Origin of the sequence: Nocardiopsis lambiniae (assembly GCF_031845465.1) — a bacterium.
Taxonomy (GTDB): Bacteria; Actinomycetota; Actinomycetes; order Streptosporangiales; family Streptosporangiaceae; genus Nocardiopsis; species Nocardiopsis lambiniae.
The window spans coordinates 1-56,612 of record NZ_JAVREP010000002.1 but is presented as its reverse complement, the minus strand read 5'-3'; the positions used below and the strand labels follow the sequence as shown (position 1 = coordinate 56,612).

Below are 56,612 nucleotides of genomic sequence, written 5' to 3'. Positions count from 1 at the left end.
GAGCTGGAGAAGGCCAAGGAGCAGCGCGCGGCGATCATCGCCGAGGCGCGCGAGGAGGCCCAGGTCGAGGCCCGCCGCATCATCGAGGCGGCCCACGCCCAGATCGAGGCCGACCGCCAGCAGGCGTTCGTCCAGCTCAAGGGTGAGATCGGCACGCTCTCCACCGAGCTCGCCAGCCGGATCGTCGGCGAGAGCCTCAGCGACAGCGCCGCTCAGAACCGCGTCATCGACCGGTTCCTGGACGAGCTGGAGCAGAGCGAGGGCAAGCAGCAAGCCGAGGTGCGCTGATGCGTGGTATCAGCCGCACGTCGCTGACAGAGGTGACCCGGCGCCTGGACGAGAACGTCCTGGCGTCGGCCGGCACCGCCCAGAGCGGTGTCGCGTTGGGCGGCGAGCTGTTCCAGGTCGTCGGCCTGCTCACCGAGGAGCACTCGCTGCGCCGCTGGCTGGCCGACCAGGCGAACCCGTCCGAGGCCAAGACCGGCCTCATCGGGAGCCTGCTGGAGTCCAAGGTGTCGCCGTCGGCGGTCCTCGTGGCCTCCGACGTCGTCTCGGCCAAGTGGTCGAGCGCCCGCGACCTCGTGGACGCCCTGGAGCGGATGGCGGTCTACACGACCATCGCCTCCCTCCGGAGCGCCGCGGCCCTGGACGGGCTGGAGGACGAACTGTTCCGCTTCGAGCGGATCGTCGCCGCCCAGCCGCGACTGCGCGACGCCCTGACCCGTGACGGGGTCTCCCCCGAGCACAAGCTCTCCCTCCTGGAGGACCTGCTCTCGGGCAAGGTGGACTCCGCGACGCTGACCCTCGTCGGCCAAGCGGTCACCCGACCCCGGGGACGTACCCTGGAACAGGCGCTGGACAACTACGGTCGGATCGTCGCCGAGCGCGCCATGCGCTACGTCGCGGTCGTCCGCAGCGCCGTCGCCCTGAGCGAGGACCGGCAGTCCCGGCTGGGGGCCGCGTTGTCGCGGGCCTACGGCCGCGACATCCACCTGAACATCGAGGTCGTTCCCGAGATCGTGGGTGGCCTGTCCATCCAGGTGGGGGACGAGGTCATCGACGGGACCATCGCCGGGCGTATCGCCGAGGCCCAGCGCCGTCTGGCCGGCTGAAGAAACGCAAGGCAAGCACGCACGGCGCCGGTCAGGCGCCACTTGAGAGCAAGGACAACGTAGAGATGGCGGAGCTGACGATCCGGCCGGATGAGATCCGGGACGCGCTGCAGCGCTTCGTCCAGTCGTACGAGCCTGAGGCCACCCGCGCGGAAGAGGTCGGTACCGTCACCTACTCCGGTGATGGCATCGCCCGCGTCAGTGGCCTTCCCTCGGCGATGGCGAACGAGCTGCTGAAGTTCGAGGACGGAACCCTGGGCCTGGCCCAGAACCTCGAAATCGGCGAGATCGGTGCCGTTGTGCTGGGCGACTTCACCGGGATCGAAGAGGGGCAGAAGGTGCGTCGCACCGGCCGCCTCCTCTCGGTGCCGGTGGGTGACGACTTCCTCGGCCGTGTGGTGGACCCCCTGGGCTCCCCCATCGACGGCAAGGGCGAGATCGCGTCCACCGAGCGCCGTGAGCTGGAGTTGCAGGCCGCGACCGTGATGGAGCGCAAGCCCGTTCACGAGCCGCTTCAGACCGGTATCAAGTCGATCGACTCGATGACCCCGATCGGCCGTGGCCAGCGCCAGCTGGTCATCGGCGACCGGCAGACCGGCAAGACCGCGGTCTGCGTCGACGCGATCATCAACCAGAAGGCGAACTGGGAGTCGGGCGACCCCGACAAGCAGGTGCGCTGCATCTACGTCGCGATCGGCCAGAAGGGCTCCACCATCGCCAGTGTGCGAGGTGCCCTCGAAGAGGCCGGCGCGATGGAGTACACCACCATCGTCGCGGCCCCCGCGTCCGACGCGGCGGGCTTCAAGTACCTCGCCCCCTACACCGGTTCGGCCCTGGGCCAGCACTGGATGTACGAGGGCAAGCACGTCCTCATCGTCTTCGACGACCTGACCAAGCAGGCCGAGGCCTATCGCGCGGTCTCCCTTCTGCTGCGCCGCCCGCCGGGCCGTGAGGCCTACCCGGGTGACGTCTTCTACCTCCACTCCCGGCTCCTGGAGCGCTGCGCCAAGCTCTCCGACGAGCTGGGCAAGGGCTCGCTGACGGCGCTGCCGATCATCGAGACCAAGGCGGGCGACGTCTCGGCGTACATCCCCACCAACGTCATCTCCATCACCGACGGCCAGGTCTTCCTGGACTCCGAGCTGTTCAACCAGGGCCAGCGCCCGGCCATCGACGTCGGTATCTCGGTCTCCCGTGTCGGTGGCGCGGCCCAGACCAAGGCGATGAAGAAGGTCTCCGGTACCCTCCGTCTGGGCCTGGCCCAGTACCGCGAGCTTGAGGCCTTCTCCGCCTTCAGCTCCGACCTGGACGCGGTCTCCAAGCAGCAGCTGGCGCGCGGCGCCCGCCTGATGGAGCTGCTCAAGCAGGGCCAGTACTCCCCGTTCGCGATGGAGAAGCAGGTCGTCTCCATCTGGATGGGCACCACCGGCCGCATCGACGACGTGCCCGTCGAGGACGTGCGCCGCTTCGAGGAGGACTTCCTGGACTTCCTCGACCGCGAGCACGCGAGCGTCCTCGACGACATCCGTGAGAGCGGGAAGTTCGAGAGCCAGACCGAGCAGGCCCTGGAGGGCGCGCTCGACAAGTTCAAGCAGGGCTTCCAGACCTCCGCGGGCACGCTCCTGGGCACCGAGGCCGAGGCCGAGGCGCTCGAAGAGGAGAACGTCGGCCAAGAGACCATCAAGGTCGCCAAGGGCGGGAAGTAACCCATGGGTGCACAGCTTCGCGTCTATCGCCGGAGGATCCGCGCGACGAAGTCGACGGCGAAGATCACCCGTGCGATGGAGCTCATCGCCACGACGCGCATCACCAAGGCGCAGCGTGCGGCTGAGGCTGCCGGACCCTACGCGCGGGAGATCACCAGGGCGGTCTCGGCCCTGGCGAGCCGGGTGTCCGACCACCCGCTGCTGACCGAGGCCGAGAACCCCACCCGTGCCGCCGTCCTGGTCATCACCAGTGACAAGGGCCTGGCCGGCGCCTTCTCGTCCAACGTCCTCAAGGAGGCCGACTCCCTCGCCCAGCTCCTCAAGGAGCAGGGCAAGGAGGTCGTCACCTACATGGTGGGCCGTAAGGGCATGGCCGCCTACAAGTTCCGCGACCGCAAGGTCGAGGACCAGTGGGAGGGCATCACCGAGCGTCCGACCTACGCGCACGCCCAGGAGATCGGCACCGCGCTCATGGAGAGGTTCGCCCAGGACACCTCCGAGGGCGGCGTTGACGAGATCCACGTGGTTTCGACCGAGTTCGTGTCGATGCTGACCCAGCGCGCGTCCGCCACGCGGGCGCTGCCGCTGGAGGTGGAAGAGGTCGACGAGGCGGAGCTCGAAGCCGCGCACGGCGGGCAGGCACTGCCGCTGTACGAGTTCGAGCCCTCCGCCGAGGAGGCGTTGGACCGGCTGCTCCCGCAGTACGTGACCAACCGCATCTACTTCGCCCTCTTGGAGTCCGCGGCATCCCAGCAGGCGTCCCGTCGCGCGGCCATGAAGGCCGCCACCGACAACGCCGAGGAACTCGCCAAGAACCTGACCCGTCTGGCCAACCAGGCGCGGCAGGCCGAGATCACCAACGAGATCAGTGAGATTGTCGGCGGTGCCGACGCGCTCTCTGCTGCAAGCGCGGGAAGTGAGTAAGAAAAGTGACTGCGACTGTTGAAGAGACGACCGGTGCCGGCACCGCCACCGGTCGTATCGCCCGGGTCACCGGCCCGGTCGTCGACGTGGAATTCCCCGTCGGCTCCATCCCTGGTATCTACAACGCCCTCCACACCGACGTGACCGTCGGTGGCGAGACGAAGGTCATCACCCTGGAGGTCGCCCAGCACCTGGGTGACAACCTGGTGCGGGCCATCTCCCTCGCCCCGCAGGACGGTCTGGTCCGTGGCGCCGAGGTGCGCGACACCGGCGAGCCCATCAGTGTGCCGGTCGGCGACATCGTCAAGGGTCACGTGTTCAACACCCTGGGCGAGTCCATGGACGTGCCGATCGCGGAGCTCAACGTCACCGAGCGTTGGCCGATCCACCGTAAGCCGCCGGCGTTCGACCAGCTTGAGTCCAAGACCGAGATGATGGTCACGGGTATCAAGGTCATCGACCTTCTCACCCCGTACGTGCGCGGTGGAAAGATCGGCCTGTTCGGTGGTGCCGGTGTCGGCAAGACCGTGCTGATCCAGGAGATGATCACCCGTATCGCCCGCAACTTCGGTGGTGTGTCCGTGTTCGCCGGTGTCGGCGAGCGCACCCGTGAGGGTACGGACCTCTTCCTGGAGATGGACGAGATGGAGGTCCTCCAGGACACCGCTCTCGTCTTCGGCCAGATGGACGAGCCCCCGGGCACCCGTCTGCGCGTGGCGCTGTCGGCTCTGACCATGGCGGAGTACTTCCGCGACGTTCAGAACCAGGACGTGCTCCTGTTCATCGACAACATCTTCCGTTTCACCCAGGCGGGTTCCGAGGTCTCCACGCTGCTGGGCCGTATGCCCTCCGCCGTGGGTTACCAGCCCAACCTGGCCGACGAGATGGGTCAGCTCCAGGAGCGGATCACCTCGACCCGGGGTCACTCGATCACCTCCATGCAGGCGATCTACGTCCCCGCGGACGACTACACCGACCCGGCTCCGGCGACCACGTTCGCCCACCTGGACGCGACGACCGAGCTCTCCCGCCCGATCTCGCAGAAGGGCATCTACCCCGCGGTGGACCCGCTGGCGTCGACCTCCCGCATCCTCGACCCGCAGTACGTGGGTCAGGAGCACTACCAGGTCGCGCAGCGGGTCAAGGAGATCCTCCAGCGCAACAAGGACCTCCAGGACCAGATCGCCATCCTCGGTATGGACGAGCTGTCCGAAGAGGACAAGATCATCGTCAACCGCGCGCGTCGCATCGAGCGCTTCCTGTCGCAGAACATGTTCGTGGCGGAGAAGTTCACCGGTACGCCGGGTGTGTTCGTTCCCCTGGAGGAGACCATCGCCTCCTTCAAGGGTCTGTGCGACGGTGAGTACGACCACCTGCCCGAGCAGGCGTTCCTCGACGTCGGCAACATCGACATGGTCGTCGAGAAGGCCAAGAAGCTCCAGGGCTGAAACCGCGCGAAGCGTCCGTCGAGGTGATGGCGGGCGACGGGCGGGATAGTTCGCAGTTCTCGGTCGGGGCCGGCCGCCGTCATGGTGGTCGGCCCCGCCGAATCCAATCGCTGGCCGAGGAGTTCAGGCAGTGTCGAAGAAGCTTTTCGTCGAGATCGTCTCGCCCGAGCACGAGGTTTGGGCCGGCGAGGGCGACATGGTCATCGCGAAGACCGTCGAGGGTGAGATCGGTATCCAGCCGGGGCACATCCCCGTGCTGTCGCTGCTCGCCGAGGACGCGGTCGTCCGCGTGCTGGGCGCGCGGGAGAACGGAGAGGTCCGGGCCGCCGCGCACGGCGGGTTCATCTCGGTGTCGGGCGAGGGTCGCATCTCCATCCTCGCCGAGACCGCGGAACTCGCCGAGGACATCGACGTCGACCGTGCCCGCACGGCGCTGAAGAAGGCGACCGACGCGGACGACGGCGCCGCCCTGGTGCGCGCTCGCAGCCGCCTGCGCGCCGCCGGTGAGGACGTCGCCTAGGACGCGTTCGGCGGATGCCGCCCGTCGCTCGGCAGTGTGAGCGCCGCGGGAGACGCCCTGGTTCTACCGACCGAAAGACGGGGGTGCTATGGAACAACCTCTGGAGTTCCTACGGTGGGCGTTCCTCGCCCTCGTCCTGTGCGCGGTGGCGGTGGTGTGCGCCGGCGTGCTGCGCCGCCGTCTCCTGCTGCGGCGCGGTGGCGCGGTGGAGTGTCATCTCCGTTCCCCGGGCGTGAGGGGGCGCCGGGGCTCCTGGCGGATCGGCCTGTGCCGGTACGGCTCGGAGAACCTGGGCTGGTTCCCCGCCTTCTCGATCAGACCGCGGCCGACAGCAGAGCTGTCGCGCCGCGGTCTCGTCATTGTGGGGCGCCGACCGCCGGAACCGGCGGAGCACCTGCCCTCGGACGTCACCGTCGTGCAGGTGGGCTGGGCCGCCGAGGACGGACGTGAACCGAAGACGGCCGAGATGGAGATCGCCATGAACGACGCGACCCTGACCGGTTTCCTGTCCTGGATGGAGTCGTTGCCGCCCGGCACCCGCTGGGAGGCCTGAACGGTGTCCCCGCCCTCCTCCGCTCCTCCCGGCCGGCGCCCGGTGCGCCGCCGCCACGGCGGGGGAGCGGCATGGCAGGATGCGTGTCCATGGTCGCATCGCGGTTGCGGGGCCTGACGGCCCTCGCCCTTCTCAGCCCGTTCATCGTCGCCTGCCAGCCGCCCGGTGGTCATGTCGCCGCTGTCGCCACCGGACACTTCACCGCCGGGCACCGCTTCCCGGTCGTCATGATCAGCTGGTGCGGTGAGGAACCTCCCCGCCAGATCGACCTGCTCGGCGAGGAACAGCGAAGACACCTGGTGGCCACCCGCGCGTTCGAGGGCGACTCCATCGAGGTCGACCTGTCCGCCCCGGGGGAGGACTGGCGCATCGTCGACGACGACGGCCGCGCGGTCTACCGGATGGGCCCGGACTCCCCCCAGGAGGAGTACCTGCTGGGGGTGGGCACCGTGGAGGCCGAGCCCGGTGAGGAGACCGAGCACGACATCGCCGTGCTGCGGTTCACCACCGAGGCCCTGGCCTCCGAACAGGGTGTGTACGCGAGCGTCTCCCGCGAGGGCGAGGCCGAGTACACCGATCCGGGTGCGTTCCCCCCGGCCTGCTGATCCCGGCCGTCCTCAAGGGGTCAGCGCTCCCCGCCGGGCCTCCACAGGATCTCGTCGCCCTCCTCCGCCACGTACCGACCCAGGATGAACAACAGGTCGGAGAGACGGTTGAGGTACCGCGCGGTCAGCGGGTTGACGGTGTCGCCGTGCTCGGCGATGGCCGCCCACACACTGCGTTCGGCCCGGCGCACCACGACCCGGGCGGTGTGCATCAGGGCGACGGTGGGGGATCCGCCGGGGAGGATGAAGCTCCGCAGGGTGGGCAGGTCGGCGTTGTAGGTGTCACAGGCCTCCTCCAGTCGGGTGACGTACTCCGGAAGGACGCGCAGCGGCGGGTACCCGGGGTCGGGCACGATGGGTGTGGACAGGTCGGCCCCGAGGTCGAACAGTTCGTTCTGCACGCGGGAGAGCAGCGTCCGTACGTCCTCGGGGACCTCGCCGAAGGTGAGCACGGAGCCGATGGCGGCGTTGGCCTCCTCGGTGTCGGCGTACCCGACGATCCGGGAGTCGTTCTTGTCCGTACGGCTCATGTCGCCGAGCGCCGTGGTGCCGGCGTCCCCGGTGCGCGTGTAGATCTTGGACAGCACGACCGGCTTGTCCGTGTCCCGTTGAGTCATGCCCCCACCCTAGATCGTGTTCGGCGGGTCATTCCGCCTCGCGACCACCAGGCGACCTCTCGCCGCGCCGCCTTCGCTTGGACGGCCGGCCCCGGGCCGACCCGCGCCGGTCGTCCTGCGAGAGGACGCGCCCATCGAAGGGCGATGGTAACGGAGAATAACCATTCGGCATCGGGGGGTGAGAGGTGACGTGGCTCACTGATACCTTATGGAGTGAGGGAGCTACTCAAAGTAGTCCCGGAGTGGTGCTCGCGCACCGTACCCGAGCGGAGTCATGAGGGGGGCCGCTCGGGCGGGTGCGAGGGGGAGGCACCGCGAGGGGGCGGACGGGCGTGAAACCGGGGGGTTCACGCCGTCCGCCCCCTCTTCCTCGTTCGGGGCCTCTCGGTCAGATGACCCAGTCGTGTCCCAGACGCGAGAACTCCGCGGCGGCCCGGGTGCTCAGCACACCGTTGACCGGCAGCGTGCTCGCGGCGAGGAACTCCACGCCGTGCGCGCCCGCGGCGGCCAGCTCGGCGACCGAGTCCCAGTTGACGTTCTCCAGGGTGTCGTCGGGTGTGTGGTAGTACGGGTCGAACTGCTCACCCGCGGTGCCGCCGTACCACTCCACCTGCTCCTCGCTCTTGACACCGTCGGCGCCGCTGAACAGTCCGCCCGACGGGATGCCCGCTTCCATGAAGGCGCGGTAGTCGCTACGGCCGCTCAGCACACCCGGCTCACTGACCTGGCCCTGGGCCGCGAAGTAGTCCTCGAACACCTTCGCGATCGCACCCGAACCCGAGGGGGCGCCGGACGAGTCCGGCAGCTCCATCCGGCCGTCCAGGACGAGCCGGGCGTAGTTGTGGGAGCCGATCATGTCGAAGTTCAGGTACAGCGCGATGTCGTCGAGCTCGCCGTCGGTCAGACCGGTCACGTACTCCGTGGACCCGATCAGGCCCTCCTCCTCGGTCCCCCAGAACGCGAAGCGCACCTTGTTCTTCGGAGCGGGCAGGTCCGCCAGACGGATCGCGGTCTCCAGGACGAAGGCCGTCCCGGACCCGTTGTCGTTGATGGCCGGACCCTCTTCGACGCCGTCCAGGTGGGCGCCCACGACCACCACGTTGTCCGCACGGCCGCCGGCGGTCTCGGCCAGCACGCTGAACGAGGTCTCCTCCACGACGGTCGCGTCCACCTTGACGCGCAGCTCCAAGCCGTCGGCCGCGATCAGGTCGGCCCCGGTGACACCGGAGACGCCCAGCGCCGGAATGGCCGAGAGCTCGCTGACGGTGCCGGCGAACACCTCGTCCGCGTTGTTGACCACCAGGGCGGCGGACGCGCCGGCGTCCGCGGCGTTGGCGACCTTCTGGGCGAACGGGCAGGTACCGCGCAGCGTGATCGCGATCGCGCCCTCGGGGAAGGCGGCGAAGTCGTCGGGCGAGCAGCCGCTCGCGGCGCTGCCGGTGTTGACCGCCACCGCCGGGGCCGTCACGTCACCGGCGCCGGAGTACGACATGGTCCGGAAGTCGGTCCCGTCCTCGTACACGGCCTCCCCCGGCGCGGTCTGCGCCAGGACCGCGTCGGACTGCTCGCGCCACAGCTCGTAGTCGTACTCGTGGCGGTAGGTCGTGTACCCGGCCCGCTCCAGCTGGTCCTCGATGTACAGGGCGGAGACGTCGTAGCCGGGCGTGCTCGTCGCCCGGTTGCCGCCGTTGTACTCGGCGATCGTGTTCAGGTTCTCCATGTGCGCCTTGATGGCGTCGGCGGTCACCAGCTCCGACAAGGCCGGGTCGGTCGGCTCCTGCGGCTGCGCCGGGACGTTGGGGCGGACCGGCTTCTCGGGCCGGACCGGCCGCTTGAGCCAGTCGGGGGCCTCGACCTCACCGGCGCCGCCACGGGTCTCCGGTGTCGTGGTGTCGGCGTGGGCGGGAGAGGCCGCGAGGGTGCCCGCGGTCATCAACAGGGCGGCGAGACCCGCGGTCGCCGCCCGTCGTCTCTGTGGGGTGCGCAACGATGTTCCTCCGTGTACGGGGGAGCCCATCGCTCCGAAGTGTCGGGGGATGGACACCCGGGGTAGGCGAGGTATCGATGCAGACTGGCACCGAACGGGCGCCCAGAGCAAGCATCGGCGCACAGGTTGCCACAATCAGCCACGGGCCTTACCTTCCGGTGGCCACTGTGATTGGATCGACGGCCCGAAACGCTCCGAACGTCTCGCGGGAGCGCGGGCGTCGTCCGGGTCAATCCTCGATCTCGCCCTGTTCCTTCTGGTGCTTGCGCCTGCGGTAGTCCACACCCACGCCGCCCATGAGGGCGATGCCGCGCACGTGCACGATGGGCGCCCCGGGGTCGACCACGCTCGGGGTCCCGCCGCCCACTCCGAAACCGCCCATGAACGGCAGGCCGTGGACGCGCACCTGCACGTCGTCCGGCACGAGGATGCCGATCCCGCCCATGATGGTGTTGGTCCAGATCGTGGTCTCGCGGTGGGTGAACCGGGCCTCGCGCAGGTCCAGCTCCACACCGCCCATGAGGGCGAACGCGAAGAAGTTCTCCGGGACCACCCAGCTCCCGGAGCGGTCGGCGCCCCCCATGACGGCGATCGCGACGGTGCTCGTCGGCGGCTGGTCGACGATCCGTCCAGCGCCGTAGAGCGGTCGCGGGGAACGGAAGTCGCCGGGCGCGGGAGCCGCCGGGGCACCGGTGCCGGTGGGGGCGGGCAGGTCCCGGGTGAGGGGGACGAGTTCGCCGATGGTCTTGGCGCGGTAGACCGCGTCGAGCCGCTCGCTGTGCTCGTCGGGGTCCAGACGGCCTTCCGCGAAGGCGTCCTGGAGTCGGTGCGCCACGGCGTCGCGGTCGGCGTCCGAGGCGCGCATCCGACCGGGGTCGGGGGGAGTGATCTCGCTCATCGTTTCCACCATATGTCGATTCTGCCCGTGAGGCACCCTCCGGCGCATCGGGGAGGAACCCCGGTGTCACCCCGGGATGGAGCCGTTCAGGCCCCGGGGAGCAGACCCCGCCGGATGGCCCGGCTGACGGCCGAGGTCCGGTCCCCGACACCGAGTTTCTCGTACACCCGCATCAGGTGCGTCTTCACCGTGGTCGCGCTGATGTGCAGGGCTCGTCCGATCGCGGCGTTGGTCAGCCCGTCGGCGGCCAGCCGCAGTACCTCGACCTCGCGCGGGGACAACCCGGGTCCGGCGGGCGCGGCACGGTCGCGCATTCCGGTGACGAGTTTGCCCGCCAGCCTCCCGCTCAGGACCGTCTCCCCGCGTGCGGCAGCCCGCACCGCCTCGACCAGTTCGGCGCGCGGGGTGTCCTTCAGCAGGTAACCGGTGGCCCCGGCCTCCACCGCCCGCAGGATGTCGGTGTCGGTGTCGTAGGTGGTGAGCACCAGGACGTGGGTGCCGGGGTGTTCGGCGCCGATGCGCTCGGTGGCCGCGACCCCGTCCCCACCGGGCATGCGCAGATCCATCAGGACCACGTCGGGGCGCAGTTCGGTGACCCGGGCCACCGCCTCGGGGCCGGAGGCGGCGTCGCCGACGATGTCGAGGTCGGCCTCGGCGGAGAGCATGCCGCGGATGCCCTCGCGGACCACGGGGTGGTCGTCGACCAACAGGACACGGATCACGGTGCCACCTCTTCGGGTTCGGGCAGGGCCAGGCGGACGGTGGTGCCCCTCCCCGGGGCGGTGTCGATCTCCAGGGACCCCTCCACGCTCTGCGCGCGATGGCGCATGCCGGGCAGGCCGTTGCCGGTGCCGGGCACGGTGGGGTCGAAACCGCGTCCGTCGTCGGTGACGGTGAGCAGGGTCCCCGCGTCGCTGTGTGCCAGGGTGAGCCGGACCCGATCGGCGTCGGCGTGCTTGCGGATGTTGGCCAGTGCCTCCTGAGCGGTGCGCAGCAGGCACACCTGGAGGTCGCCGGGCAGCTCTCGGGGTCCGCCGAGGACCTCGACGGTGACCGGGATGCCCAGTTCGGTGCCCAGCCGCGCACCGATCCGGTGCAGCACCGCCTCCAGGGTGTCCTCACCGAGCGGTCCGGGGCGGCGGGCGGCCACCATGGCCCGGGCCTCGTCCAGGTTCTCCGCCGCCGTCTCCCGCATCAGGGCCAGGTGCCGGCGGGCCAGGGCGGGATCGGTGTCCAGTTCCGACTCCACGGCCTGGGTGAGGGTGATGATGCTGGTGAACCCTTGGGCGAGGGTGTCGTGCAGCTCGCGGGCCAGGCGTTCGCGTTCGGCCAGCGCGCCGCCCTCCTCCGACAGGCGGGCGGCCTCGGCCCGGCTCTCCCGCAGTTCGCGGATGAGTTCGGCGCGTTCGTAGCTCTCCTCGACGACCTTCTCGAACCAGCGGCCGAACCACAGGGAGAAGCCGATGATGACCAGATGGATCCCGGTGACCACGAGGGCGTCGAGGGTGTCGACGTCGCCCCGCCACCAGCCGGTGAGGGTGGGCAGCAGCAGGATCATGCCGACCGAGGCGGTCCCGTACACCGCCCCGGCCGTCATGAAGCACATGGGGGCGACCACGAACAGGCAGAAGGTCAGGATCGGAGCGAAGTGGACGGCCACGGTGACCAGGGCCGCCACGGTCAGCGCGAAGACACCGGTGATCGGGGTGCCGTATCGGTCCTGGAGGTAGAGACTCCGTCCGTAGGACAGGTACAGCGCGGCGACCACGCCCAGGAGGGCGGCGCCCGCCCAGCCCCGGACGCCGGGCTGGGAGAGGACGCCGATGACGGCGACCAGGACCATCGAGCCGGACAGGTACAGGTACCAGGCCGGTCCCAGGTCCCAGGCGTGTCGTTCCCCGCCGGGGGGCTCCGGCGCCCGCTCCGGAGCCCGCGTCGCCACGACCATCACCCGTCCTTTCGCGTCTTCCACCGGAACGTCAGCAGAACCAGGACCAACCCCACCACACACCAGGCGCCCAGTGCCAGGGCGACCAGGTGCAGGTCCCACGCTCCGGAGGGTTCGAACGCCGCCATCGCGTCGGGATGGAAGGCGGCCCGCATGCCCTGCGCCATCCACAGCAGCGGGAACAGCGACGCGAAGGTCAGCACCCAGTCGGGCAGCACGGCCACCGGGACGAACACCCCGGAGGTGAACTGCAGCACCAGGAACGGCACCACCACGATGGTCGACGCCGCCTGGGCGGTGCGGGCCAGGGAGCTGACCGCTATGCCCAGCAGGGAGCAGGCGATCGTGCCCAGGACGAGCACCCAGGCCACCGTGAGCCAGTCGGCGGCGGAACCCGGCATGGTCGCGTCGAAGACCAGCGCGGAGACCCCGAGCAGCAGGACGGCCTGTCCGGCGGCGAGGAAGAACACCAGTACCGTCTTGCCGATGAAGTAGGCGGCGGGCGGCATCGGGGTGCCGCGCAGCCGGCGCAGTCCGCCCTGGTCGCGTTCGGTGGCGATACCGGCGCCCAGGGTCTGGAAGCTGACCGACATCAGGCCCATGGCGAACAGGCCGGGCAGGTAGTGGTCGACGGCGGGCATGCCCATGTCGAACAGGCCGTCGAAGATCGACGCGAACATCGTCAGGATCAGGGCGGGCAGGGCGAACGTGAAGATGACGCTCTCCCACTCCCGGGTGAAGGAGCGGATCTCCAGCCATCCCCGGGACAGGCCCAGGCGGAGCGTGCCGGGGAGCCGGACGTCGGTGAGGGTGCTCATGCCACGGCCTCCGGCTGCGCGGTGCGGGTTCCGATGCCCTCGGCGTCGCCGATCAGCTCCAGGTAGACGTCCTCCAGGGTGGGGCGGTGCACGCGCAGTTCCGGGATCTCCCCCGGGTAGCCCGCGGCCAGCTCCGTGATCACCCGGGTGGGCTCGTCGGTGCGGATCTCGCGCCGCACGCCGTCCTGTGACCAGTGCACCGTGGCCTGCGCCGTGGCCCGACCACCGAGGGTGGCGGGGGAGCCCAGTGCGCGGACCCGCCCCTCGGCCAGGACGCACACCCGGTCGGCGAGGGCCTCGGCCTCCTCCAGGTAATGGGTGGTGAGGACGACGGTGGTGCCCTCCCTCGCCAGGTTCCGGATCAGCTCCCAGAAGTCCCGTCGAGCCTTGGGGTCGAAACCGGTGGTGGGCTCGTCCAGGAACAGCAGCTCAGGGTCGCCGACGATGCCCAGGGCCACGTCCAGACGGCGTCTCTGACCGCCGGACAGGGACTCCGGGAGGGCGCGGGCCTTCTCCGTCAACCCGACCAGTTCCAGGACCGCGTCGGGGTCGCGGGGGCGGGGATGGTGGCCGGCGAAATGCCGGACGACCTCGCGCACCGGCACCTTGGGCAGCAGCGTCTCGCCCTGCCAGACGATGCCGATCCGGGACCGCCAGGACCGGTCGGCCTTCTCGGGGTCGACGCCGAGCACCCGGACGGCCCCGCCGTCGCGCCGACGGAAACCCTCCAGGATCTCGACCGTGGTCGACTTGCCGGCGCCGTTGGGGCCGAGCAGGGAGAAGATCTCGCCCTCGGGGACCGACAGGTCCACCCCCGCGACGGCCCGGTGCCCGCCGTACTCCTTGACGAGGCCGGTGACCTCGATGACCGTTTCGCTCATGAACCGAGCCTCGCGCGGCCCGGGGCCGGGCGGTATCGGGCGAACGGTCGGTCCGGTGTCCTCCGAGTGGAGGACACCGGTCAGAACAGGCGGAGGACGTCCGGTTCGATGCCGCGCAGTTCGTCGTAGTCCAGGACCACGCAGGAGATGCCCCGGTCCTCGGCGAGCACGCGCGCCTGGGGCTTGATCTCCTGGGCGGCGAAGACGCCCCGCACCGGGGACAGGTTGGGGTCGCGGTTGAGCAGCTCCAGGTAGCGGGTGAGCTGTTCGACGCCGTCGATGTCGCCGCGCCGCTTGAGCTCCACGGCCACGGTCCGGTTCTCGCCGTCCCGGCACAGGATGTCGACCGGCCCGATCGCGGTCGGGTACTCGCGGCGGATGAGGGTGTAGCCGTCGCCGAGGGTGGTGATGTGCTCGGCGAGCAGTTCCTGGAGGTGGGCCTCGACCCCGTCCTTCTGCAAGCCGGGGTCCTTGCCGAGTTCGTGCGAGGAGTCGTGCAGGACCTCCTCCACGGTCAGCACCAGCTTCTCGCCGGACTTGCCGTGGGTGACGGTCCAGACGTCGGGTCCGTCCTCGACGGTCTCCTCTCGGAGTCTGCACGGGGGGTTCATCCAGTTGAGGGGCTTGAAGGCCCGATCGTCGGCATGGATGGACACGCTCCCGTCGGCCTTGATGAGGATCAGCCGCGGGGCCATGGGCAGGTGGGCGGTGAGCCGGCCGACGTAATCGACGCTGCACCGAGCGATGACGAGACGCACGAAACGTCACGTTACCGCCTTCCGGGGGTGCCCGCCGCAGAACGGCCGGACCGGCCGACCGGTCCCCGAGGGCAGGTCCGATCACCCCGGGGGCAAGGACTTTGTGGCCTTCACGCCCCGTGACCGGAACGGGGTCGGGCGCTTAACGTCTCCAGAGAACGCGCGGTGCGGGTCGCCGAGGCCCGCCTGGACGGACCGCGCGGCCCGCCCACCCCGGGAGGGAGGGGAGGGGCGGGACCGCCGCCCGTCGTGGCGGCGGTCCCGCCGGGCATGTCCCGACATCGTGTTACCCGTGAGTACGGCCAAGGGGGCCCTGCGGGCGGTACGGGTCGTCGGGCCGTCTAGGCTGGCCTCATGGTGCAGGAATTCAAGAAGGTCGGTGTCGTCGGACTCGGCACGATGGGCGCGGGCATCGCCGAGGTGTTCGCCCGGGCCGGTTTCAACGTCATCGGGGTCGAGATCGACCAGGCCGCCCTCGACCGCGGCCGTGGCCATCTGGACAAGTCGCTCGGGCGCGCCGTCGCCAAGGGCAAGCTCACCGAGGAGGAGCGCTCCGCGATCGAGGAGCGACTGACGTTCACCACGTCCCGAGAGGACCTGACGGACGCCGACCTCGTCGTGGAGGCCGTTCCCGAGCGGATGGACCTCAAGCGCGACGTGTTCGGCGACCTGGACCGGATCTGCAAGCCCGAGACGATCCTGGCGACCAACACCTCCTCGCTGTCGGTCACCGAGATCGCGGCCCTCACCGGACGCCCGGAGAAGGTCGTCGGTCTGCACTTCTTCAACCCGGCCCCGGTCATGAAGCTGGCCGAGGTCATCACCACGGTCTCCGCCTCCGCCGAGACCGTCGACATCGTCACCGAGATGGCCAAGCGCATCGGCAAGACCCCCGTCACGGTCGGGGACCGCGCCGGGTTCGTCGCCAACGCGCTGCTGGTGCCCTACATCAACGACGCGGTGCGCCTCTACGAGCGCGGGGTCGCCACCCGCGAGGAGATCGACGAGTCGGTCAAGAAGGCCGCCGGCCTGCCGATGGGCCCGCTCGCCCTGGCCGACATGGTCGGGATCGACGTGTGCCTGGCCGTCATGGACGTGCTGTGGGACGAGTACCGCGACCCGCGTTACGCCGCGGCCCCGCTGCTGCGCCGCATGGTCGCCGCCGGTCACTACGGCCGCAAGGCCGGCAGGGGCTTCTACGCCGGTCGTGACGAGGCCCCCGAGCCCCGTCCCACCGGCCGCTACGCCGAGATGATCCGCGAGGAGGAGACCCTCGACCTGGGTGAGATCCTCCTCGCCCCGCAGATCGACGACGCCATGCGGATGATCGGCGACGGCTACGCCACCGCCCAGGACGTCGACACCGCGATGCGCTTCGGCTGCGGTTACCCCAAGGGCCCGACCGAGCTGCTCGACGAGCGCGGCGCCGAGGCCGTGGTCACCACCCTGGTCGCCATGGGCGAGTACGGGTTGACCACCATCGCGGTCCCCGCCCCGCTCCTCATGGACCGGCTTCCCGACACCCCGGAGGAAGAGGGCCACGGCGGCTGCGCCTGCCACGCCTGATCTCCCCGAGAACACCCCGGTGGCCGTCGCCGCAGTACGTCTGTGGCGGCGGCCACTGCCCGTTCTCTCCTACCCTGGACGGGTGAGCCCGCGTCGTAATTCCTCCCGTCGTAAGTCCTCCCGCGGTGGCCGCGCCCCCGGAGGCGGCCCCGAAGCCGAGGACGCCCTCATGCTCCGGATCACCGGCGGCCAGAGCCGTGAGACCGGCCCCGACGGCGAATGGATCATCCGGCGCGTCATCGGCGCGGCGGCGGTGAAGGTCTACCGCTGCCCCGGCTGCGCCCAGGAGATCCCCGTCGGGATGGCCCACGTCGTCGTCTGGCGCCCCTACGGCGACGGCGACGACCGTCGGCACTGGCACTCCTCCTGCTGGGACCGCCGCTCCCGGCGCGCACCCCGATACTGAGCCCCGACCACCGAGAACCGGACCGAGGAGCCATGGAGATCCGAGCCACCACGGTGCTGCCCGCCGTGCGACGACCCATCACCCTGCACACCGCCGACGGGCTGGAGCTGATCGGCGAACTCGCCCTGCCCGAGGGCGGCGAACCGGTCGCGACCCTGGTGTGCCTGCACCCGCTGCCCACGGCCGAGGGCATGATGGACAGCCACGTCCTGCGCAAGGCGTCGTTCCGGCTGCCCGCGCTGGCGAACATCGCGGTGCTGCGCTTCAACACGCGCGGCACCACCTCCCGCCACGGCACCAGCCAGGGGGAGTTCGGCGAGGGCGAGACCGAGAAGCACGATGTGCTCGCCGCCATCGAGTTCACCGAGTTCGAGGGGCTGCCCCGGCCGTGGCTGCTCGGCTGGTCGTTCGGCACCGAACTGGCCCTGAAGTGGGGCGCAGACCCGCAGATCGAGGGCGCCCTGCTGCTGTCGCCGCCGCTGCACCGGGCCACCGAGGCGGACATGGAGAACTGGCGGGTCACCGGCAAGCCCGTGGTGGCGCTGGTCCCCGAACACGACGACTACCTGCGCCCCGAGGAGGCCCGGGAGCGGTTCAAGCCGCTCACCCAGGCCGAGGTCATCGGCGTGGACGGCGCCAAGCACCTGTGGGTCGGGGAACCGTACGTGCGCCGGGTCCTCGACGAGATCGTCAAGCGGGTCAACCCCGACGCCCACCCCTTGCCCACCGAGTGGGACGGCCCCCACGAGAGGGACGTCCAGGCCCTGGGCTGAACATCGGCGGACCGGACGCGGTCGACCGCTCCCGTACGCGAGAACGAGGGCCCGCCTCCCCCCTTCAGGGGAGACGGGCCCTCGTCACGTCACGACCGCGGGGCCCGAGGGCCCGGGGTGACTACTCCTGCCACCAGTCCTCGTCGTCGGCGCCCTTGCCGGAACGGGCCGGCTGCTTGGCCTCCTCGGCCGGGGCGGCCTCGGCGATCGCCGGGGCCGCCGGAGCGGCGGCGACGGGAGCGGGGGCCGGGGCCGCGGGGGCCGCGGCGGCCGCGTTCGGGAGGGCACCGCCACCGAGCAGCTGACGCAGCTGCTGGAGGTGCGACTGGATGCTGTCGCGCTGGCGGTTGAGCTCGTCGACCTCCTTCTTGGCGGCGGTCAGGATGCGGTTGGCCTCGCTCTTGGCGTCGCTGAGCTGGTGCTCGGCCTTGGACTTGGCCTCCGACTCGATCTGGCCGGCGTTCTTCTTGGCGTTGCCGACCAGCTGCTTGGCGTGGTTCTCGGCGTCGCGCCGGGTCTGCTCGGCCTGCTGGCTGGCCTGCTTGGCGTGGTGGTCGGCGCTGGCGGCGCGCTCCTCCGCCTCGGACACCATCTTCTGGGTGGCGGCCTGGGCGGCGGCCAGACGCTCGGCGTCCTGACGCTCGGCCTCGGCCCGCCGGTCGGCGAGCTGGAGCTCGAACTGGTCCTCTAGCTCGGTGCGACGGGCCTCGGACTCGGCGTAGGCGCGCTCGGCGTTCTTGCGGAGTTCCTCGGCCTGGCTCTTGGCGGCCTGGATGGTCTCGTCGCGCTCGCGCTTGGCGGCCGCGCGCGCCTGGGCGCACTCGCGCTCGGTGGTGGTGCGCAGCTTGGCGATCTCACCCTCGAAGGTCGCCCGCTTCTCGGCGATCTCGTGGTCGACCGCGGCGCGCTTCTTCTGGACCTCGCGCTCGGTGGTGGCGGACAGCTCGTCGGCCCGGCGGCGGGCGCTGGTGGAGATCTCCTCCGCCTCGGCCTCGGCGCTCTGGCGGGACTCGTCGGCCTCGCGCTGGGCGAGGGTGCGCACCTCGGTGGCCTCGGACTCGGCCGCGGCCCGCATCTCGGCGGCCTCGATCTTGGCGGCCGACCGGATGTCGTTGGCGTCGATCTGGGCGCTCTGGACCAGCTCGTTGGCCTGCTCCTCGGCCAGCCGCAGCAGCTCCTCGATGCGCGAGCCGAGCCCGGCGTAGGAGGGGCGCTCCCGCTCCTGGAGCTGGCGGTTCTTGGCGCTGAGCTCGGCCTTGAACTTCTCGACCTGCTTGGTGGTCTGCTTGACCTCGTTGCGCAGGCCGTCCAGGTAGTCCGTCACCTGGGTGCGGTCATAGCCACGCAACACCACGTCGAACTCGGGTGGGGTGTTGTCCTCGTCGAAGATGTTGTTGAGTTGGGTGTCGATGTTGTTTGACGGCATGTGGCGGAATCCTGAACGGGTGCGAGACGGCTACTTGCGAACGACCGGGGACCGCGTTCTGGGCGGTGTCGGGGACCCCGGGGGACGGGCGTGCTTTCCGGTCCGGGTGCGGACTCGGGTATGGAGCGGCGTGGCGAGGTCGCGACCGGCCGACCGTCGCCGACGCCGTCGGTGCGCTCCACCCGTCTTGGCCCGCCACGGTGTGGCGCGACGGGGCGGTGGCGCTGCCGACCCGGTTGTCGAACCACCGGATCGTGAGACGTGGATCGACGCCGGAGATTCACATCCGGTGGCCAACCGACTTTATCAAGCGGGGAACCCCTGGGAAGAGGGTTTCGGGTAACTTCCGGCGGGGTTTGAGTCCGGTCACGCCCACGGTGCGTGAGATGTGATGTGTCCGGAACGCCCCCGTGACGTTGGGGGCGTTCCGGACACTCCGGTCAGTGGGCGCTCTGCACGAGTTCGGTGAGGACGCCTCCACAGTCCTTGGGGTGCAGGAACACGATCCGCGAGCCGGCGGTGCCCCGGCGCGGCTCCGCGTCCAGGACGCGCACGCCACGGTCCCCGACGCCCGCCGCGAGGGCGACGACGTCCCCGGTGCCGAACGCGATGTGATGCACGCCCTCACCGTTGCGCTCCAGGAACCTGGCGACCGGGGAGTCGGGACGGGTCGGCTCCAGCAGTTGCAGATACGTGGCGCCGCCGTCGTCGGCGCCGTTGACCCGGAGCATCGCCTCGCGCACGCCCTGCTCCTCGTTGACCTCCTCGTGCTCCACCTCGAAACCGTAGGTGGACCGGTAGAACTCGATCGAGGCGTCCAGGTCCCGGCAGGCGATGCCGACGTGGTCGAGACGGGTCGCGGCGGGGGCGGAGGCGGCGCGATCAGGGGCGTTGCTCATCGGGTGAACCTCTCGACGGCGGCGAACGGCTGTGTGGGTATCGTTGCAGACCAGGTGCGTCATCGATCACTTGGAGGCCAGTTACGATGCCCGGTTCCGTCATCGTCGGTGGGGCACGGACCCCCACCGGACGACTCCTCGGCTCCCTCGCCGGGTTCTCCGCCGTCGACCTCGGTGGCTTCGCGATCAAGGGCGCGCTCGACAGCGCCGGTATCGGCGGCGACCAGGTCGAGTACGTGGTCATGGGTCAGGTCCTCCAGGCCGGCGCCGGACAGATCCCGTCGCGTCAGGCCGCCGTCAAGGCCGGTATCCCCATGAACGTCCCCTCGGTCACCATCAACAAGGTGTGCCTGTCCGGCCTGGACGCCATCGCCCTGGCCGACCAGCTCATCGCCGCAGGCGAGTTCGACATCGTCGTCGCGGGCGGCATGGAGTCCATGACCAACGCGCCGCACCTGCTGCCCAAGTCCCGGCACGGCTACAAGTACGGGGCGATCGAGGTCCTCGACGCCACCGCGCACGACGGCCTCACCGACGCCTTCGAGGGCGACTCCATGGGCGCCTCCACCGAACGGCACAACGCCAAGCTCGGCATCGGCCGCGAGGAGCAGGACGCGTTCGCGGCCCGATCGCACCGGCGCGCCGCCGAGGCCGCGGAGCGGGGCCTGTTCGACGCGGAGATCGTCCCCGTGGAGATCCCCCAGCGCAAGGGCGACCCGATCGTGTTCCGCCACGACGAGGGCGTCCGTCCCGGCACCACGGCCGAGAGCCTGGCCAAGCTGCGCCCGGCCTTCGACCGCGACGGCACCATCACCGCCGGCTCCTCCTCGCAGATCTCCGACGGCGCCGCCGCCGTGATCGTGATGAGCCGGGCCAAGGCCGAGGAACTGGGCCTGCCGGTCCTCGCCGAGATCGGCGCGCACGGCAACGTCGCCGGCCCGGACAACTCCCTGCACTCCCAGCCCTCCAACGCGATCGCGCACGCGCTGGGCAAGGCCGGCAAGGAGGTCTCCGACCTCGACCTCATCGAGATCAACGAGGCGTTCGCCGCAGTCGGCCTCCAGTCCATGAAGGACCTGGGCGTGGACGCGGACATCGTCAACGTCAACGGCGGCGCCATCGCGATCGGTCACCCGATCGGCGCCTCCGGCGCCCGCATCGCCCTGCACCTGATCCACGAGCTGCGCCGCCGCGGCGGCGGTCTGGGCGCGGCGGCCCTCTGCGGCGGCGGCGGTCAGGGCGACGCCCTGCTGTTCTCGGTGCCCGCCGAGTAGCGGTCACCCCTCCCTCCGGGGCGACGCCGGGTCTCGGGAGATCCCCGGTCCGCCCGCGCGCCGCGCCCGGAGGGACGTTCATCCTCGAAGACACTGTGTACCCGGGGCCGGACCCGGCCCCGACCGGAGTACGACGCACCTGGTGAGAACGGCGGGGCGGCGGTCACGAGCCGCCGCCCCGCCGCATGCGCACGGAAGGAGCCGCATGGACACCCCCCGACTGGTCGAGAAGCTGCTGAGGGGGGATCGCCGGGCCCTGGCCCGCGCGATCACCCTGGTGGAGAACGGCTCCCCCGAACTGCGCGAGATCATGGCCGGCCTGGCCCCGCACACCGGCCGGGCCCGGACCGTCGGGTTCACCGGGTCGCCCGGCGTGGGCAAGTCCACCACGACGAACGCGGTGGTGCGCGCCGCCCGCGCCCGCGACCTGAGCGTGGCCGTGCTGGCCGTGGACCCCTCCTCCCCGTTCACCGGCGGCGCCCTGCTCGGGGATCGGGTCCGCATGCAGGAGCACGCCACCGACCCGGGCGTGTACATCCGTTCCATGGCCAACCGCGGGCACCTGGGCGGTCTGTCGTGGGCCACCCCGCACGCCCTGCGCGTCCTGGACGCCGCCGGGTTCGACGTGATCCTGGTGGAGACCGTCGGCGTCGGCCAGGCCGAGGTGGAGATCGCCGGGCAGGCCGACACCACCGTGGTGCTGTGCGCCCCGGGCATGGGCGACTCGGTGCAGGCCGCCAAGGCCGGCGTGCTTGAGGTCGCCGACGTGTTCGCCGTCAACAAGGCCGACCGCGACGGCGCCAGGTCGACCCTGCGCGAACTGCGGCAGATGGTGGCGATGAAGGACCGCGCCGACGACGAGTGGAAGCCGCCGATCGTCATGACGGTCGCCGTCCGTGATGAGGGCCTGGACGAGCTGTGGGAGTGCCTGGACGGGCACTTCGCGCATCTGCGGGACAGCGGTGAACTGGCGGAGCGCCGTCGTCGCCGGGCCCGGGAGGAGGTGCAGGCGATCGTCCTGGACCTGCTGCGCTCCCGGATCGCCGTCGGCGACGACGGTGCCCTGGAATCGGCGGCCCGCGAGGTGGCCGAGGGCATCCGCGACCCCTATGCCGCCGCCGACCTCGTCATCAAGGAACTGGGCGCCTAGGACAGGACGCGGCGCAGGACCTCGGCGAAGCCCCGCGGGTCGTCCTCGAAGGCATCACCTTGTCATAGTCTGATTTAAACAAGTCGTAGTAACCTTTGAAGCCCGTACCCGCGTAGAAACGGACATGCCGTGCATCATGACCGCCACCTGGCGGCTGTGCTCACCTGCCGAGCCGACCTCGTCCGACGTGAGGAGGCGGTTCAGGCCGCCCGGATCGCCCTTGAGGACGAGATCCTCCTCCAGATCGAGACCGGCCCCCGGGGCACCCGCGCCAAGATCGCCCGTGCTCTGGGCGTGACCCCCGCCCGCGTCGATCAGATGAGGGACACCGCTCGGAAGCGCCGGAGCGACCGGGCCATCATGGTGGGCGACTCCCCACAGACGGGTATCAGTGCGGCATGAGAGGGGGAGACGGCATGGTGGAAGCGGAAAAGGTGGAGCGAACCCCTGCGGGGATCGCTCGGGTACTGCCCATGCGGATGCGTGAGGCGTTCGAACGTCAGGTGCTGGAGGCGGTCGATCCCGAGGAGTTCGCCGAGATCATTCGCCACTGGGCACCGATCGCCGACGGACTCGCCGATACCAGCTCAGGGACACGAAAGCGGCGTGCGCTGGCCCGCCAGAGGATACGCGACAGGGTCGTGTTCGGTTACTACAAGGACAGTCCCGAGTGAGCGGTTACCTGGACGCGTACCTGTTGGACACCTGTGCCTGGTCGCGGATGCAGCAGGAGGCGGACCTCTGGGACCTGTGGGCCGACGATATCGACGATGGTCGTGTGTGGATCTGCGACCCGGTACGGCTGGAGATGCTCACCAGTTCTCGGAGCACGGCCGACCGGGACCAGCTCGTCGACGACCTCTTCGAACTGTTCGGAACTCCGGTCTCGGCGGATCGGGGCGTGTGGCGACTGGCCGATACCATTCACGCTGCCCTGACGGCGAAGGGACTACAACGGGGCCCGGGAGTGGTGGACATTCTGTTGTGCGCCACGGCCGTGCGCCACGGGATGATCGTGATCAGCGAGGACGGCGATATTCGCACGGTGGCCGGTGTGGTGCCGGAGTTGCGCAGGGTGGATGTCCGGGAAGGTCCGCCAGGCGAGCCTCGGCCTCCGATGACGGCGGACTGATCATCCCTCCCATGTCCGGGCACGGTTTCGCCTGCGCCCATGTGCTCGGCTGTAAAGCCGGTGCCGTGAGCGTTGTTCGCGACCTCGAAGGGGACCACCGCCGTAGATCACGAGGTCCCCTGAAGGCCGAATCAAGGGCGCCGCACTAGGACAGGACGCGGCGCAGGACCTCGGCGAAGCCCCGCGGGTCGTCCTCGAAGCCGCCGTGCCCGCCGGGGAACATCACCGGCTCGACGCCCAGCGCCTTCGCCAGGGCCCGGGAGGTCCGGTCGGTGAGCAGGATCGCCGACTCCACGCCGAGGCCGACCACGACCCGCGCGGGACCCTCGCGCAGGGCCTCGACGTCGGGGACGTGCCGGGTGGTCCCTCGCAGCTCGTGGGCGAAGAAGCGGTGGGCGTCCGCCGACTCCTGTTCACCGGGCTCCTGCTCCGGGGGCGCCTGACCCTCCCCCTCCTCCGGCAGGGGGAACCCGGCGTTGACCATGAACGCCCCGAAGGCGGCCATGATCCCGTCCCGGTGGTAGGTCGCGATGATCTCCTCGGTGCTCGCGCGCTGCTCGACGGCGTTGGGAAGCAGTTCCAGCAGGGGAGGCTCGTGCGCGACGATCGTGCCGAACCTGCCGGGGTGGCGCGTGGCCGCCGCGAGGGTGGTCACCGCCCCGCCGCTGGAGCCCAGCAGGTCGGCGCGTTCCACGCCCACCGCGTCCAGCAACGCCACCAGGTCGTCGGCGCGCAGCTCCGGTGTGGAGTCCTGTGCGGGGTCGTCCAGAGGACTGCGCCCGATACCCCGGGGATCGTGGGTGATGACCGTGCGCTCGGTCGCCAACAGGTCCGCGAGCGCCTCGAACGGCCCCGCGTCCATAGGCGCCCCGGTCAGCACGACGGCGGGTCCGGAGCCCCGGACCTCGTAGTACAGGGTGCCGTCGGGGGTCTTCAGGGTGTGCGTCTCGGCCATGGCCGTTCCTCTCGCTCGGGTCTCACCGGTACAGACCCGGCGCTCCTGCGGAAATCATCGCCCCCGTCGCACCTTTTTCCGCGACGCCGCGCCCGGCCCCGAACACGACGGCGGCGCCCCCTGGCACGGGGCGCCGCCACAGGGTCCCGGTCACGGACCGGGACCCTCATCGGTGTCGGTCGGTGCCGGTGGTCAGCCGAGCGTCGAGTCGATGGCCTCCATGAGGGTGCCGTTCGCGTCGTCGCCGTCGATGGACCAGATCATCACGCCGCCGAGTCCCCGGTCGACCGCCCACTGCGTCTTCTGGGCGATGGAGATCTCGTCGTCGTAGGTCCAGAACGTGGAACCGTTGTACAGCCACGCGGTGCCGGAGGCGTCGTCGCGGTGCAAGGTGTACCCGTTCAGGTTCTTGATGACCTTCCAGTCCTCGATGCCCTGCTCGTAGCTGCCGGGGGCGGGGCCGGTGGAGGTCTGGAACAGACCGTCGCCGCTTGGCCCGGCGGGCACGCCCGTCCAGCCGCGGCTGTAGAACGGCACGCCCAGGACCATGTCGGCCGGGTCCACGCCCAGCTCCAGGTAGCGGTCGATGCTCACCTCGGCGGCGAAGATCCGCGGACCGGGGTCTCCGGGGGTGACGAGCAGGTTCGACTGGTGGTTGGTGGTGGACTCCCAGGCCCCGTGGTAGTCGTAGCCCTGCACCGTGATGAAGTCGAAGTCCGTCATGAGCTCGTCCATCTCGAAGCCCAGGTCGATCTTGTCGGGGTCGGCGGGCAGGAACGCGGTCAGTTCGAACTCGCGGTCGGTCTCGGCCTCCAGGGCGTCCAGCTGGTCGCGGAACTCCTGGACCAGGGCGGTGAAGTTCTCCCTGTCCTCGGGGCGGACCACGTTGTGCTCGTGCCCCTCGGAGGCGGGCCACTCCCAGTCGAGGTCGATGCCGTCGAAGACGCCGTAGGCGGCGCCGGCGCCGCCCGCACCGTCGAAGAGCGGCAGGTTGCCGCGCAGGTACAGGTCGATGCAGGACGAGACCATGCGCTCGCGCGACTCCGGGGTCAGCGCGGCGTCGGAGAAGTACCGGGACCAGGTCCAGCCGCCCAGGGAGATGTTGACCTTCAGGTCGGGGTGCGTCTCCTTGAGCTTGCGCAGCTGGTTGAAGTTGCCGCGCAGGTCCTGGCTCCACACGTCGCCCACGCCGTCGACGCTCTGGGCGGCGGTGAACGAACGGCCGTAGTCGGCCCAGGCGTCGCCCTGGCCGAGCTGGTTGGCCATGAAGCACTGCCCGCCGGCGTTGACGTTGCCGAACGAGTAGTTGATGTGGGTGAGCTTCTCCGCGGTGTCGGAGGTCTCCAGGTTCTTCACCAGGTAACCGCGGTCGTAGATGCCCCACTGGGTGAAGTAGGCCACGCGACGGCCCTCCGTGGGCGGGCCGATGACCTGCTCGTCGGTGGTCGCGCTCACCGAGGCGCTCTCGCCGCCCCGGTTGTTGGAGGTGTCGTAGGCCCGCACGGTGAACCCGTACGTGGTCTCGGGGGTGAGCCCCGAGACGGTGGCGGTGGTCCCGGAGACGGCACGGACGACCTCGCCGCCGGACAGGACCTCGTAGCCGGCGACCGCGACGTTGTCGGTGGCGGCGTTCCAGCTCAGGGCGACCGTGGTGGCGGTGGTCCCGGTGACGGTCAGACCGCCGGGGGTCGAGGGCGGCTCGGTGTCGGGTTCGCCGGGTTCACCCGAGCAGGGGGACCCGTTGATCAGACAGTTCACCGGCGTGGTGTCGGATCCGGCACCGGTGGTGCCGTTGAAACCGATGCCGTAGGTCCCCCCGGCGGGGACGGCGGCGCCCCAGGAGGGCGGGGTCAGCGTGTAGGAGTTCCCCGAACGGGTCAGGGTGGCGTTCCACAGGCTGGTGATGGCGGTGCCGGAGGGCAGGTCGAACTCGATGGTCCAGTCGGTCAGCGCCGACGTGCCGGCGTTGCCGACGGTGAGTTGGCCGCCGTACCCGGTGCCCCAGTTGCCGGTCTCGACGTAGGTGACGGTGACGTCGGAGGTGTCGGCGGAGGCAGGGGCGGGGGACAGGGCGAGGGGGATGAGCAGTACGGCCGCGACCAACGCCGCGAGCCTGGATCGTCGTGCTCTCAACTTCGGTGCTCCTGGTGCGTGAGCGGGTGTGGGGGGTCGCCGTCCGGGTGCGCCCGTCGGGGGCGGACCGGGGGCGACGGTGGGTGTGCGCCCGAGGAGTCGCGGGGTGCGAAGTCGATGGGCGAGAGGGGCGGTGCACGGGGCATGGCGGGCCTCGAAAGTGGAACGGAGGGGCGGGGGAGGGGCGGAGCGTGCGAGCCGGTGGTGTGCGAGATGAGGAGAGGCCGGTGCGAACCGTCGCACATCGGTCCGCACCGGCCGTGGCGGCGATGCTCCCCGGATCAGAGCATCGACGCCGCTCGGTTCCCGGCCGGCGGTGGGAAGGGCGGTGGACCGCCGACCGGGAGGCTTCGGGTCAGTTCGTTCGCAGCGCCTCGTCGATGGCCGCCAGCAGGTCGCCCTGCGCGTTGTCGCCGTCGATGGCCCAGATCATGACGCCGGAGTAGCCGTTGTCCAGGGCCCACTCGGTCTTCTGGCCGACCGCGATCTCGTCGTCGTAGTTCCAGAAGGTCTCGCCGTCGTAGATCCAGGCGGTGCCGGCGTCCTCGTTGCGGAAGAGCTCGAAGTCACCGGAGGCCACCTTCTCCTCTAGGAAGCGGTACTCCTCGGTGCCCGTCGCGTAGGTGCCCCGCGCCGGGCCGGCGGCGGGCTGGAAGATGCCGTCGCCCTCGGGGCCGGCTTCGACACCGGTCCATCCCTGGCCGTAGAAGGGGATGCCCAGGACGATCTTGGCCGGGTCGACCCCGCGGGAGACGTAGGCGTCGCGGATGAGCTCGGCCGAGATGACCGGCTCGGGGTCGCGGGCGTCCGTCACCAGGTTGGACTGGTGGTTGGTGACGCTCTCCCAGGTGCCGTGGTAGTCGTAGCCCTGCACCATGACGAAGTCGAAGTTCGGCATGAGCTCGTCGAGCTCGTATCCGGAGTCCAGGCGCCAGCCGCCGGCGGGCACGAACGCGCTCAGCTCGAAGTGGCGGTCGGTCTCGTCACCGAACTCGTCCAGCTGGTCGCGGAACTCCTGGACCAGGGCGGTGAAGTTCTCCTTGTCCTCGGGCCGGACCACGTTGTGCGGGTTGCCGTCGGTGCCCGGCCACTCCCAGTCGAGGTCGATGCCGTCGAAGACGCCGTAGGCGACGCCCTCGCCGCCGGCCTCGTTCAGTTCGGGCAGGTTCCCGCGCAGGTACAGGTCGACGCAGGACTCGACGAGACGCTCGCGGGACTCCTCGGTCAGGGCGGCGTCGGAGAAGTACCGGGACCAGTTCCACCCGCCCAGCGAGACGCTGATGCTCAGGTGGGGGTTCTGCTCCTTGAGCTTGAGCAGCTGGTTGAAGTTGCCGCGCAGATCCTGGCCGGGGTCGTCGGCGACCCCGTCGACGCTCTGGCCGGCGGGGACGGTGTGCCCGTAGTCGGCCAGTGCGTCGCCCTCGCCCTCGTCGTCGGTCATGAAGCACTCGCCGTCGGCGCTGACGTTGCCGAAGGCGTACTGGATGTGCGTGAGCCTCTCGGCGCTGCCGCTCCCCACCAGGTCGGCGACGTGGTAGTCGCGCTCGCGGGCGCTCCACTGGGTGTAGTAGGCGACGCTGAGGTGGTCGTGGTCGGGCCCGGTGTCGCCGTCGTCGCCGGAGCAGGGGGCCCCGTTGACGGTGCAGGAGACGAGGTCGGTGGAGCCGTCGGTGTGCAGGCCGTTGAACCCGAAGGAGTAGGTGCCGCCGGCGGGGACGGAGGCGCCCCAGTGCGGTGGCGTGACGGTGTAGCCGGCGGGGTCGCCGGAGAGGGTGGCGTTCCAGAGCTGGTGGATGCGGCTGCCGTCGGGCAGGGAGAACTCGATCGTCCAGTCGCTCACGGGGGTGCCGGAGGCGTTGTGGACGACGATCTCGCCGCTGTAGCCGGTGTTCCACCGGGCGGATTCCACGTAGGTGACGGTGAGGCCTGTGGCGGGCGTCTCTTCCGCGGCGGCCGGGAAGGCGGCCACCATGAGCGGCGCCACCAGCACGGTCGCGGCCGCGCACGCCGCCATCCGGTTCCTGAAGGGTCGTGCTCTCACGTCGTGGACTCTCCTGCGGTCGGAGGGTGTCTGGCTAGGCCTGACCTGGGGGGATAAATTTTTAGGAAACTTAACTAATAATTACAGGGGTCGTCAACGGTCCGGGTGGAACTTTCCGGCGCGGGAGCGGGTCCCACCTTCGGGTCCATCCGGATCTTTCGAGCTGACGGGCCGTACCAGTGGCGGGCGGGGTCATCTGTCCCCTTGTGGCCACGCCGAATCCTTGACTCGCGCCCTGATCTCGGCTACTCGCGCACAGGGTGGGACGCGGCCCTTCGGCGGGCCCCATAGAGTGACGGCGTGGGAAACCCTTTGAACCTTCCGTTCGACCCGATCGAGCGCGCACACGACAACTGGACGCGCAGATGGGGGCCCTCGCCCGCGATGGCCGCCGTCACCTCGGTCATGCGCGCCCAGCAGATCCTCATCGGTGAGCTGGACGGCGCCCTCAAGCCGTTCGGTCTCACCTTCGCGCGCTACGAGGCGCTCGTCCTGCTCACCTTCAGCGCCTCCGGGGCGCTGCCGCTGGGCAAGATCGGCGAACGCCTCATGGTCCACCCGACCAGCGTCACCAACACCATCGACCGGCTGGAGGGGCAGGGCTTCGTGCACCGCCGCCCCAACCCCAGCGACGGCCGCGGCGTCCTCGCGGAGATCACCGACACCGGCCGCGAGGTCACCGAGCGGGCCACGCGCGCCCTGCTCGACCTGGACTTCGGGCTGGGCTGTTACTCCGACGAGGAACTGTGGGAGATGCACCGCGTGTTCACCCGCCTGCGCGTCGACTTCGGTGACTTCCCCGAGCCCGTCACGGGGTCCGTCGAAAGCCGCTGAGTCCGCGCCGGGGACCCGCCGGCCGGACCCGGGCCCAGGGCCCGGGGGGTGACGCGGCTCCCCGTTCTGTACATATTTAGTTGGACGTCCTACTATCCAGGTATGGCGAACACCACGAACGGCACCACCGACGGCGGCGGTGCCGAGGAGATCGAGGCCGGGCGCGAACGCTGGCAGCGCCGCTACGACGCCGCGCGCAAGCGCGACACCGACTTCACCTCACTGTCCGGGCGACGACTGGAACCGGTCTACGGTCCACCGCCCGGCTCGGAGGTCCCCGGCTTCGAGCGCATCGGCTGGCCCGGCGAATTCCCCTTCACCCGCGGGCTGTACCCCACCGGCTACCGCGGCCGGGCCTGGACCATCCGCCAGTTCGCCGGGTTCGGCAACGCGCGCCAGACCAACGAGCGCTACAAGATGATCCTCGCCTCCGGAGGCGGCGGGCTCTCGGTCGCCTTCGACATGCCCACCCTCATGGGGCACGACTCCGACTCCCCCCACGCGCTGGGCGAGGTCGGACACTGCGGCGTGGCCATCGACTCGGTCGCCGACATGGACCTGCTCTTCGAGGGGATCCCCCTGGGCGAGGTCACCACGTCCATGACCATCAGCGGCCCGGCCGTGCCCGCCTTCTGCATGTACCTGGTGGCCGCCGAGCGCCAGGGCGCGGACATCGGGATCCTCAACGGCACGCTCCAGACCGACATCTTCAAGGAGTACATCGCCCAGAAGGAGTGGCTGTACCCGCCCGAGCCTCAGCTGCGGCTCATCGGCGACCTCATGGAGTACTGCGCGGAGAACATCCCCGCCTACAAGCCGCTGTCGGTGTCGGGCTACCACATCCGCGAGGCCGGGGCCACGGCCGCCCAGGAGCTGGCCTACACCCTCGCGGACGGGTTCGGCTACGTGGAGCTGGGGCTGTCCCGGGGGATGGACGTCGACACGTTCGCCCCCGGCCTGTCGTTCTTCTTCGACGCCCACATCGACTTCTTCGAGGAGATCGCCAAGTTCCGCGCCGCCCGCCGGATCTGGGCCCGGTGGATGCGCGACGTCTACGGGGCGGAGACGGAGAAGGCCCAGTGGCTGCGCTTCCACACGCAGACCGCCGGGGTCTCCCTCACCGCCCAGCAGCCCTACAACAACGTCGTGCGCACCGCGGTCGAGGCGCTCTCGGCGGTCCTGGGCGGTACCAACTCGCTGCACACCAACGCCCTCGACGAGACGTTGGCCCTGCCCACCGAGCAGGCCGCCGAGATCGCCCTGCGCACACAGCAGGTGATCATGGAGGAGACCGGCGTCATCAACGTCGCCGATCCGCTCGGCGGCTCCTGGTACGTCGAGTCGCTCACCGACGAGATCGAGGCCGAGGCCGAGCGGATCTTCGCGCACATCCGGCACATGGGCGGCGGCGACGACGTCGAGCACGCGATCGGCCCGATGACCTCGGGCATCCTCGCCGGCATCGAGAACGGCTACTTCGGCTCGGAGATCGCCGAGTCCGCCTTCCAGTACCAGCAGGCGCTGGAGAAGGGCGAGAAGCGGATCGTCGGCGTCAACCGGCACACCGCCACCGTCTCCGGCGAACTCGACATCCTGCGCATCGGTCACGAGGTGGAGCGCGAACAGCGACGGGCGCTCGCCGAACGTCGGGAGGCCCGCGACGGTGCCGCGGTGGAGCGGACGCTGGCCGCGCTGCTCGAAGGGGTCCGGTCGGGAGGGAACCTCGTGCCGCTCATCATGGACGCCGCCCGCGTCGAGGCCACCCTCGGCGAGATCTGCGCCACCATGGGCGAGGAGTTCGGGACCTACACCGAGGCGCCGCGGTTCTGAGTCCGCGTCCCACGCGATGAGGACGCGGGCCGGCGCACGGTCCGCGTCCTCACCGCGTATACGGCAGGATGGACACATGCAGCCTTCGGACTTTTCCCCGAACAGTGCCGTCGACCTCGGTGCGCGCAAGGCGGCCATGGAACGCGAGGCCAAACAGCGCGCCGCGGAGTCGTCGGGTCGATCCAACCCTTACGCCGTCAACGTCGACGAGACGAACTTCCAGGCCCAGGTCCTGGAGCGGTCCATGGCCGTTCCGGTCGTCCTGGCCGTGCTGACCGGCTGGTCCGAGCAGTCCAAGCAGGTGGAGAACACCCTGGACAAGCTCTCCGCGGCCTCCGGCGGCAACTGGTTCCTCGCCAAGGTCGACGGTGAGGCCAGCCCACAGCTCGTGCAGGCGTTGCGGGTGCCCACCGCCCCGATGATCATCGTGGTCGTGCAGGGGCAGCTCCTGCCCGGTCCGGCGGGTCCCGTGCCCGAGGATCAGCTCACCGGCTGGCTGGTCGAGGCCTTCGCCGCGCTCAAGGAACAGGGTGCCCTCCCCCCCGACCACCCCGGCACCCTGTTCGGCGAGGACGGCCCGGAGCCGGTCGAGCCCGGCGGGGAGCAGCCCGCCGCCGACGTGCGCCCGATCGACGCGGAGGCGCAGGAGTCCTTGGAGCGGGGCGACTTCGACGCGGCCGAGGCGGTCTACGCCAAGGCGGTGGAGGCCGACCCCAAGGACACCGAGTCCAAGAGCAAACTGGCCCAGGTCCGCCTGGTCCGACGACTGCGCACGGTGGACATGAACACCGCCCGCCAGGCCGCCGCCGACACCCCGGACAACGTGGACGCCCAGCTCACGGTCGCCGACCTGGACATGTACGGCGGCAAGTTCGAGGACGCCTTCGACCGGCTCATCGCCACCGTCAAGCGGACCCGCGACGACGAACGGAACAAGGTGCGCGCCCACCTGTTGGAGCTGTTCGACCTGCTGCCCCCGGGCGACCCGCGGGTGACCTCCGCCCGACGCCGGCTCACCTCGGCACTGTTCTAGAGGTCGGAGAACGGGTGGGAAGGGATCCGGAGTGGGGGATGTCCCATTCCGGATCCGACACTTCCTACCCATCGGTAATCGGACAAAGCGGTAAAACTGCCTGTTCTTCCGTGTTCTTCGGCGCGGGCGGATAGGGGAGCCGGCGGTGGGTACAACCGGTCCAAGGAACGGGCGCCACGGCCCGTCCATCTCCCCGGCAGGTGTCCCATGACCAGTGAGGCGCCCCCTCCGCGCACCGCGATGCGCGGACCCGTCGTCACGATCTCGGCGACCTACGGCGCGGGCGGCGGTGTCGTGGGTCCGGCGGTCGCCGCCGCCCTGGCCGTCGCCTTCCTCGACCGGGCCGTGCCCGGCGCCGTCGCCGGTCGGATCGGATGTTCCCTCGACGAGGCGCTGCAACGCGACGACCGGGCGCCCGGCGGCCTCGAACGGCTGCTCGCCGGTGCCGTCCGCCTCCCCACGGTCACCCTGGGCAGCGTCGACACCGCCTTCGTGGGCACGGTCAACGACGAGGGCCGGTTGCTCTACGACCACGAGTTCGTGGAGCAGACCGAACTGGTCATCGGTGAGGTCGCCCACACGGGCGGTGTCGTCCTGGGGCGGGCCGGTGCGATCGTCCTGGCCGACCACCCCACCGCTCTGCACGTGCGTCTGGACGGGGACCGCGAGGCGCGGCTGCTCCGGGCCCGGGAACTGTGGGAGGCCGGGGGCTCGACCGAGGGCGGCGGGTCCACGGTCGGCCCGCCCACGGCCCGCGCCCGCGACGACAACGACCGGGCCCGCGCCGCCTACGTCCGGCGCTTCTACCGCACCGACGCGGCAGCCCCGCGCCACTACCACGTCATGCTCGACAGCACCCTGCTCTCCCTGGAGGCGTGCACCGACATCATCGTCCGCGCGGCCCGGGACCGGGCCGCCGGGAAGAGCTCCTGACGCTTCGGCGTTATCGTGATGCCACCCCGGATCCGGTGGGAAATTCATCGGTTTTTCACCGAAGCGATAATTGTCGCCTTGTACTGACTCCAGTGGCTTGACTCGGGTAGGGTGAGGCGACTCTGTCGCGACGCCCCCCGGCCGCGAGCCGAGATCCGCCGCGGTGCCACCATGGGGACACCGCACATCCGATGCCCCGCCGCGCACCGACGACGTCGCGCCCGGGGGCGTCCGCACGTCCGGACGCAGAAGCACAGGCAACACCCGAGGAGCAATACGTGGCCACCCTTCCCAGCGTTTCGTACTCCATCACCGTCCGCCTCGAACTGGACGCGGGAAGCACGGCCGTGGGCAGCCTCACCACCGCGGTCGAGCAGGTGGGAGGCATGATCACGGCGCTGGACGTGGCCGCCGCCGGACACGAGCGCATCCGTATCGACGTCACCTGCGCCGCTCGCGACACCGAGCACGCCCAGGCCATCGTCGACGCCCTGGGCGCCATCGACGGCGTCATCGTGCACAAGGTCAGCGACCGCACCTTCCTGATGCACCTGGGCGGCAAGATCGAGATGAAGTCCAAGGTGCCGCTGCGCAACCGCGACGAACTCTCCATGGCCTACACCCCCGGCGTCGCCCGCGTCTCCCAGGCCATCGCCGCCAACAAGGACGACGCACGCCGGCTCACCATCAAGCGCAACAGCGTCGCCGTCGTCACCGACGGCTCCGCGGTCCTGGGACTGGGCAACATCGGCCCCGAGGCCGCCATGCCCGTCATGGAGGGCAAGGCGGCCCTCTTCAAACGCTTCGCCGACATCGACGCCTGGCCCATCGCCCTGGACACCCAGGACGTCGACGAGATCGTCCGCACCGTCCAGGTGATCGCCCCCGGGTTCGGCGGCATCAACCTGGAGGACATCTCCGCGCCCCGCTGCTTCGAGGTCGAGGCCCGCCTGCGCGAACTCCTCGACATCCCCGTCTTCCACGACGACCAGCACGGCACCGCCATCGTCGTCCTGGCGGCCCTGCGCAACGCGCTGCGCGTGGTCGGCAAGAAACTCGACCAGGTCCGCATCACCATGTCGGGCGCGGGCGCGGCCGGCACCGCCATCCTCAAGCTGCTCATGCACGCGGGGGCCCGCGACGTCATCGTCTGCGACATCCAGGGCGCCGTGCACGCCGGCCGTGAGGAGCCGGACCCCAACCTCCGGTGGATCGCCGAGCACACCAACCGGGACGGCTACACCGGCGACCTCAAGGGCGCCGTCGCCGGATCCGACGTGTTCATCGGCGTCTCCGCCCCCAACCTGCTGGCCGGCGAGGACGTCGCCGAGATGAACGACGACGCGATCATCTTCGCGCTGGCCAACCCCGACCCCGAGATCGACCCGGACGTCGCCCGCCTGCACGCCTCCGTCGTCGCCACCGGCCGCAGCGACCACCCCAACCAGATCAACAACGTGCTGGTCTTCCCCGGGTTCTTCCGCGGCCTGCTCGACGCGCAGAGCCACAACGTCACGTCCGACATGATGGTCGCCGCCGCCGAGGCCCTCGCCGACGTCGTCACGGAGGACGAGCTGGGCCCCAACTACATCATCCCGAGCGTGTTCCACGCCGACCTTTCGGCGCACGTGGCCACCGCGGTCCGCGAGGTCGCCCAGCGCGACCAGAAGGGCCGCCGCGACCTCGGCTGACCGACGACGTCCCCGGACGGCCGCGACACGGGTTCCGGGCCTGTTCCGGGGTATGTGCTCAGGCATGGACCAGCCGATGACCGGGCGGCTGCTGGTGGCCGCCCCGCTGTTGCAGGAGGACTCGTTCCGCCGTTCGGTGGTGTTCGTCGTGGACGACACCGCCGACGGCACTCTCGGGGTGATCCTCAACCGTCCTCTCGGCCTGCCCGTGACCGACGTGGTGGTCGACTGGGGCGCCCTGGCCAGCGAACCGGCCGTCATGTTCTCCGGTGGTCCGGTCGGTGTCGGTTCGGGCATCGCGCTCGGCGCGGCCGGCCCCGACGGGCCGCCGCCCGGTTGGTCGCCCCTGGAGGTGTCGGCCCCCGCCTCGGCGTTGACGGGGATCGGGGTGGTCGACCTTGAGGGTCCCGCGCCGATCCCGGGCACCGCCCTGGGTGGTTTCCGCGTTTTCGCCGGGTACGCCGGGTGGAGCGTCGGTCAGTTGGCGGAGGAGATCGCCGACGGGGCCTGGTATGTGGTGGACGCGGTCGCGGCCGACGTGTTCACCACCGACCCCCGGGGACTGTGGTCGCGGGTGCTGCGCCGCCAGGGCGGCGGCCTGTCGCTGTTGTCGACCTACCCGGACGACCCCACCATGAACTGAGTCGGGGCCGGGCCGCGGCACCCTATACCGTGGAACGCAGACTTCGAAAGGTGAGAACGATGTCGATGGACGTCCTCAACAAGGTCCTGCCGGACAGCGATACCAAGCCGGACACCTCGCACGATGGTGGGGACCGCGAGCGGTTCTCCCACTACGTCCAGAAGGACAAGATCACGGAGAGCGCCGTCACCGGCAACCCGGTGATCGCCTTGTGCGGCAAGGTGTGGGTGCCCAACCGGGACCCGAAGAAGTTCCCGGTCTGCCCCGAGTGCAAGAAGATCTACGAGGAGATGATGGCCTGACCCACGGCCGTCCGAGGGCCCCGGTGCGCGTCGCGCACCGGGGCCCTCGTGTTCTCCCCGGAACTCCGCCCCGCTTCGGGCCATCCGGGAACGGGGACCCCCGCCGGGGTGACTAGACCTCGGCGTCCTCGCCGTTCTCATCGGTGACGGTCGTGCGGCGGCGGGACGCGGCCACGGCCACGCCACCGGCGCCGACGGCCACCGCGGCGGTCGCGATCAGACCGGCCAGGGCGGCGCCGGTGTTGGGCAGACCGGGATCGGTACCGCCGTCACCGCCACCGTCGCCCCCACCGGGGTCGCCGTCACCGCCACCGTCGCCGCCGCCGGGGACCTCGGCGTCCTCGTCGACGCTGACGGTCAGGGTGATCGGGTCGAGCCGCTCACCCTGGGCGTAGAAGTCCGCGAAGGCGGGCACGCCGTCGGCGCTCAGGGTGGCGGGGATCGGCTCCCAGCTCAGGATCCCGTCGGTCAGGTCGTACTGCACACCGGACAGGTCGAGGTCGGCGAACGCGACGTCCTCGTAGGTGACCAGCTCGGCGTCGGACAGGGACTTGCTGACGACGTCGGCGTAGAGGGTGCCCTCGCCGCCGTCGATGACCACGCGCGGGTCCTTGACGGTCATGTGGAGCAGCGGGTCGGCGTCGCCGTGGACGTGACCCTCGAACAGGACCGTGCCCTCGAAGTCGATCTCGGCGGTGGCCTCGGTCAGGTCCACCCGGCCCGAGCCGTTGGTGAAGGCGAAGGTACCGTCCTCGTTACGGGTGGCGCCGTCCTCCGTGGTGATCTCGCCCTTGGCGATGGCACCCACGATGTAGTTGCGGAAGGACTCCTTGACGCCCCAGTCGGCGCGGCCGTTCCGGACGGTCAGCGGACCTTCGGGGTCGGTCGGGTCGGTGGGCTCCTCGGTCGGTTCCTCGGTGGGCTCCTCGGTGGGCTCCTCCTCGGTCGCGAAGGAGATCGGGGTCCACACGTCCTGGTCCCGGTTGGCCAGGTCGTTGCGGTCGTTGAAGACCGCGACGTAGCACCGGGTCTCGACGCAGTCGTAGTCGGCGCCGCCCTTGGTGAAGGCACCCACGACGTCGAGCGGGGTGCTGAACGCGCCCTGGGCGTCCGGGGCGGTGGCGTCGCGCAGCCACACCCCCGAGCCGTACCAGTGCGCCGGGTGGGAGTCGGCGGCCTGCGGAATCGCGGTCAGCGCGACGTAGACGCCCGCGCCGGGCCGGAAGCCGGTGCCCGTGACGGTGACCACGTCGCCCTCGGGGTCCAGGTCGGCGGCCGGGGTGACCGTGACCCGGGGGTCGTGCACCGGGTCGGGGTTCCCGCCGACCTCGTCGATGCCCGCGGTGAAGGACAGCGGGTCCATGGGGCTGCCCGCGGCGTAGAAGCCGGCGAACGGTTCGACCGCGTCGGGGTGCAGGGTGCCGGCGGTGGAGGTGAAGACCAGGTCCTCGCCGTCGACGTCGACCTCGACGCCGGTCAGTTCGGTGACGGCGACCTCGCCGTACTCGATCAGGTCGCCCGGGGGCAGGGTCGGGTTGGCGCCCTTGAACTCGCGGCTGGTGACGTCGGCGTACACCATGGCCGTGTCGTCCTCGAACACCACGCGCGGGTCGGCCAGGCGGATCTCCAGCACGGGGCCCTGGCCGTAGTCGTGGCCGGTGAAGACGACGCTGCCGGCGAAGCTCACGTCACCGGAGCCGTCCTCCTTGGAGACGGCGCCGCCCGCGGTGGGGAAGTCGATGAGACCGTTGGAGAGCCTGGTCGCGCCGTCGCCGGCCTCGTAGCCGCCCTGCGCGATCGGGCTGCCGACGTAGGTGCGGAACGACTCCTTGACGCCCCAGACGGCGGAGCCGCCGGAGAGTGGGAGTACCTCCTCCGCGGAGGCGGTGGGGGCGGTCGCCACGGCGAACGCGCCGCCCAGGGCCGCCACACCCGCGTAGGCGGTGAGGGCGCGCAGCGCGCGGCGGACCCTGCCGCGCGCGGGGCTCCCGTGGGTGATCGTGATGGTCATGGGGTTCGTCGGTTCCAATCGTGAGGGGGATGGCGGAGGGAGGGGCCCGTGGTCACGGGACCATCCGGTGGGGTGAGGGGGACGGGCGGACCCGGGCGGAGCGGGAGCGGTGGGCCCGCCCGTACCACGGTCAGTCGAGTTCGGTGGTGAAGGAGAGCGGGTCCATGGCGGTGCCCGCGCTGTAGAAGCCGGCGAACGGTTCGACCGCGTCGGGGTGCAGGGTGCCGGCGGTGGAGGTGAAGGAGAGGTCCGTGCCGGTGACGTCGACCTCGACGCCGGTCAGTTCGGTGACGGCGACCTCGCCGTACCCGATCAGGTCGCCCGGGGGCAGGAACGGGTTCGCGCCGTGGAACTCGCGGCTGGTGACGTCGGCGTACACCGTGGCGGTGGCACCGTCGAACACCACGCGCGGGTCGGCCAGGCGGATCTCCAGCACGGGGCCCTGGCCGTAGTCGTGGCCGGTGAAGACCACGGTGCCCGTGAAGTCCACGTCACCGGAGATGTACGTGTCCGAGACCTCCCCGTCGGCGGTGGGGAGGTCGATGAGACCGTTGGAGAGCCTGGTCGCGCCGTCGCCGGCCTCGTAGCCGCCCTGCGCGATCGGGCTGCCGACGTAGGTGCGGAAGGACTCCTTGACGCCCCAGACGGCGGAGCCGCCGGAGACCGGTGCGGCCTCGGCGGAGGCGGCTGGAGCGGAGACCACGATGAGGGCCGCGCCCAGGGCGGTCGCGGCGGCGGTCGAGGTGAGGGTGCGGAACGCGTGTCGGGTCGTGGCGGAGCCACGGGTGATCGTCGGGGCCATGGTTCGTCGATTCCGATCATCGAGAGGAGGACGGTGACCGTTCCCGGTGATCCGGGACCGGGTCGGCGGATGGGGCCCGCGGGCCGTCGCCGGTGAGGGCGCCGGCCCGCCATGGAGAGTGGGGTTCGTGGATCAGGCCGCGGCGTTCCCGGCGGAGTCCTCCGTGGCGGTGCGACGGCGCCGCGTGGCGAGGAGGGCGAAGGCACCGGTCGCGGTCGCCACGGCGGCGGCCAGGACCAGGACGGTCAGATCGATGCCGGTACGGGGCAGGGTGGGCGTGGGACCCGAGCCCGAGCCTCCGGAACCATCACCGTCCGCGCCGCCGCCCGCGCCGCCCGCACCACCGTTGCCGGAGCCGGAGTCTCCCGATCCGGAGCCGCCGCCCGACCCGCCCGAGCCGGAACCGTCGCCGAAGCTCACCGGAACGAAGTGGTCCTGGCCGCGGTCACTGGACCGGGTGTGGTCGTTGCGGGTGACCACGGCGCACTTCACACCGGAGTCCTCGCAGTCGGTGGTGCCGTCGGAGGCCTTCACCGTGATCTGGACGCTGAAGCCGCCGTCGGTGCCCGATCCGGTGTAGGCGACGGCCAGGCCCTCGCCGTAGGGCGGCGGGTTGCTGGAGATCCAGGCGGAGGCACCGCCCGAGCCGTCCATGTCCACGCCGCCGATGCACGGTGACGGGGCCTGCGTGGCGCTCGCGTTCGCGGTGTCGCACAGCGCGACGTAGATGCCCTTGGAGGTGTCGTAGCCGGTACCCGTGACGGTGACGGTCTCACCGTTCGGATTCAGCCCCGTCGTCTTGGACACGGTGATCTTCGGGTCTCCCGGAGTCCGGGGCGCGGGCGCCTGCGGGGCCGCGGCCTGGGCCTGGGGGGTGGTCCGCGGGCGCGACTCCGGGGCGGCCACGGGTACGGCGAAGCCGACCGGAACGCTGCCCACGACGGCGGTGGCGACGGGTGCCGTCGGGACCACGACGGGGGCGCTCATCCCGACGCCGGGGGACTCGACGAGTTCCGCGACGTCCTCGTCGGCGTCCTCCTCGGTGGGGACGTCCCCGCCCCAGGTCCCGGTGACGACGTCCTCGACGCTCTCGACGTCCTCGGCCGCCGCGACCTCCACGAGCCGGATCTCGAAGGCGTCCTCGGCCGCGTCCAGGCCCGCCTCGGTCGCGAAGCCCGCGCCGGTCACGAACACGACGCTGAACGTGCCGCGCACGCCGACCTCGACCGTCACCGCGTTGTCCGCGTCGGTGACGGCCTCGGCCGTCTCGTCGTCGACCACCTCGGCCGGGACGGCCCGGGTCGCGATCTCGATGACGGAACCGGGGGTGTGACCGACCCCGGAGACGGTGACGGTGTCACCCTCGGGGTCCAGTCCCTCGGTCCGGTCGACGGTGGTGATCCGGGGGTGTCCGGTCTCCTCGTTCGAGACGACCGGTGCTGCGTTCGCCGTGGCGGGCAGCGCGGTGGAGATCATCACCGCGGCCGCTACGACGGCCAGGGGAGGGAGGAGCCCGCCCCGGTGCCGCCCGGTGACCGGGCGGGGGGAAACCGCTGCTTGCATCAGAGGCCTTCGGGTCGATGCGGGCCCGTTCGTGAAGGGGGTGACCCGCGTGGTGTGCGGATGCGAATTTAGGTTACGCTTACCTTTGCGAAGTGAGGCTTACCTAACCCGGATCCGTGCCGGAACAGTTGAACACCGGACCATCGGGGTTGTCAAGATGGTGACGAGGTGTCATATAAAAGGCGATGCCGTCCTCCCCCGACGACATCCGCCCTCCGGTACCGGACCGACCGAAAGCGATCCCCATGCCCCACGCCGACCCCCGGCCCTCCTCACGCGCACGCCCCGGCCCCCGACGCGGTGGCCGCGCCCTCGCCACCCTCTGCGCCCTCGCGCTCGGCCTCACCGGCTGCTCGTGGGGGACCGTGACACCCGCGGAGAGCGCCTCGGCCGCCGGTACCGGTGACATCCCCGACCTGGCGGAGAACCGGCTCCAGGTACTGGAGGAGACCTTCGAGCGGCGACTCCCGGTCACCGTCGACTCCGTCGTCCTGGACCCCTACCGCACCGCCTCCGACCCCCTCGAATACGAACGGGTCGAGGTCACCGACACCTCGAAGATCCTGCCCCTCACGGGGAGCCTGGCCGAGATCGTCTTCACCCTGGGGCTGGGCGAGGACGTCGTCGGCCGCGACGTCGCCGCGACCTTCGACGAGGCCGCGGACCTGCCCGTCGTCACCAGCGGACACGAGGTCTCCGCCGAGAGCGTCCTGGCCCTCGAACCCACGGTGATCCTCGCCGACACCCGGACCGGGCCGCCCGAGGCGATCGAGCAGATCCAGCGCTCCGGCATCCCGGTCGTCATCGTCGAGGAGGCCTGGTCCTTCGACGAGATGTATCCGCGCTTCGAACGGGTCGCCCGGGCACTGGGCGTCCCCGACGCCGGTGCCGCACTGGTCGAACGCACACGCGTCCAGATGGCCGACGTGCGCGAAGGCTCCGCCGGTGCCGTCGGCGACCCCCTCGTCGCCTTCCTCTACCTGCGCGGCACCGCTGGCGTCTACCTCATCGGCGGTCCCGGCTCGGGGGCCGACGCCCTGTTGGCCGAGGTCGGCGCCCGTGACGCCGGTGTCGAGATGGGCCTGACCACGCCCTTCACCCCGATCACCGCCGAAGCGCTCATCGCCGCCCGCCCCGACGTGCTGCTCGTCATGACCAAGGGGCTGGAGTCGGTCGGCGGCGTCGACGGCCTCGTCGAGATCCCCGGCGTCGCCCAGACCCCCGCCGGGCGGAACCGGGCCGTCGTCGACTTCGAAGACGGGGTGCTGCTCAACTTCGGCCCCCGCACCCCGCAGGTCATCGCCGCGCTCGCCGACGAACTCGCCGGACTCGACGGACCGGGGGCGTCGTGACCGCCGTCGGGACGCCCCCGGTCGAGGCATCCGCGTCGGCCGTCCCCGGCACCGGTGACGCCCGGCGCCGCCTGCGCGCCGTGTTCCTGCTCACGGGTACGACCCTCGCCCTGGCCGTGGTCTCCGTGGTCGCCGCCGGAGTCGGGGCCTACCACATCCCACCCGGCCAGGTCGCCGCCTCCCTCCTGGACGTCATCGGCATCCAGGGGGTGGGCCCCCTGCCCGACCAGGTCGCCTCCACCGTCCTGTGGGACGTGCGTCTGCCCCGTGTGGTCCTCGCGATCACGGTCGGCGCCGCCCTGGGCGTCGCCGGTGCCATGATGCAGGGCATCTTCGGCAACCCCCTGGCCGAACCCGGTGTCATCGGTGTCTCCTCGGGGGCGGCCGTCGGCGCCATCGTCGTCATCTTCACCGGGATCACCGTCCTGGGGCACTGGACGATCATCGCGTCCTCGTTCGTGTTCGGCCTGGCCACCACGCTGTTCGTGTACGTGTTCGCGCGCTCGCGCGGTCGCACCGAGGTGGTCACCCTGCTGCTCACCGGCATCGCCGTCAACGCCATCGCCGGCGCCGCCATCGGCCTGATGACCAACTTCTCCCAGGACGCCGAGATCCAGACCATCACGTTCTGGCAGCTGGGCAGCGTCGCCACCGCCACCTGGTCCAAGGTCGCCGTGATCGTGCCCTGTCTCCTCGCCGGCCTGATCGTCATCCCGATCTACGCGCGCCGCCTGGACCTGCTCTCCCTCGGCGAGGGCCCCGCCCGCCACCTGGGAGTGGACGTCGAGCGCATGCGCCTGGTCCTCATCGCGGCACTGGCCCTGCTCACCTCGGCCGCCGTGGCCTTCGCCGGGATCGTGTCGTTCATCGGCCTGGTCGTGCCGCACATCATCCGGATGGTCACCGGCCCCGGCCACCGCGTCCTGCTGCCCGCCAGCGCCCTGGGCGGCGGCCTGCTCCTGCTCGCCGCCGATCTGCTGGCCCGCACCGCCGCCGCCCCGGCCGAGATCCCCCTGGGCGTGGTCACCGCCGCGCTCGGCGGGCCGTTCTTCTTCTACCTCCTCTACCGGACCCGCGCGAAGCAGGGAGGCTGGTCGTGATCTCGAACACGCTCCGGCGAAGGGCCCGCGCCGCCCTCGCCCCCCTGTCCCGGCCGCCCCTGCGCCCCGTGCCCGTCCCGCCCGGGGAACCCGTCGTGCGGGCCGAGGGGGTCACCGTGCGCCGGGGCGGTCGGGTCCTCCTGGACGGGGTCGACCTCACCGTCCGCGCCGGCGAACTGCTGGCCCTGGTCGGACCCAACGGCGCGGGCAAGTCCACCCTGCTCTCCGCCGTGTCCGGAGACCTCACCGCCTCCGCCCGTGACGGCGCCGACGGCGGGAGCGTGCGGCTCTTCGATCGGGAACCCACCTCGTGGAGTCCGCCCGAACTCGCCCTGCGACGCGCCGTCCTGCCCCAGGAGGCGGTCGTCGGCTTCCCGTTCTCCGTCGCCGAACTCGTCGCCATGGGCCGCGCCCCCTGGGCCGGTGTCGGCGATCCCGCCGAGGACGACCGGATCGTCGCCGCCGCCATGGCCGGGACAGGTGTCTCCCATCTGGCCGACCGTCGTTTCCCGACCCTGTCCGGCGGCGAACGCGCCCGGGTGATGTTCGCCCGCGTCCTGGCCCAGGACACCCAGCTGCTCATGCTCGACGAGCCCACCGCGGCCCTCGACATCCACCACCAGGAACTCGTGTTGACCATCGCGCGTACACTCGCGCGGAGCGGCGGTGCGGTTATCGTGGTCCTGCACGATTTGGGGCTTGCGGCGGCCTACGCCCACCGTGTGGCGATACTCTCCCAGGGACGGGTCGCCGCGCAGGGTCCCCCCGGTGATGTGTTCACCGCACCGCTGCTCAGCGACGTCTACCGTCACGAGGTCGAGGTCCTGCCGCACCCGAGAACCGGGATCCCGCTGGTCGTGCCCCTCCGGTAGGTCCACGGAGCACACGCGAGCGTCCACAGGAGTAGGTCGTATTGGTGTCCACAACGGAACGACAGCCACAGGATGACCCCGGGGCCGGGGAAGGGCGCAGGCGCGCCTCCGGCGGCCGGCGCCGCAAACCCCCCCCGCGCGGCCACCGCACCACACCCGGGGACGTGGTGCGCGGCTTCGTCCGCTTCGTCGGCGAGATCCTGTTGACCGCCGGTCTGCTCATGCTCTTCTACGCCGGATACGAGGTGTACGGCTCCCAGTGGGAGACCGACCGCGAACAACAGGAGCTCGCCCAAGGGCTGGAGGAGGTCTGGGCCGCCACGGAGGAGAGCGGACCCGACTCCGAACCGCTGCCCGGCAGCGCCGACAGCCGCCTGTACATCCCCTCCCTCGACCTGGACTGGATCGTCGTCAGCGGCACCACCCAGCAGGACATCCTCTACAGCCCCGGCCACTACACCGAGTACCCGAGCAGCCCCGGTCAGGCCGGGAACTACGCCGTCGCCGCGCACCGCACCCCGGGCCTGTTCTGGGACATCGACCTGCTGGACAACGGGGACGTCCTGGTGCTGGAGGACGCCGAGAACTTCTACACCTACGAGGTGTTCTCGGAGGAAACGGTCCTGCCCACCGACGTGTGGGTGATCGAACCCGACCCGTTCGACGACGTCGAGGGCGCGGGCGAGACCGACCCGGAGAGGGCCATCATCACCCTCACCACCTGCGCGCCCAAGTTGGACAACACGCACCGCCTCATCGTGTGGGGCGAACTCGTCGAGACCACGCCCAAGTCGGAGGGCATGCCCGAGTCCATCGCGCACATGGCCCCCGACGCCGACGAGAGCGAGTGAGGAACCCCGCATGTACGGTCTGATCTGGCGCATCCTGCCCGGACCCTGGATCTCCAAGTTCATCATGGCGCTCGGCCTCCTGGTCGGCACCGCCGCCCTCCTGTGGTTCTTCGCGTTCCCGGCGATCTCCCCGTACATGCCGTTCAACGACGGAGCCATCGATGTCGGCGGGGCCGGTGGGGGGGCCGGGGCGGAAGGGTCCACCGACTCGGGTGAGGCTCCCGCCACCTCCGACGCGCCGGAGGAGACCGAGACCACCGAGTGACGTCTCGCGCGCGACCCGCGCCCCGTGGGCACTTCCGGCGAGGGGCCGGGCCCGCGGGGCGCGCGTGTGCGCGGCACCACTGGCCACCGACACTGTTCGGTCGGGTCGGGCCGCTAATCTCGACCAGGTGAGTATCGGGGGACGAATCGCATGACGGTGACGCAGACCACGACCGAGGACCGCCTCGTCGGACTCCGGGCCTGGCAGCGGGAGGCGTTCGACGAGTACTGCCGCCGGCAACCGAGGGACTTCCTGGCGGTCGCCACACCGGGTGCCGGAAAGACCACGTTCGCGCTCACCCTGGCGAGCGAACTCCTGCAACGGCACATCGTGCGCTCCATCACGATCGTCTGCCCCACCGAGCACCTCAAGAAGCAGTGGGCCGAGGCCGCCGCGCGGTTCAACATCCCCATCGACCCCGAGTTCCGCAACGGTCAGGGCGCGCTGGGACGGCAGTACCTCGGCGCCGCCGTCACCTACGCGCAGGTCGCCGCCCACCCCGCGCTGCACCGCAACCGCACCGAGGCCCGCAAGACCCTCGTCATCTTCGACGAGGTCCACCACGCCGGCGACGCCCTGTCCTGGGGCGACGCCGCACGGGAGTCCTTCGAACCGGCGACCCGGCGGCTCTCCCTGACCGGAACGCCGTTCCGCTCCGACATCAACCCCATCCCGTTCGTGGACTACGTCCAGGACGCCGCGGGGGTGCGGCGCTGCTCGTGGGACTACAGCTACGGGTACGGCCCGGCGCTGGCCGACGGCGTCGTGCGCCCCGTCATCTTCATGGCGTACTCCGGTGAGATGCGCTGGCGGACCCGCGCCGGCGACGAACTCGCCGCCCGCCTGGGCGAACCCCTCACCCAGGACGCCCTCTCCCAGGCCTGGCGGGCCGCCCTGGACCCCAAGGGCGACTGGATCAAACGGGTCCTCCAGGCCGCCGACCGTCGCCTGACCGAGGTCCGCAAGACCCACACGGACGCGGGCGGACTGGTCATCGCCAGCGACCACGAGAACGCCCGCGCCTACTCGCGGATCATCCGCCAGATCACCGGCAAGAGCGCCACGGTGGTGCTCTCCGACGATCCCACCGCGTCCAAGAAGATCAGCCGGTTCGCCGCCGGCGACGACCGGTGGATGGTCGCGGTGCGCATGGTGTCCGAGGGCGTGGACGTGCCCCGGCTGATGGTCGGCGTCTACGCCACCTCCACCAGCACCGCGCTGTTCTTCGCCCAGGCCATCGGCCGGTTCGTGCGCGTGCGCCAACGCGGCGAGGTCGCCTCGGTGTTCCTGCCCTCGGTGCCCAACCTGCTGGAGTTCGCCGGGGAGATGGAGCGCGAACGCGACCACGTCCTGGACCGCACCCCCGCCGAGGGCGACGAGTACCCCGAGGACGACCTCCTCAACGAGGCGCGCAAGAAGCGCGACACACCGGACGCGGGGGAGGAGCTCCCCTTCGAGACCATGGAGGCGTCGGCCGAGTTCGACCGCGCCCTCTACGACGGTCACGAGTACGGCGGCGTCCCCGGCTCCAGCGAGGAGGAGGACTTCCTCGGCCTGCCCGGCCTGCTCGAACCCCAGCAGGTCGCCCAGCTCCTGCGCAAGCGCAAGGACGACATCAAGGCCGGGGAGATCCGCGCCCGCAAGAAGGAGGAGCCCGCCCAGGAGGAGGGGCCCACCCACGAGGTCCTGGCCGAGTTGCGCCGCGAGCTCAGCGGACTGGTCGGTGCCTGGCACCACCGCACGGGCAAACCGCACGGCGTGATCCACAACGAACTGCGCCGCGCCTGCGGCGGGCCACCGGTCGCCCAGGCCACCCCCGACCAGATCCGCGAACGCATCACCAAACTCCGTTCGTGGGCCATCGGCGGTCGCTGACGGTCCCCGGCCGTCGTGGAACCGCACGGATCCGGGCAAACACTTCGCAAGTTCGCGCACGGGCGCTCGGACGATACGCGTTCATTTCACTACAGTCCGTGAAGTGATTGGACGAAACGCACGCGGCACGACGGCCGCGCTCTGGACCGGACTGGTGATGTGCGGACTCGCCCTGACCGGAACGGTCGCGAGCACCCTGCCCGACCCCACCGGGAGCGGACCCGAACGGACCGCCGTCGTCACGGAACCCGAATGTCCGCCGGGCACCGTGGCCCGCCTCGCCGACCCGGGTGCCGGCGCCGTCCCCGACAGCGGGGAGCTCACCCCGGAACAGGCCGCCCGCTACCACGGGGAACTGCGCGCCGCCCTACGGTCCCTGCGCTCCCACGAGATCGCCCCGCCGGCCAACACCGTCCCGGTCGTCGTTCACGTCATCTCGGCCACCGACGGTCGCGGCCACGTGAGCGACGCCCGGGTCGACGCCCAGATCGACGTCCTCAACACCGCCTACTCCGGCGGATACGACGAGGTCGGCGCCGACACCGGTTTCCGCTTCACCCTCGCCGAGGTGACCCGCACCGAGGACGACGCCTGGTTCTCCGACTTCTCCGGGCACCGCGATGCGATCCGCGCCCGGCTGCGCCGGGGCGGCCCCGAGACACTCAACATCTACACCGCCGACCTCGGCTCCGGCCTGCTCGGCTACTCCAGCTTCCCGCAGGACTACGCCACGGCGCCCGAGAGGGACGGCGTCGTCATCGCCCACGACACGCTTCCCGGCGGTGACCGCGAACGCTTCGACCTGGGGCACACCGGCACCCACGAGGTCGGTCACTGGCTCGGCCTGTTCCACACCTTCCAGAACGGCTGCCTCACCCCGGGCGACTACGTCCACGACACCCCCTACGAGCGCGAGGCCGCCGCGGGTTGCCCGAAGGGACGCGACTCCTGTCCCCACCGCCGTGGCCTCGATCCCGTCACCAACTTCATGGACTACAGCGACGACGACTGCATGACCCACTTCACCCAGGGCCAGGCCCGTCGCATGGCCGAACACTGGACGGCCTTCCGCTCGCCCCGGGACCTGTGACCTTTCGGAGCGCGGGCAGCCTGCGCGGGAGCGGATCCACCCGGAACAGCGCGGTGTCCTCGGCCGCACCGGAGAGCCGTTCCGGACGGAGCGGCGCGACGGCCCGGAGATCCTCGCGCCTCGCATGACCGGTGTCCTTCAACCCGGAAGAGTCCGGCTCGACCTCCACGCGCGGCGGGCTCTCCCGGCGCGTACGTGTCAACGGCACCACCATGACCACGGGCGGGTTCGAGTCGAGCCGCGGCCGGGCGCTGACGATGAGGACCGGCCGGCGCGGCGCCCGCCCGGGTCGGCCGGGTCGGCCGGGTCGGCCATGCTGACCTCGCCGCGTCTCACCGGGCGTCCTCCGCCGTCCACGCGTCGCCCTCGGATCCGGCCGGGTCGTCGCCGCGCGTCCGGTCCGCCGGGTGCGCCCGCCTCTCGTCGGTGGACGGACCCTCGTCAGGGCGACGCACCTCCCTCCAGAACCCCGGTTCCCCGGCCTCGTCCGAGGCGTGTTCGATCGCCGAGGCCACGGTGGTGTACTCCCGTTCGGCGCGTCCATCGACGCGATCGCGCGGGGCTCCGGGCGCCTCGGTGGTGGTGTCCGTGGAAGCCGTACCCCCGGTACGCCTTTCCCCGCACCCGGTGGCGAGTGGTGGGGGCACGAAATCCCGCCTTAGGCTTAGGGCATGGCAGCCAACACCTACCTGACCGGGATCAAGCCCACCGGTGATTTCCACCTGGGCAACTACATCGGCGCGATCAAACCCGCGCTCACGGCCGCGGACGTCTACGGCACCTATTACTTCGTGGCGGACTACCACGCGCTCAACACCGTCAAGGACGCGGGTGAACTCCGTCACAGCATCCGGTCCGGGGCTGCCACCTGGCTGGCGTGCGGGCTGGACCCCGACAAGACGGTCATCTACCAGCAGTCCAAGATCCCCGAGACCTTCGAGCTCACCACGATCCTCACCGCCCTCACCCCCAAGGGCCTCATGAACCGCGCGCACGCCTACAAGGCCGCCCGCGACCGCAACAACGAGGCCGGGATCACCGACCTGGACGCCGGGGTCAACATGGGGCTGTTCAACTACCCCATCCTCATGGCCGCGGACATCCTCATCATGGAGTCCACCCACGTCCCCGTGGGCCGGGACCAGTCCCAGCACATCGAGTACACCGCCGACATCGCCGGATACTTCAACAACCGCTACGGCGAGGGGGAGCAGGGGTACTCCTTCCCCCTGCCCAGGGGCGTCATCGACGACAGCGAGGCGAGCATCCTCCCCGGTGTCGACGGCCGCAAGATGAGCAAGTCCTACGACAACCACATCCCGCTCTTCCTGGCGGAGAACAAGCTCAAGAAGGCGATCCGCCGCATCCCCACCGACTCCACCCCGGTGGAGGACCCCAAGGACCCCGACACCTCGGTGCCCTTCCAGCTCCTCACCCACTTCGCCGACGCCGACAAGGTCGCCGACGTCCGCAAGCGTCTGGAACAGGGCGGCATGGGCTGGGGAGAGCTCAAGAACGAGCTGTTCGAGGCGGTCAACACCGAACTCGGCCCCAAGCGCGAGCGCTACGAGGAGCTCATGGCGAACCCGAAGGAGATCGAGGACATCCTCGAAGCCGGCTCGGAGCGCGCCCGCAAGCGCGCCCGTGAGGTCCTGGGCCGCGTCCGCGCCGCCATCGGCGTCGCCTGAACCCCTGATCCACCGGGGCGGCGGGATCCTCCCGCCGCCCCTTCGCGTGTCCGCGGCGGACCGTCGTCGGCGTCCTCCGAGCGGGTGCGGGTAACCAGGAACCGGCAGCCCCGCCCCGCCCCGGCGCGGGGCCGGGCCGGGGTCAGCCGACCTTCGGCTCGCCCTCCAGGGTCACACCCGCCTCGGCCAGCCGCGTCAACGCCGCGTCCACGGTCGGCCGCGCCACACCCGCCGTCAGGTCGAGCAGCACCCGTGTGCGCAGTCCCTCCGACACGGCGTCCAGCGCGGTCGCCCGCACACAGTGGTCGGTGGCGATGCCCACCACGTCCACCTCGTCCACGCCCCGCTCGCGCAACCACGCGGCCAGCGTCGTCCTTCCGTCCTCGGCGGTCCCCTCGAAACCGCTGTAGGCCGCCGTGTACCGGCCCTTGCTGAAGACCTCCTCGGCCAGCGAGGCGTCGAAACCCGGGTGGAACTCCACACCCGGCGTGCCCACCTCGCAGTGGCGCGGCCAGCTGTCCACGAAGTCGGGCTCCTCCGAGAAGTGCCCGCCCGGGTCGATGTGATAGTCGCGGGTGGCCACCACGTGGTCGTACCCGCCCGTCCGGGTGTGCTCGGTCACCGCGACCGCCGTCGCGGCCCCGCCGGTCACCGCCAGACTCCCGCCCTCACAGAAATCGTTCTGCACGTCCACCACGATGAGCGCCCTGGTCATGTCGGCACCCCTTTCTCCGCGTCTTCGCGGTACGTCCTCGGAAAGGACCCCGGTCAGTGGAACACCGTCGGCAGGGCGGCCTCGCCCCGCGACATCCGCAGCGCCTGCTCGGGCAGCTCGGCCACCACCGCGCGGTGCCGCTCCCGGGCCTCGTGCACGCTCTCGCGCCCGATCACCTCGCCGTCGGCCATCAACGGACGCAGCAGCGGACGCACGTTCACCGCCGCCTCCGGCACGTGCGGGAAGACCTCCTCGGCGATCGCGATCCCCTTGTCGTCGAGGCGGCGCATCGCCCACTTGCGACCTCCCCGGCTGGGCTTGCCCACCGAACGCTTGGCCACCGGTTCCAAGGGCGTCCCCGCCGCCAGGTCGCGCGCCCGCGCCACCAGCTTGTACACCAGCGACACCGTCGGTGCGCCCGAGCCCGTCACCAGGGACGTACCCACCCCGTAGCCGTCCACCGGGGCGACGGCCAGCGCCTGGATGGAGAGTTCGTCGAGGTCGCCGGTCACCACGATCCGGGTGTCGGAGGCGCCCAGCGAGTCCAACTGCGCGCGCACCCGGGTCGCGGTCGCGGCCAGGTCGCCGGAGTCGATGCGCACCGCGCCCAGTTCGGGCCCGGCCAGGTCGACGGCGGTGCGCACGGCCCGCTCCACGTCGTAGGTGTCGACGAGCAGCGTCGTCCCCCTGCCCAGGGAGTCCAGCTGCGAAGTGAAGGCGTGCCGTTCGCTGTCGTGCAGCAGCGTGAAGGCGTGCGCCGCGGTGCCGCCGGTGGGCACCCCGTACGAGCGCCCGGCCTCCAGGTTCGAGGAGGTCGCGAACCCGGCCATGTACGCGGCCCGGGCCGCCGCCACCGCGGCGCCCTCGTGCGTGCGGCGCGACCCCATCTCGATGAGGGGCCGGCCGCCGGAGGCCACGACCATCCGGCTCGCCGCGGAGGCGATCGCGCTGTCGTGGTTGAACACCGACAGCGCGAGGGTCTCCAGGAGCACCGACTCGGCGAACGTGCCCTCCACCACCAGGATCGGGGATCCGGGGAAGTAGGCCTCCCCCTCGCCGTAGCCCCACACGTTCCCGGAGAAGCGGTACTCCGAGAGCCACCGCAGGGTCGTCTCGTCCACGACACCGTTGTCGGAGAGGAAGTCCAGGTCCTCGGTGCGGAACCGGAACCGCTCCACCAGGTCCAAGAACCGCCCGGTCCCGCCCACGACGCCGTACCGGCGGCCCTCGGGCAGACGCCGGGCGAACATCTCGAACACCGAAGGCCGTGCGGCCGCGCCGCTGTGCAGGGCGGCCTGCACCATCGTCAGTTCGTAGTGGTCGGTCAGCAGCGCACTGCCGCCATGCTCGTTCATGGGCACGAGCCTATTCCGTGACGGTTCGCGGCCGGCCGCCGACCTGCCCCTCGTCGCCCCGGTCCGCTTCCACGGTGACCTCGGGCGACGCTAACAATACCCATTCGGTTGGTAGGTAAATTTGTTCCGATACCCTGGGGGCATGCTGAGGATTGATCGCTCGATCTACGACCAGATCGTCGCCCACGCCCGCCGTGACCACCCGGACGAGGCCTGTGGCATCGTGGCCGGCCCGGTGGGCTCCGACCTCCCCGAGCGGTTCGTCGAGATGATCAACGCCGAGCGCTCTCCGACCTTCTACCGGTTCGACTCCCTCGAACAGCTGAAGGTCTGGCGGGAGATGGACGACCGCGACGAGGAACCCGTGGTGATCTACCACTCCCACACGGCCACCGAGGCCTACCCCTCGCGCACCGACGTCTCCTATGCCTCCGAGCCCAACGCCCACTACGTGCTCGTGTCCACCAAGGACCCCGAGAGCGCGGAGTTCCGCTCCTACCGCATCCTGGACGGCGAGATCACCGAGGAAACGGTCGAGATCGTCGACGCCGAGACCCGACGGTAGGGTCCGGCCACCGGCCCGGCGGGGCCCGCGGAATGGTCGCGGGAGGTCCCCTGTTGGGAATGTACGCACATCAACCACGCTCACGGGAAGACACACCTATGGCCATCGAGGTCCGCATCCCCACCATCCTGCGCAACCTGACCGGCGACGCCAAGGTCGTCGAGGGCAACGGCGACACCCTCGGTGAACTGTTCGCCGACCTGGACGCCCGTTACCCGGGCATCGCCGAGCGGCTGGTGGACGGCGGCAAGCTGCGCCGCTTCATCAACGTGTACCTCAACGACGAGGACGTGCGGTTCGTCGGCGGTCTGGACGCGAAGCTCTCCGACGGCGACAACGTCACGGTCCTCCCGGCCGTGGCCGGCGGAAGCCGCTAGGCCCGTCCCATGCGTTACGACTCCCTGCTCGACTCCCTCGGCGGCACGCCCCTCGTCGGCCTGCCCCGGCTCTCGCCCTCGCCGCGGGTCCGGTTGTGGGCGAAGCTGGAGGACCGCAACCCGACCGGGTCCATCAAGGACCGCACCGCCTTCTTCATGATCGAACAGGCGGAGAAGGACGGACTGCTCTCCCCCGGCTGCACCATCCTGGAGCCGACGTCGGGGAACACCGGGATCTCCCTGGCCATGGTCGCCAAGCTGCGCGGTTACCGCATGGTCTGCGTCATGCCGGAGAACACCTCCGCCGAACGCAAGCAGCTCCTCGCCATGTGGGGGGCGGAGGTCCACTTCTCCGAAGCCGCCGGTGGCTCCAACGAGGCCGTCCGGGTCGCCAAGGAGATGGCTGCCGCCCACCCCGACTGGGTGATGCTCTACCAGTACGGCAACCCGGCCAACGCTCGGGCCCACTACGAGACGACCGGGCCCGAGATCCTCGCCGATCTGCCGGAGATCACCCACTTCGTCGCCGGCCTGGGCACCACCGGAACGCTGATGGGCGTGGGGCGCTACCTGCGCGAGCACAAGCCGGACGTGCGGATCGTCGCCGCCGAACCGCGGTACGGCGAGCTCGTGTACGGCCTGCGCAACCTCGACGAGGGGTTCGTTCCCGAGCTCTACGACGAGTCGGTGCTCACCACACGGTTCTCCGTCCCCTCCGACGCCGCGCTCAAGCGGACCCGGGAACTCCTGGACAAGGAGGGCATCTTCGCCGGGGTCTCCACCGGCGGTGCCCTGCACGCCGCGCTGGGCATGGCGCGCAAGGCGGAGAAGGCGGGGGAACGCGCGGACATAGCGTTCATCATCGCCGACGCCGGGTGGAAGTACCTCTCCACGGGGGCCTACGAGGGCACCCTGGAGGAGGCCGAGGAACGCCTCGACGGTCAACTCTGGGCCTGACGGCCGGCCCCGGACCCGGTGGCGGGCTCCGGTGTCGGAGACGCGTTCGAGGGCGGTGTCCACGCGGCACCGCCCTCCGTCATGTCCGGCACCCCGCGCCGCGGGGACGGGAGGGACGCGGGAGGCCTGTGAGCGTCATGGTCCGGGTGAGTGACGCACCGTCCCCACCGCTCCGGTAGCGGGGCCGTAATACGGCGGGAACGAATCAGTCGGAACGTGTCATTCGGTGTGAAAAATTCACACGTGATAGAGGTCGCGTGAGATGCAGGACACATTTTGTACCACCCGGGCGGGCATTGGGGTAGACCCGTAACAACGGGACAACCGCTGAACCAGCCGCCATCCGTACTCCGAGCACACGGTCGAGGGAGTGCCACGGAGCCGCGCGGCCCATCGAGAAGGCGATGACGACGTGCGACTCACGATTATCGGCTCCTCCGGGAGCTTCCCGGGTCCGGACAGCCCGGCCTCCTGTTACCTGGTCGAGGCCGACGGCTTCCGTCTGCTGCTCGACATGGGCAACGGATCGCTCGGCGCCCTGCAACGGCACATCGACATCTACTCCGTCGACGCGGTCTACCTGAGCCACCTGCACGCCGACCACTGCTTCGACCTGTGCTCGTACTGGGTCGCCCGCATGTTCCATCCCGAAGGCGTCAAACCGAGGATCCCCGTCTACGGACCCGGTGGCGTCGCCCACCGCGTCGCCGAGGCCTACGGCCTGGAGCCCGACCCGGGCATGACCGAGGTCTTCGACTTCCACGAGCTCACCCCCGGTTCCTTCGGGATCGGACCGTTCTCCGCCCGTGTCGACCACGTCAACCACCCGGTGGAGGCCTTCGGCATCCGGCTGGAGCACGACGGATCGAGCATGGTCTACTCCGGGGACACCGGCGCCTGCGACTCCCTCGTGGAGTTGGCCGCCGACACCGACCTGTTCCTGTGCGAGGCCGCCTTCCAGGATCACCTCGAACACCCCAAGGACATGCACCTGACCGGCAGCGAGGCCGGCGATCACGCCAGCCGCGCCCGGGCGCGCAGCCTCTTGCTCACCCACCTGGTGCCGTGGAACGACGACGAGATCACCCTCGCCGAGGCCCGGTCCACCTACGCGGGTCCCATCGATCTGGCCCGCAGCGGCCGGACGCACACCATCGGAGGCTGAGGAGCGCGTACGGCGGAGGGAACGCGGGCAGGGGCGTGGCGGTGACCGGGGCGTGGCGGGCCTCTCCTCCGGGTGCGGCTTTCCCGCTCCCGCCCCCGTGACGACCGCGCACGTATACGCTCTTGTCCATGGCCCGACCTGACGGACGAGTTCCGACACAACTCCGCCCCGTGACGATCACCCGCAATTGGCTCCGCCAGGCGGAAGGCTCCGCGCTCATCGAGTTCGGGGACACCCGCGTGCTGTGCGCCGCCACCGTCGAGGACGGTGTCCCGCGCTGGCGCCGCGGCACCGGCGAAGGGTGGGTCACCGCCGAGTACGCGATGCTGCCCCGAGCCACCGACACCCGTGGTGCCCGGGAGTCGGTGCGCGGCAAGATCGGCGGACGCACCCACGAGATCTCCCGCCTGATCGGCCGCTCCCTGCGCGCGGTCGTCGACTTCAAGGCGATGGGGGAGCACACCATCACCCTCGACTGCGACGTGCTCCAAGCAGACGGGGGGACCCGTACCGCCGCCATCACCGGCGCCTACGTGGCGCTCGCCGACGCCACGAAGTGGCTGCGCAAGCGGCGCAAGCTCAAGAACAACCCGCTCACCGGCTCGCTCGCGGCCGTGAGCGTCGGTGTCGTCCAGGGCCAGCCCCGGCTGGACCTCAACTACCTGGAGGACTCCGTCGCCGACACCGACATGAACGTCGTGGTCACCGGTGACGGCAGGTTCATCGAGGTACAGGGCACCGCCGAGGGCGTCCCGTTCGACCGGGAACTGCTCGACAAGCTGCTCGACATGGCCGTCGACGGCTGTGAGGAGTTGACCGCCATCCAGAAGAAGGCTTTGGCGGAGTGACCGTATCCAAGGACATCCGGATCGGCGGCGTGACCGGAGAAGGGGGAACCGTGAAGATCGTCCTCGCCACCCGCAACGCCAAGAAGGTCCCGGAACTGCGGGCCATTCTCGCCGAGGCGGGCGTGACCGCCGAGGTGCTGGCGCTCGACGCCTTCCCGGACGCCCCCGAGGTCCCCGAGACCGAGCCGTCGTTCGTCGGCAACGCCCTCCTCAAGGCGCGGGCGATCGCCGCCCACACCGGCCTGCCGGCGGTGGCCGACGACTCGGGGTTGAGCCTCGACGAACTCCGTGGGATGCCCGGTGTGCTCTCGGCCCGCTGGGCGGGCCGCCTCGGAGGGGGAGACCAGGACCGCGCCAACCTGGAGTTGGTCCTGGACCAGCTGGCGGACACCCCGCCCGAACGGCGTGGCGGTGCCTTCGTGTGCGCCGCCGCCCTGGTCCTGCCGGACGGCACCGAGGTGGTGTCGGAGGGGGAGATGCGCGGCCGGGTGCTCCGGGAACCCCGCGGGGAGAACGGGTTCGGCTACGACCCCGTGTTCGTCCCGGAGGGGGAGTCCCGCACGACGGCGGAGCTGTCCCCGGAGGAGAAGAACGCCATCAGTCATCGGGGGATCGCCTTCCGGAGACTGGCGGAGGAGATCGCAGCGATGATCTGAGGGGTCCGGGCCCCGGGCCGGGAGTCCCGAGCTTCCAACGTCAACGGTGACCCATGACGATGAGGGCGGCCCCATGGGGCCGCCCACGTCGTGGGCGGGGTATCGAGCGGACTCCCCGGACATCGAGAACACCCTCCCCGACCTGCGATGGAGCGGATCCGCGCCAAGAAGTTCGGTTCAAAGTGGTTTGCGGCCTCGCCCAGCGGGGAGGACGAAGCCACATCCGACGGAACGGCCGCGAAGAACCACGGTCCTCGGTGTGGGGGATCGGATCCACAACGCGGTATCGCCTGTGAGCAGGGGCTTTCCTCCTCGCCAGCGGGTGATTTGACGTCGCAGAAGCTGTTGCCTACACTCGAACGAGTCGCTGCGGGACGGCGAGACCCCTTCTGGGAGTGCTCGGAACCGGACCGTGATCAAGCGCCATATTCTCTCCACTCCCGATCGGGCGTCACGGGCATGTGTCCGGAGGCGGTAAGGTCGAGAGGTCGCCCCGAAAAGGGCGGCGAGGATACACCGGGATTCTTCACTCCCGATCGGTTTCCTTTCCGGAAAACGCCGGTTTGGCGGGACACGGAAACGCTGATAAAGTGAAGACACAACAAAGCGGAAACGCAAACGTCTTCCACGGAAGAGCATCAGCGGACCTTGTGGTCCGGGGCTTGTACGGGAAGAACGGTTGTTTCTTGAGAACTCAACAGCGCGTGTT

Annotated in this window: 57 protein-coding genes (1 of these 57 running past the window's edge); 37 read left to right on the top strand and 20 right to left on the bottom strand. The window is 70.6% G+C overall.

What is annotated here, in order from left to right; all coding sequences use genetic code 11:
* The 8 genes from RM479_RS04650 to RM479_RS04615 form a co-directional block, all read left to right on the top strand.
* Window positions 1-288: the 3' portion of a F0F1 ATP synthase subunit B gene (locus RM479_RS04650; protein WP_311510491.1), read on the top strand. The gene continues 258 nt to the left of window position 1, outside the view; 288 of the gene's 546 nt are visible here — the last part of the coding sequence; its start codon lies off the left edge, out of view; it ends in the stop codon at window positions 286-288.
* Entirely contained in the window at window positions 288-1,112 is an 825-nt protein-coding gene (locus RM479_RS04645; RefSeq protein ID WP_311510490.1) for a F0F1 ATP synthase subunit delta, read from the top strand. Before RM479_RS04650 ends, RM479_RS04645 begins: the two co-directional genes overlap by 1 nt.
* A 65-nt stretch (window positions 1,113-1,177) precedes the next feature.
* Entirely contained in the window at window positions 1,178-2,818 is a 1,641-nt protein-coding gene (gene atpA, locus RM479_RS04640) for a F0F1 ATP synthase subunit alpha (RefSeq protein WP_311510489.1), read from the top strand.
* Between the two features lie 3 nt (window positions 2,819-2,821).
* On the top strand, window positions 2,822-3,742 hold the full coding sequence (locus RM479_RS04635; RefSeq protein WP_311510488.1) for a F0F1 ATP synthase subunit gamma: 921 nt from the start codon (window positions 2,822-2,824) through the stop codon (window positions 3,740-3,742).
* Between the two features lie 5 nt (window positions 3,743-3,747).
* The gene (gene atpD / locus RM479_RS04630; RefSeq protein ID WP_274812586.1) at window positions 3,748-5,190 is read left to right on the top strand and encodes a F0F1 ATP synthase subunit beta; all 1,443 of its coding nucleotides are present in this window, start codon (window positions 3,748-3,750) and stop codon (window positions 5,188-5,190) included.
* Window positions 5,191-5,320: 130 nt separating this feature from the next.
* Window positions 5,321-5,710, top strand: coding sequence for a F0F1 ATP synthase subunit epsilon (locus RM479_RS04625; protein WP_311510487.1), 390 nt, complete (start codon window positions 5,321-5,323; stop codon window positions 5,708-5,710).
* An 88-nt stretch (window positions 5,711-5,798) separates the two neighbouring features.
* Window positions 5,799-6,263 (top strand): DUF2550 domain-containing protein, encoded by a 465-nt coding sequence (locus tag RM479_RS04620; protein ID WP_311510486.1) that lies wholly within the window; start codon window positions 5,799-5,801, stop codon window positions 6,261-6,263.
* Window positions 6,264-6,352: 89 nt separating this feature from the next.
* Window positions 6,353-6,868, top strand: coding sequence for a hypothetical protein (locus RM479_RS04615; protein ID WP_311510485.1), 516 nt, complete (start codon window positions 6,353-6,355; stop codon window positions 6,866-6,868).
* A gap of 20 nt (window positions 6,869-6,888) precedes the next feature.
* Here the strand turns inward: RM479_RS04615 and RM479_RS04610 are convergent, their stop codons facing one another.
* From RM479_RS04610 to nucS, 8 genes are all read right to left on the bottom strand, one after another.
* Window positions 6,889-7,485: a cob(I)yrinic acid a,c-diamide adenosyltransferase gene (locus RM479_RS04610; protein WP_311510484.1), complete on the bottom strand. Its 597-nt coding sequence runs from the start codon at window positions 7,483-7,485 to the stop codon at window positions 6,889-6,891.
* Between the two features lie 388 nt (window positions 7,486-7,873).
* Window positions 7,874-9,502, bottom strand: coding sequence for a M28 family peptidase (locus RM479_RS04605; RefSeq protein WP_397221452.1), 1,629 nt, complete (start codon window positions 9,500-9,502; stop codon window positions 7,874-7,876).
* Between the two features lie 199 nt (window positions 9,503-9,701).
* Window positions 9,702-10,382, bottom strand: a complete 681-nt coding sequence (locus tag RM479_RS04600; RefSeq protein WP_274812591.1) for a DUF1707 SHOCT-like domain-containing protein — start codon at window positions 10,380-10,382, stop codon at window positions 9,702-9,704.
* Between the two features lie 74 nt (window positions 10,383-10,456).
* Complete coding sequence (locus tag RM479_RS04595) at window positions 10,457-11,092, bottom strand: response regulator transcription factor (protein WP_311510483.1); 636 nt, start codon at window positions 11,090-11,092, stop codon at window positions 10,457-10,459.
* Entirely contained in the window at window positions 11,089-12,318 is a 1,230-nt protein-coding gene (locus RM479_RS04590; RefSeq protein WP_311510482.1) for a sensor histidine kinase, read from the bottom strand. The genes RM479_RS04595 and RM479_RS04590 overlap by 4 nt, the downstream gene beginning before the upstream one ends.
* Complete coding sequence (locus RM479_RS04585) at window positions 12,318-13,136, bottom strand: ABC transporter permease (protein ID WP_311510481.1); 819 nt, start codon at window positions 13,134-13,136, stop codon at window positions 12,318-12,320. The genes RM479_RS04590 and RM479_RS04585 overlap by 1 nt, the downstream gene beginning before the upstream one ends.
* Complete coding sequence (locus RM479_RS04580) at window positions 13,133-14,017, bottom strand: ABC transporter ATP-binding protein (protein ID WP_311510480.1); 885 nt, start codon at window positions 14,015-14,017, stop codon at window positions 13,133-13,135. Before RM479_RS04580 ends, RM479_RS04585 begins: the two co-directional genes overlap by 4 nt.
* Window positions 14,018-14,097: 80 nt before the next feature.
* The gene (gene nucS / locus RM479_RS04575) at window positions 14,098-14,775 is read right to left on the bottom strand and encodes an endonuclease NucS (protein WP_311510479.1); all 678 of its coding nucleotides are present in this window, start codon (window positions 14,773-14,775) and stop codon (window positions 14,098-14,100) included.
* 354 nt (window positions 14,776-15,129) lie between these two features.
* On the opposite strand from nucS, the gene RM479_RS04570 reads away from it, so the two are divergent.
* The 3 genes from RM479_RS04570 (at window position 15,130) to RM479_RS04560 (ending at window position 17,520) form a co-directional block, all read left to right on the top strand.
* Window positions 15,130-16,341 carry a 3-hydroxyacyl-CoA dehydrogenase gene (locus tag RM479_RS04570; protein ID WP_311510478.1) on the top strand — a complete coding sequence of 404 codons (1,212 nt, stop codon included), beginning with the start codon at window positions 15,130-15,132 and terminating at the stop codon, window positions 16,339-16,341.
* 82 nt (window positions 16,342-16,423) lie between these two features.
* Window positions 16,424-16,747, top strand: a complete 324-nt coding sequence (locus RM479_RS04565) for an ATP/GTP-binding protein (protein ID WP_311510477.1) — start codon at window positions 16,424-16,426, stop codon at window positions 16,745-16,747.
* A 32-nt stretch (window positions 16,748-16,779) separates the two neighbouring features.
* Window positions 16,780-17,520 (top strand): alpha/beta hydrolase, encoded by a 741-nt coding sequence (locus RM479_RS04560; RefSeq protein WP_311510476.1) that lies wholly within the window; start codon window positions 16,780-16,782, stop codon window positions 17,518-17,520.
* A gap of 121 nt (window positions 17,521-17,641) precedes the next feature.
* Here the strand turns inward: RM479_RS04560 and RM479_RS04555 are convergent, their stop codons facing one another.
* Both RM479_RS04555 and mce read right to left on the bottom strand, forming a co-directional pair.
* A complete protein-coding gene (locus RM479_RS04555; protein ID WP_274812601.1) occupies window positions 17,642-18,946 on the bottom strand; it encodes a DivIVA domain-containing protein in 1,305 nt (434 codons plus the stop codon).
* A gap of 440 nt (window positions 18,947-19,386) precedes the next feature.
* Window positions 19,387-19,845, bottom strand: a complete 459-nt coding sequence (gene mce, locus RM479_RS04550) for a methylmalonyl-CoA epimerase (RefSeq protein WP_311510475.1) — start codon at window positions 19,843-19,845, stop codon at window positions 19,387-19,389.
* Between the two features lie 86 nt (window positions 19,846-19,931).
* On the opposite strand from mce, the gene RM479_RS04545 reads away from it, so the two are divergent.
* The 5 genes from RM479_RS04545 (at window position 19,932) to RM479_RS04525 (ending at window position 23,401) form a co-directional block, all read left to right on the top strand.
* Window positions 19,932-21,119: an acetyl-CoA C-acetyltransferase gene (locus RM479_RS04545; RefSeq protein ID WP_311510474.1), complete on the top strand. Its 1,188-nt coding sequence runs from the start codon at window positions 19,932-19,934 to the stop codon at window positions 21,117-21,119.
* A gap of 205 nt (window positions 21,120-21,324) precedes the next feature.
* Entirely contained in the window at window positions 21,325-22,269 is a 945-nt protein-coding gene (meaB, locus tag RM479_RS04540; protein ID WP_311510473.1) for a methylmalonyl Co-A mutase-associated GTPase MeaB, read from the top strand.
* A 129-nt stretch (window positions 22,270-22,398) separates the two neighbouring features.
* A complete protein-coding gene (locus RM479_RS04535) occupies window positions 22,399-22,671 on the top strand; it encodes a hypothetical protein (RefSeq protein ID WP_311510472.1) in 273 nt (90 codons plus the stop codon).
* Between the two features lie 14 nt (window positions 22,672-22,685).
* Window positions 22,686-22,943: a hypothetical protein gene (locus RM479_RS04530; RefSeq protein WP_311510471.1), complete on the top strand. Its 258-nt coding sequence runs from the start codon at window positions 22,686-22,688 to the stop codon at window positions 22,941-22,943.
* The gene (locus RM479_RS04525) at window positions 22,940-23,401 is read left to right on the top strand and encodes a PIN domain-containing protein (RefSeq protein WP_311510470.1); all 462 of its coding nucleotides are present in this window, start codon (window positions 22,940-22,942) and stop codon (window positions 23,399-23,401) included. Before RM479_RS04530 ends, RM479_RS04525 begins: the two co-directional genes overlap by 4 nt.
* Before the next feature lie 145 nt (window positions 23,402-23,546).
* Here the strand turns inward: RM479_RS04525 and RM479_RS04520 are convergent, their stop codons facing one another.
* From RM479_RS04520 to RM479_RS04510, 3 genes are all read right to left on the bottom strand, one after another.
* Entirely contained in the window at window positions 23,547-24,356 is an 810-nt protein-coding gene (locus RM479_RS04520; RefSeq protein ID WP_311510469.1) for an alpha/beta fold hydrolase, read from the bottom strand.
* A gap of 192 nt (window positions 24,357-24,548) precedes the next feature.
* The gene (locus RM479_RS04515) at window positions 24,549-26,489 is read right to left on the bottom strand and encodes a glycosyl hydrolase family 18 protein (protein WP_311510468.1); all 1,941 of its coding nucleotides are present in this window, start codon (window positions 26,487-26,489) and stop codon (window positions 24,549-24,551) included.
* A gap of 355 nt (window positions 26,490-26,844) precedes the next feature.
* Entirely contained in the window at window positions 26,845-28,530 is a 1,686-nt protein-coding gene (locus tag RM479_RS04510; RefSeq protein ID WP_311510467.1) for a glycosyl hydrolase family 18 protein, read from the bottom strand.
* A 312-nt stretch (window positions 28,531-28,842) separates the two neighbouring features.
* Here RM479_RS04510 and RM479_RS04505 point away from each other — a divergent pair, with 312 nt between their 5' ends.
* The 7 genes from RM479_RS04505 to RM479_RS04475 all read left to right on the top strand — a co-directional run bounded on the left by RM479_RS04505 (window position 28,843) and on the right by RM479_RS04475 (window position 35,796).
* Entirely contained in the window at window positions 28,843-29,364 is a 522-nt protein-coding gene (locus RM479_RS04505) for a MarR family winged helix-turn-helix transcriptional regulator (protein WP_311510719.1), read from the top strand.
* A 102-nt stretch (window positions 29,365-29,466) separates the two neighbouring features.
* A complete protein-coding gene (locus RM479_RS04500; RefSeq protein WP_311510466.1) occupies window positions 29,467-31,194 on the top strand; it encodes an acyl-CoA mutase large subunit family protein in 1,728 nt (575 codons plus the stop codon).
* Between the two features lie 76 nt (window positions 31,195-31,270).
* Window positions 31,271-32,227: a tetratricopeptide repeat protein gene (locus RM479_RS04495; RefSeq protein WP_311510465.1), complete on the top strand. Its 957-nt coding sequence runs from the start codon at window positions 31,271-31,273 to the stop codon at window positions 32,225-32,227.
* Window positions 32,228-32,434: 207 nt separating this feature from the next.
* Window positions 32,435-33,160, top strand: a complete 726-nt coding sequence (locus RM479_RS04490; RefSeq protein WP_311510464.1) for a cytidylate kinase-like family protein — start codon at window positions 32,435-32,437, stop codon at window positions 33,158-33,160.
* A gap of 278 nt (window positions 33,161-33,438) precedes the next feature.
* Entirely contained in the window at window positions 33,439-34,851 is a 1,413-nt protein-coding gene (locus RM479_RS04485) for an NAD-dependent malic enzyme (RefSeq protein WP_311510463.1), read from the top strand.
* A 64-nt stretch (window positions 34,852-34,915) separates the two neighbouring features.
* Window positions 34,916-35,494: a YqgE/AlgH family protein gene (locus RM479_RS04480; protein WP_311510462.1), complete on the top strand. Its 579-nt coding sequence runs from the start codon at window positions 34,916-34,918 to the stop codon at window positions 35,492-35,494.
* 59 nt (window positions 35,495-35,553) lie between these two features.
* The gene (locus tag RM479_RS04475; RefSeq protein WP_274812614.1) at window positions 35,554-35,796 is read left to right on the top strand and encodes a DUF3039 domain-containing protein; all 243 of its coding nucleotides are present in this window, start codon (window positions 35,554-35,556) and stop codon (window positions 35,794-35,796) included.
* Window positions 35,797-35,908: 112 nt separating this feature from the next.
* Here the strand turns inward: RM479_RS04475 and RM479_RS04470 are convergent, their stop codons facing one another.
* From RM479_RS04470 to RM479_RS04460, 3 genes are all read right to left on the bottom strand, one after another.
* Window positions 35,909-37,807, bottom strand: coding sequence for an HtaA domain-containing protein (locus RM479_RS04470; RefSeq protein ID WP_311510461.1), 1,899 nt, complete (start codon window positions 37,805-37,807; stop codon window positions 35,909-35,911).
* A 130-nt stretch (window positions 37,808-37,937) separates the two neighbouring features.
* The gene (locus RM479_RS04465; protein ID WP_311510460.1) at window positions 37,938-38,609 is read right to left on the bottom strand and encodes an HtaA domain-containing protein; all 672 of its coding nucleotides are present in this window, start codon (window positions 38,607-38,609) and stop codon (window positions 37,938-37,940) included.
* Between the two features lie 132 nt (window positions 38,610-38,741).
* Entirely contained in the window at window positions 38,742-40,172 is a 1,431-nt protein-coding gene (locus RM479_RS04460) for a cell wall protein (RefSeq protein ID WP_311510459.1), read from the bottom strand.
* A 245-nt stretch (window positions 40,173-40,417) separates the two neighbouring features.
* Here RM479_RS04460 and RM479_RS04455 point away from each other — a divergent pair, with 245 nt between their 5' ends.
* The 7 genes from RM479_RS04455 to RM479_RS04425 all read left to right on the top strand — a co-directional run bounded on the left by RM479_RS04455 (window position 40,418) and on the right by RM479_RS04425 (window position 47,577).
* A complete protein-coding gene (locus RM479_RS04455; protein WP_311510458.1) occupies window positions 40,418-41,524 on the top strand; it encodes a heme/hemin ABC transporter substrate-binding protein in 1,107 nt (368 codons plus the stop codon).
* On the top strand, window positions 41,521-42,624 hold the full coding sequence (locus tag RM479_RS04450; RefSeq protein ID WP_397221325.1) for a FecCD family ABC transporter permease: 1,104 nt from the start codon (window positions 41,521-41,523) through the stop codon (window positions 42,622-42,624). Before RM479_RS04455 ends, RM479_RS04450 begins: the two co-directional genes overlap by 4 nt.
* Window positions 42,621-43,496 carry a heme ABC transporter ATP-binding protein gene (locus RM479_RS04445; protein WP_311510457.1) on the top strand — a complete coding sequence of 292 codons (876 nt, stop codon included), beginning with the start codon at window positions 42,621-42,623 and terminating at the stop codon, window positions 43,494-43,496. Before RM479_RS04450 ends, RM479_RS04445 begins: the two co-directional genes overlap by 4 nt.
* 167 nt (window positions 43,497-43,663) lie before the next feature.
* The gene (locus RM479_RS04440) at window positions 43,664-44,347 is read left to right on the top strand and encodes a class E sortase (protein WP_311510717.1); all 684 of its coding nucleotides are present in this window, start codon (window positions 43,664-43,666) and stop codon (window positions 44,345-44,347) included.
* Window positions 44,348-44,357: 10 nt separating this feature from the next.
* Entirely contained in the window at window positions 44,358-44,612 is a 255-nt protein-coding gene (locus RM479_RS04435) for a hypothetical protein (RefSeq protein WP_311510456.1), read from the top strand.
* Window positions 44,613-44,762: 150 nt separating this feature from the next.
* The gene (locus tag RM479_RS04430; RefSeq protein ID WP_311510455.1) at window positions 44,763-46,487 is read left to right on the top strand and encodes a DEAD/DEAH box helicase; all 1,725 of its coding nucleotides are present in this window, start codon (window positions 44,763-44,765) and stop codon (window positions 46,485-46,487) included.
* A gap of 157 nt (window positions 46,488-46,644) precedes the next feature.
* Window positions 46,645-47,577 (top strand): zinc metalloprotease, encoded by a 933-nt coding sequence (locus RM479_RS04425; RefSeq protein WP_397221450.1) that lies wholly within the window; start codon window positions 46,645-46,647, stop codon window positions 47,575-47,577.
* On the opposite strand, the gene RM479_RS04420 is transcribed toward RM479_RS04425, so the two are convergent.
* Both RM479_RS04420 and RM479_RS04415 read right to left on the bottom strand, forming a co-directional pair.
* Window positions 47,510-47,797 carry a hypothetical protein gene (locus RM479_RS04420; RefSeq protein WP_397221322.1) on the bottom strand — a complete coding sequence of 96 codons (288 nt, stop codon included), beginning with the start codon at window positions 47,795-47,797 and terminating at the stop codon, window positions 47,510-47,512. The genes RM479_RS04425 and RM479_RS04420 overlap by 68 nt on opposite strands.
* 112 nt (window positions 47,798-47,909) lie before the next feature.
* Window positions 47,910-48,224 carry a hypothetical protein gene (locus tag RM479_RS04415; protein WP_311510453.1) on the bottom strand — a complete coding sequence of 105 codons (315 nt, stop codon included), beginning with the start codon at window positions 48,222-48,224 and terminating at the stop codon, window positions 47,910-47,912.
* Window positions 48,225-48,248: 24 nt separating this feature from the next.
* Here RM479_RS04415 and RM479_RS04410 point away from each other — a divergent pair, with 24 nt between their 5' ends.
* Window positions 48,249-49,265 (top strand): tryptophan--tRNA ligase, encoded by a 1,017-nt coding sequence (locus RM479_RS04410; RefSeq protein WP_311510452.1) that lies wholly within the window; start codon window positions 48,249-48,251, stop codon window positions 49,263-49,265.
* Between the two features lie 142 nt (window positions 49,266-49,407).
* Here RM479_RS04410 and RM479_RS04405 read toward each other — a convergent pair whose 3' ends face one another.
* Entirely contained in the window at window positions 49,408-49,980 is a 573-nt protein-coding gene (locus tag RM479_RS04405) for a nicotinamidase (RefSeq protein WP_311510451.1), read from the bottom strand.
* Window positions 49,981-50,033: 53 nt separating this feature from the next.
* Window positions 50,034-51,335: a nicotinate phosphoribosyltransferase gene (locus tag RM479_RS04400; protein WP_311510450.1), complete on the bottom strand. Its 1,302-nt coding sequence runs from the start codon at window positions 51,333-51,335 to the stop codon at window positions 50,034-50,036.
* 142 nt (window positions 51,336-51,477) lie between these two features.
* Here RM479_RS04400 and RM479_RS04395 point away from each other — a divergent pair, with 142 nt between their 5' ends.
* From RM479_RS04395 to rdgB, 6 genes are all read left to right on the top strand, one after another.
* A complete protein-coding gene (locus RM479_RS04395) occupies window positions 51,478-51,900 on the top strand; it encodes a M67 family metallopeptidase (protein WP_274812627.1) in 423 nt (140 codons plus the stop codon).
* 98 nt (window positions 51,901-51,998) lie between these two features.
* Entirely contained in the window at window positions 51,999-52,277 is a 279-nt protein-coding gene (locus tag RM479_RS04390; protein ID WP_274812628.1) for a MoaD family protein, read from the top strand.
* Window positions 52,278-52,286: 9 nt separating this feature from the next.
* Complete coding sequence (locus RM479_RS04385) at window positions 52,287-53,234, top strand: PLP-dependent cysteine synthase family protein (RefSeq protein WP_311510449.1); 948 nt, start codon at window positions 52,287-52,289, stop codon at window positions 53,232-53,234.
* Window positions 53,235-53,646: 412 nt separating this feature from the next.
* Entirely contained in the window at window positions 53,647-54,399 is a 753-nt protein-coding gene (locus tag RM479_RS04380; protein ID WP_311510448.1) for an MBL fold metallo-hydrolase, read from the top strand.
* 128 nt (window positions 54,400-54,527) lie between these two features.
* Window positions 54,528-55,247, top strand: a complete 720-nt coding sequence (rph, locus tag RM479_RS04375) for a ribonuclease PH (protein ID WP_311510447.1) — start codon at window positions 54,528-54,530, stop codon at window positions 55,245-55,247.
* 50 nt (window positions 55,248-55,297) lie between these two features.
* Window positions 55,298-55,903 (top strand): RdgB/HAM1 family non-canonical purine NTP pyrophosphatase, encoded by a 606-nt coding sequence (gene rdgB, locus RM479_RS04370; protein ID WP_311510715.1) that lies wholly within the window; start codon window positions 55,298-55,300, stop codon window positions 55,901-55,903.
* The last annotated feature ends 709 nt before the right edge of the window (window positions 55,904-56,612 follow it).

Bases quoted from the DNA above. Each gene is read 5' to 3' on its own strand.
- RM479_RS04645 (WP_311510490.1), top strand. From the start codon at position 288: ATGCGTGGTATCAGCCGCACGTCGCTGACAGAGGTGACCCGGCGCCTG.
- atpA (WP_311510489.1), top strand. From the start codon at position 1,178: ATGGCGGAGCTGACGATCCGGCCGGATGAGATCCGGGACGCGCTGCAG.
- RM479_RS04635 (WP_311510488.1), top strand. From the start codon at position 2,822: ATGGGTGCACAGCTTCGCGTCTATCGCCGGAGGATCCGCGCGACGAAG.
- RM479_RS04620 (WP_311510486.1), top strand. From the start codon at position 5,799: ATGGAACAACCTCTGGAGTTCCTACGGTGGGCGTTCCTCGCCCTCGTC.
- RM479_RS04615 (WP_311510485.1), top strand. From the start codon at position 6,353: ATGGTCGCATCGCGGTTGCGGGGCCTGACGGCCCTCGCCCTTCTCAGC.
- RM479_RS04610 (WP_311510484.1), bottom strand. From the start codon at position 7,485: ATGACTCAACGGGACACGGACAAGCCGGTCGTGCTGTCCAAGATCTAC.
- RM479_RS04605 (WP_397221452.1), bottom strand. From the start codon at position 9,502: ATGGGCTCCCCCGTACACGGAGGAACATCGTTGCGCACCCCACAGAGA.
- RM479_RS04600 (WP_274812591.1), bottom strand. From the start codon at position 10,382: ATGGTGGAAACGATGAGCGAGATCACTCCCCCCGACCCCGGTCGGATG.
- RM479_RS04590 (WP_311510482.1), bottom strand. From the start codon at position 12,318: ATGGTCGTGGCGACGCGGGCTCCGGAGCGGGCGCCGGAGCCCCCCGGC.
- RM479_RS04585 (WP_311510481.1), bottom strand. From the start codon at position 13,136: ATGAGCACCCTCACCGACGTCCGGCTCCCCGGCACGCTCCGCCTGGGC.
- RM479_RS04580 (WP_311510480.1), bottom strand. From the start codon at position 14,017: ATGAGCGAAACGGTCATCGAGGTCACCGGCCTCGTCAAGGAGTACGGC.
- RM479_RS04570 (WP_311510478.1), top strand. From the start codon at position 15,130: ATGGTGCAGGAATTCAAGAAGGTCGGTGTCGTCGGACTCGGCACGATG.
- RM479_RS04560 (WP_311510476.1), top strand. From the start codon at position 16,780: ATGGAGATCCGAGCCACCACGGTGCTGCCCGCCGTGCGACGACCCATC.
- RM479_RS04555 (WP_274812601.1), bottom strand. From the start codon at position 18,946: ATGCCGTCAAACAACATCGACACCCAACTCAACAACATCTTCGACGAG.
- mce (WP_311510475.1), bottom strand. From the start codon at position 19,845: ATGAGCAACGCCCCTGATCGCGCCGCCTCCGCCCCCGCCGCGACCCGT.
- RM479_RS04545 (WP_311510474.1), top strand. From the start codon at position 19,932: ATGCCCGGTTCCGTCATCGTCGGTGGGGCACGGACCCCCACCGGACGA.
- meaB (WP_311510473.1), top strand. From the start codon at position 21,325: ATGGACACCCCCCGACTGGTCGAGAAGCTGCTGAGGGGGGATCGCCGG.
- RM479_RS04530 (WP_311510471.1), top strand. From the start codon at position 22,686: ATGGTGGAAGCGGAAAAGGTGGAGCGAACCCCTGCGGGGATCGCTCGG.
- RM479_RS04520 (WP_311510469.1), bottom strand. From the start codon at position 24,356: ATGGCCGAGACGCACACCCTGAAGACCCCCGACGGCACCCTGTACTAC.
- RM479_RS04500 (WP_311510466.1), top strand. From the start codon at position 29,467: ATGGCGAACACCACGAACGGCACCACCGACGGCGGCGGTGCCGAGGAG.
- RM479_RS04495 (WP_311510465.1), top strand. From the start codon at position 31,271: ATGCAGCCTTCGGACTTTTCCCCGAACAGTGCCGTCGACCTCGGTGCG.
- RM479_RS04490 (WP_311510464.1), top strand. From the start codon at position 32,435: ATGACCAGTGAGGCGCCCCCTCCGCGCACCGCGATGCGCGGACCCGTC.
- RM479_RS04480 (WP_311510462.1), top strand. From the start codon at position 34,916: ATGGACCAGCCGATGACCGGGCGGCTGCTGGTGGCCGCCCCGCTGTTG.
- RM479_RS04475 (WP_274812614.1), top strand. From the start codon at position 35,554: ATGTCGATGGACGTCCTCAACAAGGTCCTGCCGGACAGCGATACCAAG.
- RM479_RS04470 (WP_311510461.1), bottom strand. From the start codon at position 37,807: ATGACCATCACGATCACCCACGGGAGCCCCGCGCGCGGCAGGGTCCGC.
- RM479_RS04465 (WP_311510460.1), bottom strand. From the start codon at position 38,609: ATGGCCCCGACGATCACCCGTGGCTCCGCCACGACCCGACACGCGTTC.
- RM479_RS04460 (WP_311510459.1), bottom strand. From the start codon at position 40,172: ATGCAAGCAGCGGTTTCCCCCCGCCCGGTCACCGGGCGGCACCGGGGC.
- RM479_RS04455 (WP_311510458.1), top strand. From the start codon at position 40,418: ATGCCCCACGCCGACCCCCGGCCCTCCTCACGCGCACGCCCCGGCCCC.
- RM479_RS04435 (WP_311510456.1), top strand. From the start codon at position 44,358: ATGTACGGTCTGATCTGGCGCATCCTGCCCGGACCCTGGATCTCCAAG.
- RM479_RS04430 (WP_311510455.1), top strand. From the start codon at position 44,763: ATGACGGTGACGCAGACCACGACCGAGGACCGCCTCGTCGGACTCCGG.
- RM479_RS04425 (WP_397221450.1), top strand. From the start codon at position 46,645: ATGTGCGGACTCGCCCTGACCGGAACGGTCGCGAGCACCCTGCCCGAC.
- RM479_RS04410 (WP_311510452.1), top strand. From the start codon at position 48,249: ATGGCAGCCAACACCTACCTGACCGGGATCAAGCCCACCGGTGATTTC.
- RM479_RS04405 (WP_311510451.1), bottom strand. From the start codon at position 49,980: ATGACCAGGGCGCTCATCGTGGTGGACGTGCAGAACGATTTCTGTGAG.
- RM479_RS04400 (WP_311510450.1), bottom strand. From the start codon at position 51,335: ATGAACGAGCATGGCGGCAGTGCGCTGCTGACCGACCACTACGAACTG.
- RM479_RS04395 (WP_274812627.1), top strand. From the start codon at position 51,478: ATGCTGAGGATTGATCGCTCGATCTACGACCAGATCGTCGCCCACGCC.
- RM479_RS04390 (WP_274812628.1), top strand. From the start codon at position 51,999: ATGGCCATCGAGGTCCGCATCCCCACCATCCTGCGCAACCTGACCGGC.
- RM479_RS04385 (WP_311510449.1), top strand. From the start codon at position 52,287: ATGCGTTACGACTCCCTGCTCGACTCCCTCGGCGGCACGCCCCTCGTC.
- rph (WP_311510447.1), top strand. From the start codon at position 54,528: ATGGCCCGACCTGACGGACGAGTTCCGACACAACTCCGCCCCGTGACG.